Source organism: Streptomyces sp. NPDC093097 (genome assembly GCF_044754325.1).
Taxonomy (GTDB): Bacteria; Actinomycetota; Actinomycetes; order Streptomycetales; family Streptomycetaceae; genus Streptomyces.
Genome location: NZ_JBIVOW010000011.1, coordinates 173014 through 228291, shown reverse-complemented (window position 1 = coordinate 228291; position 55278 = coordinate 173014). Strand labels below are relative to the sequence as shown.

Genomic DNA, 55278 nt, shown 5'->3' with positions numbered 1-55278 from the left:
TGGGCGCTGGTGGCACTGGTCAGGCAGAGGGCTGCGGTGGCGAGGAAGATGCCAACCGCGGAACGTAGACGTGTCCTTGTCCCTCCTGGGTCGAGACGTGCTTCCCTGGATTACTGCCTCTCCTGCATGGCGGTACACGACTCGTCACGGTGATGTGGGGAAGGCGTGGCACGTGCCAACTCGGCGCATCGGCAACGATATTGACGACCAAACGCACGAGGGCCGACCAACGGTTCGGGCTCGCTGTTCGCAGAGTCGGTGTCGGGCGAGACCTGTCCCCCCGGCGTGACCATACAGCGGTGGTGCCCTTGTCCAACCGTCTCGTTGGACAAGGGCACCACGGCGTGAGGGATCAGCCGGTGATGGAATCCGCGGGCCTTGATGCCGGAGTCGTGGTGGAGTCCGCTTCGACGTTGCGGCACCAGGTCTCGGTTGCGCGCAGCGCGCCGAGGAGCCCCACCACACTGAAGACGACCGGCACCAGCAGGGCCATACGGTAGCTGTGCAGGTCCGCCGGCCCTGCCGTGTGGTGCGTGAGGTCGACGATCCAGCCGAAGAGCGGTTGGATGACTGCGGAGGCGGCGAACACCCCGGTATTGGCCACAGCCAGGGCGGTGGCGGAGGTGGCACGGGGTACCAGTTCCTTCAACGTCGTGAAGGACACGGTGACTTGCGCGGCGGCGAGGCCGACGAGCAGGTAGAGCGCAAGGCCGCTCCATCCGGGCCGCCACGGCGCACACCCCAACAGGAGCCAGCCGGCGACGGCGGCACCGGAGGAGGCCAGCAGCAGGGGCTTGCGCCTGCCGAGCCGGTCGGAGACGACTCCGATCAGGAAGGATCCGATGCCGTAGGCGGCCAGGGCGAGCGTGGTGTAGAGGGCGGCGTGGGCGTTGGAGAGGTGGAAGCCGTCGGTCAGAACGGGGACTCCCCAGAGGCCGGAGAAGGCGTAGAAGGTTCCGTTGGTTCCGATGGTGCACCAGAAGACCGGCCAGAGCTCCCGGTATCCGAGGACTTGTCTGATGCTGTGCCAGGCCCCGTTCGTGGAGGTGCGGTTGGAGGGCGTCTCGGCGGCGTGGTCATCGGGGCGATTGCGGACGAAGAGCAGGACCGCTACCGCCAGCAGGAACGAGAGGGCCGCGGCCGCGCCGAAGATCGTTCGCCATGACATGTGGTGGAGCAGCAGCGCGGAGGGGCTGCCGGCCAGGACGCTGCCGATGTTGGCGAGCAGCATGGTGAGGCCGGTGATGGCGCCGTAGTGCCGGGCGGAGAACCACACCGCGTTGTTCTTCATCACGCCGACGAAGACCACCGACAGTCCAAGGCCGGTCAGTAACGGTCCCAACGATGCCTGGACCAGGTTGTGGGCTGTTGCCTGGGCGCCCGCGCCGATTGCGGTCACCAACGAGCCTGCGGCGACCGACAGCCGGGTTCCCCAACGGTCCACCACGAGGCCGGCGGGGATCTGTGCCGCGGTGTAGACCCAGAAGTGCCACGCGGCGAGGACGCCGAGTTGTGCCGCGGACGTTCCGAGTGCCGCGCTCAGCGACTGGGCGAAGGTGGCCGGCGCGAAGCGGTAGAAGAAACCGGAGAGGAAGCAGGCGGTGAGAGCGGCGTACCCGCTCCAACGCAGGAGGTGGAAGCGGCGGTCAGTCGGCATGGAGGACCTGGTCGAGGATCCAGTTGTCCAGGCGGTGCACGACGTGTTCTTCGGGGACGTAGCATCCCGGCGACGAGGCGTTGAGCCCCTTCTGCTGGTATTCGGTGATCCAGTCGTCTTCTTCGATGACTTGGTCGAGTCGCCTGTAGTACCGCTTGGAGACCTCGTCGAAGTCCTCGCGCTCCAAAGTCGTTGCGGGGAAGGCGTATCCGACGCGGACCCGGGTGCGGGTCGCGGAGTCGGGGATCTTGTGGATCCACCACATGACGTCCTGCGCGGTGACGAGGAAGAAGCCGGGCAGCAGGATCGAGAAGTGTGTGCCGCGGGCCGCCGCGCCGGTCAGTCCCGTGGTGTGCGGGAAGCCGGTCTGCTCTTCGCCCGGGTACAGGGCCGGGGTGTGCGGTGATTCATGGTAGACGCCGATCCAGTGTCCCTGGGACTCCGATACCGTGACGGGTTGCTCGCCTATCGAACCGCGGTGGATGTGTTTGGTGTGCAGCGTCTCCATGTCGACCTCGACATATAACTTCCAGTTGCTGTCCAGCACGTATTCCCGTTGCTGAACGGCCACCATCTGCGCGGTCTGATGCGGCGCGGCGACGGTCGAAGGATAGTTGCCGAGATAGTCGTCCAAGGTCGGTGCGGTTGCCGGGTCGCCGAGGTGGACGAAGATCAGGCCCTCCCGGACACCGCAGGGAACCTGCAGGAGGTCCCTCCCCAGCCCCGCCAGTTCCTCCCGGCTGTGTCCTTCCAGACCGGGGGCGTGTTTGAGCACGCCTTCGAGGCTGTATGTCCAGGAGTGGTAGGGGCAGCGCAGTCCCCTGCACGATCCGGAGAGCTGATCGGTCACCAACGCGCCGCGGTGGCGGCACGAGTTGCGGAAGGCCCTGACCTCCCCGTCGTCGCCGCGCACGATCAACAAGGGCTCGTCCAGCAGGCGGAGGGTGAAGAAGTCGCCGGGCTCCGCAACGGAGGTGGCCAGGCCGGCGAAGTGCCACGCCGGTCGGAACAGGGTCTCCACCTCGCGCTGGAACCACGCCTCATCCGTGTAGACCCAATGCGGCAGCGTTTCGGCCCGTTCACGGGGGAGACGGGTCCGCGCGTAGTGCGACGGATCGAAGATGTCAACAGGCTTGCGCATTGCAATACGACCTTCCCGTCGATGATGCAGGCGCCGCGCAGGCTAACCACGATCACTTTCGCCAGGCAAGGGAGGTCAAATAGGCGCGTAAGTCAGGTCATTTCAATTCACTTCGCCGGAACGCCGTCATGAGGGCACCGTCAGCGGACCCGCTAAAGGCGCCGTCGTTCCATGAGGCCGTGTCAGCCACCGCGGCGGTGGAGTCCGGTCGCGTTTCCGCCGACGTGCACAGACGCGGGCAGCGCTCTCCGCCACCGCGGGCAACCATGCTCCGGCATCTTAGAGAGCCGTCGAGCAGGTTGGGCAAGTGGGGTGCCTGGCTTGGGATTCCACCGACGGCACGACAGGCGGCAGCTGTCCTGAAAGATTCGTTGTGGGGCTGAAAGTTCCTGTGGGAACCGCCCCGATCACGCCGAACCGAAGTCGTGGCCGGCGTCCGAGTCGGAGTAGGCCCCGGTCGCCGAACCTCCGGTGTCCCAGGAGATCGCAGGCGGCTCATGAGAGGTGGGGGGACGCCTTCGTCGACCGGGACCCGGCACTGTCGGAAGCCGGGTGCTGACGGACGGTGTGCGGTGCACTGCGGCCTTCAAGCCCGGCGGGCCGCGCCCCTCCCCCACACCGCTGAGCTGCATCGCTGCCGGCCGTCCTGCCCCTCGTGCGCCCGCACAGGATCGGCTTGTGCCCCACGAGTCCAGGACGAGCGCGGGTGGCCGCGGGGCGTGCGGAGGCGGCTGCGGTCGCGGTGTCGGAGGATTGACGCGACGCTGTCAGGAGAGCGCGGCTCGCCTCACATATGCGGGTGCGTCGTCAGCCGCGCTGGACAGGAAGGCAGCGGTCATGGCAGCGATGTCCGACAACGGGCGGCACCCGAGCGCCTACGACAGCAAACACGTCATCGGGGACGCCGTGTTCGCCGGCGTGGCGCTGACGGTGAGCGGCCCCCTCAGCATTCTTCAGGGCGTATCCGCCATCACGCACGGCAGGATCTTCTCCCCGGCCGGGTACACCTATCGGTTCGACCTCACCGCGTGGGGCTGGATCCACGTCGTCATCGGCCTGGCACTCTTCGTCATCGGGGTCGGAATCCTCCTCGACAAGGCATGGGCGCGCGGCGCCGGCATCGCGGTGGCAGGCATCAGCATGATCACCCAGTTCATGTTCGTGCCGTACTACCCGGTGTGGTCCATCATCGTGATGGCCTTCGACCTCCTCATCGTGTGGGCACTGAGCAGATCGTTCCATCCCGGGGCCAGCGGCCGTCGATGAACGGGGGCGGACTGCCGCCGGTGAGAACCCGGGTCGGGGGCGACAGCGTCCCCTCCTGCGGGCGAGCAGCCGGCAACGCATGGGCACCAGCGGGTGCCTGGCCGGGCCGACGGCAGGCACCGTGCTCCGCCAGGCGCCGTCGAGCGTGGGCGACGACCGTCCCGAACATGAGTACTTTTGCGGATGGCCCGCCGGCACCGCGCTGAGCAGGATGGCTCCGTGACTGAACATGAGCCTCGTCCCCAGGTGCCTTTTCAACCCGCCCGCGATCGTCGGGCAGTAGAGAGCGTGATGAAGGGCATTCTGCTCGTTGCGGCCATAGTCGGAGGGTGTCTGCTGCTCTTCATGGTCCTCATGATCGCCCCGTACCTGCTCGTCTACTGACCGTGGTGCCGCACGCCTCCGGGCCCGCCTCGGCGTGCCGGCCGGGCCGTCGTTGACGATCGACGCGGACGTTCAACCCGGCGACCAGGCGCCGGGTTCCCGCAGCAGCGCGCGGCCCCGCACCGTGGCATGGACCTCTCCGGGCGGCTCCGGAGCCGGGCGGAGGGGGCTGCCCGCACCGCGGGGCGGATCGACTGGTGTCAGCCGATGCGGCGGAGGCTTTCGGGCGTGAGGTCGGCGAGGGTGGGATAGCCGTCGACGGCCATGAGGAGGTCGGCTTCGGCGAGCAGGGCGCAGTAGATGCCGTCGATGCCGGCGTCCTTGGCGCGGCGGGCGTCGTCGGGGTGGCAGATGCCCTTGAGGATCAGTGGCAGGTCGGTGATCGAGCGCAGCCAGGGAAGGTCGTCCCAGGTGAGGGGGTTGCCGAAGATCTGTGCCCAGTGCATCACCGCGGCTGCCGGGTCGTCCTCGGGGGACTTGGCGAGGCGGGAGCGGAAGACCGGGTCGCTGGTGTAGTTGGCCAGGCAGTGCCCGCGCAGCTGCGGGAAGTTGCCGGTGGCCAGGTCGCGGGGGCGCCAGCCGGTGATCCAGGTGTCCAGGGTGACCACGATGCCCTTGAATCCGGCCCGCTCGGCACGGTGGACCAGGCTCTCGGCCAGTTCCCGGTCCGTCGGGGTGTAGAGCTGGAAGAAGCCGGGGGGTGTCGCCGAACTCGGCGGCCACCGACCTCGCGGCCGCCCACCCCGGCCTCGACATCGTCGACCGGGTCATCACCGTGCGGCATGACAAGCTCCTCGGTCGCCTCCTCGACCCGCACGGCCGCTCCACCGGCGTCGTCCCGCCCGATGTCTGGTCCGAACCGCGGATCTGACGCGGGGCCGGCGCGGAGGTTCGCACGTCGCTCGTGGTCTTCGCCCGGCGGTGGCTGTCGTGGGTCACGTCAGTCGGTGCCGTTCGCAGGGTCGAGCTTTTCGACGACGGTCTCGTCCGGGCCGATGGGGCGCCCGTCGCTGGAGCGGATCTCCAGTGGGCTCAGCGGGTGCCCGTTTCGGCGATCGAGGAGTCGCGAGTGCGACTCGTCCGGGGCGAAGCAGTGCGTCTCGCCCCACTGACGCAGGGCGACGATGACGGGGAAGAGTGCGCTCCCCTTCTCCGTGAGCACGTATTCCTGGTAGCGGCTGCCGTCGGAGGCGGGCACGGATTTCAGCACTCCGGTCTCCTCCAGCGTGCGCAGCCGGCTGGTGAGGATGTTCTTGGCGATGCCCAGGCTTCGCTGGAACTCGCCGAAGCGGCGGCTGCCGTCGAACGCGTCGCGCACGATCAGCAGGGACCACCAGTCGCCGATGGCGTCGATCGACCGGGCAACGGGACACGGTTCGGCGTCGAACCGCGTACGAGCGACCATCGCACTTCCCCCTTCACAACACATCTGGTTGCAACATGCTACCTCCTCGCCTAAGGTCCAGCAGGTAGCAAGTTGCAACCACGAATCGGGGAGGGCGCCGTATGCCGAGCGCATGCTCGACGGCCAGCGGCCGGACGGCCGAGAACACCGCACATGCTTCGTCCGGGCCGCCGCCCGCGCGCCTGATCCTGCTCTTCGCCGTCGCCTGCGGCAGCGCGGTGGCCAACGTCTACTTCGCCCAGCCCCTGCTGGTCACGCTCGGCGAGCAGTTCTCGATCGGCTCCGGACTGCTCGGCGCCATCGTCACGGTCACCCAACTCGGGTACGCCGCAGGCCTGTTCCTGCTCGTCCCGCTCGGCGACCTCGTCGACCGGCGCAGGCTGATCACCCTCCAACTCGGCCTGCTCGCCGCCGCGTTGCTGATCGCAGGACTGGCGCCCGGGATCGCGGCGCTGCTCGCCGCCCTCGCGGCGGTCGGCGCGCTCGCCGTCGTCGCCCAGACCATGGTCGCCGCGGCGGCCCAGCTCTCCGCTCCGGCCTTTCGGGGGCGGGTCGTCGGAGCGGTCACCAGCGGGGTGATCACCGGCATTCTGCTGGCCCGCACCGTGGCAGGCGTACTGGCCGACCTGGCCGGATGGCGCGCCGTCTACCTCTTCTCGGCCGTGGTGACCGCGACGCTCGCCGTGCTCCTGCGCCTCGCCCTGCCGAACGACCGGCAGCCGACGGTCACCATGCCGTACCGGCGTCTGCTGTCCTCGACCGTCGCCCTGTTCGCCCGTCACCCTCTGCTCCGGGTCCGCGGCATGCTGGCGCTGCTGGTCTTCGCGGCCTTCAGCACGCTGTGGAGCAGCGTCGTCCAGCCGCTCAGCAGTCCTCCGTGGTCGCTGACGCACACCGCGATCGGCGCGTTCGGGCTCGCCGGAGCCGCCGGGGCCGCGGCCGCGGGAGCCGCCGGCCGATGGAACGACCGCGGTCTCGCGCAGCGGACCACGGGCACGGCGCTGGCCCTGCTCGCCGTGTCCTGGCTCCCTCTGGCCTTTACCCGGCAGTCGCTCTGGGCCCTGGCGATCGGAGCGATCCTCCTGGACTTCGCCGTCCAGGCCGTGCACGTCACCAACCAGTCGCTCATCTACGCCGTCCACCCGGACGCGGGAAGCAGGATCATCGGCGGCTACATGGTCTTCTACTCCGCCGGCAGCGCCCTCGGCGCCCTCGGCTCCTCCACGGCGTACGCGGCGGCCGGGCGGGCCGGAGTGTCTGCGCTGGGAGCGGCATTCAGCTGCTCGGCCCTGCTGCTGTGGGCGATGACCCGGCGCCTGGGCCCGGTGGCGTGACCTCCTACGGTCGGCTGCGGCCAGGTGGGATGCAGGGGGATATGGCCGACTGGCGTCCGTGTTATGGGACTTGCCCAGGGTGATCAGACGGCCGAACGGCGGCTGCGCCGTAGGCCGCGCCTGTCACCATCCGATGTCCGGCCCCGGCCTCGCATACGAAGCCTGGGAGATCCGGGCACGCGCTATTGCCGGCGGCGGAAGGCGAGTTGTGCACACCGTTGTAGCGGTGGGCTTGTTCAAGGTGGTGACCGCCGGGTGGGTCAAGCCTTTGGCCGGGGCCTGCTGGGTGGCGCGGTCGAGTTGCGGGTTGCTGATCGTTGCGCGAATGAAAGGCATGCCCGGACACTGTCCCGGACAGGCGTGACGCGTCCAACCCATTCCGTTACGGGGTGGGGAGGGGTGCCGGCACAATGCGGAGAGCGACAGTCGCCTGTCAGGCAGGCGCAGGGAGGACCGGGTGGATCGGAACGTCCCTTTCCGGGCTTGGACTTGGCGGCGTCGTGCAGCCGAGGTTCTTGTGGTGTTCGCGCCTGTGAGGCCCGCGGGGCGGCGGTGGTGGGCTGTGGACGCGTTCGACCGCGTCGGCCGTGTCGGCGTTGGAGTCCGGGTCGACAGCGGCCGGCTCGTCGAAGGCGCTGAGGGGGTCGTGACGTGAGGAGGTTTGCGGCCCGGCCCATCGGCACCAGGCGGCTGGACCTGCTGCCGCTGCTCGTCGAGCATGCCGAGGAGATGAGCGGGGTGCTGTCCGATCCGGCCCTGCACACCTTCATCGGTGGCGTTCCGGACGGTCCGCGGGAGCTGCGCTCGCGTTACCGGCGAATGACCGCGGGCTCCCCCGACCCTGCCGTCTCCTGGCTGAACTGGGTGATCAGCCTCCGCGACGAGTCCTGCCTGACGGGTACGGTCCAGGCAACGGTCGGTCCGACCCGCCATGGTCTCGTCGCCGAGATCGCCTGGGTGGTGGGGACGCCGTGGCAGGGAAGAGGCATCGCCACCGAGGCGGCCCGAGGGCTCGTCGACTGGCTCGGCGGGCAGTCGGTGCAGGCGGTCATCGCCCACATTCACCCCGAACATCGAGCATCCGCCGCCGTTGCCACTGCCGTTGGGCTCGCGCCCCTCGGCGTATGGCACGAGGGCGAGATCCGATGGCGCCGAAGTATCGGGGGATGACGTCTGCGATCCGCCGGTCTTGACTGCGACACTCCCCCGCGTCGAGCGCGTGGGTCGTCCGGTCACCGGGCGGGGTTCTCGTCGAGGAGTGTGGCGAGGCTGTCCAGGAGGCGTTGGAGGCCGAAGTCGAAGAGTGCGTCGAGGTCGAGGTCATAGCCGGTCATGGCGAGGCGGGAGAGCATCGGGAACCGGCCGGTGGCCAGGATCTCCTGGAGAGTCGGCACCTGGGAGTCCATCCACTCCTCGCTGTCGAGGCCGCTGAGGGCCTCCGCCTCCTGCTCGGTCTCCAGGTTGACGGCGATGCCACGGGCGTAGTTGAACAGCATGAGGTGCGCGGTGAAGGCGTCCGCGAGGTCGAGGCCGCGTGTGTGCAGGGCGGTGAGCATCCACTCGCTGAAGGGCAGTGCCGCGGCGATCATCTGCGGGCGGGTCACCGAGAGGGCCGGTGCGAGCCAGGGGTGGCGGCGGAACAGTTTCCAGAGCAGCCGGGCGGCGAGTTCGACCTGCTCGCGCCAGTCCTCCGGCGGGTCGGCGGGGAGGGGCTGCTCGGCGAAGACCGTGTCCATCATCTGTGCCAGCAGGGCGTCCTTGTCCGCCACGTGCCGGTAGAGCGACATGGTCGCCACGCCGAGTTCGGCGGCCACCCTGCGCATCGAGACCGCGGCCAGTCCCTCGGCGTCGGCGACGGTGACGGCGGCGGTGACGATCCGTGCGAGCGTGAGAGCCTGGGCTGACGGAGTCTCAGAAGGTGCGCCGGCTGACGCCTCGGAGGATGTGCCCGGGCGGGCGGTGGCCGGGCGGCGGGTGGCGGGGGCCGGGCGGCTCGGTGTCCGGTCGCGGGCCTCGACGACGGTCCCGACGCCCGGGACCGCGCGGACCAGGCCCTCGCGGCGCAGTTCGGTGAGCACCTTGGTCGCGGTTGCCATCGCGACGCCCCACTGCCGGATGATCTCGCGGGTCGAGGGCACCCGCTCCCCCGGCGCCAGCTCGCCGGTCTCGATCCGCTGCCTCAGTTCAGCGACGATCCGGCGGTAACGCGGTCCTGCCTGTTCCTCCATCGACACCCCTCCTGCACTAGTGCGCCTGGATAGGCGTCGTTCCAGGCATCGAGGGGATCGTACCGCCTGGTGCGATGCTGGTGCACTAGTAGTGCACCAGCGCGGGCGCGCCCAACACCCCCAACGAAGAAGAGGATTTCGGGTTGTGGAGTGCGCTGCGTACGGCGTACATTCCACGCCATGCAGAACACCGAGGTACTCGTCTCCGGCGCCGGCATCGCAGGGCCCGCGCTGGCGTACTGGCTACGCAGGGCAGGCTTCGCCGTCACGATCGTCGAACGGGCGCCGGCGCCCAGGCCGGGCGGCCAGACCGTGGATCTGCGCGGCGCCGGCCGTACCGTGATCGAGCGGATGGACCTGATGGGCCGGGCCAGGGCGGAGAGCATGGACCAGCGCGGCTTCGCACTGGTCGACGCCTCCGGCCGGACCACCTCGCGGATACCCGCCGACAGCTTCGGCGGCGAGGGGATCGTCTCCGAGATCGAGATCCTCCGTGGCGATCTCGCCCGCCTGCTCCACGAGGCCACCCTGCCGGACACCGAGTACCTCTTCGACGACACCGTCACCGGTCTCACGCAGCACGCGGACGGCGTCACCGCCACCTTCGAGAAGGCCCCGCGGCGCCGCTTCGGGCTGGTCATCGGCGCGGACGGTCCGCACTCCGTGGTGCGCGCACTGGCCTTCGGCCCGGAGCGGGAGTTCGTCCGCCCGCTCGGCCTCTACACAGCCTGGTTCACCGCCACCGAAGCCCTGGATCTCGACGGCTGGTATCTGATGCACAACGCGCCCGGCGGGCTGGTCGCCTCCGCGCGGCCCGGCCGGCTCCCCGGCGAGATCAAAGCCGGCTTCAGCTTCCGTTCGGCACCGATCGCCTACGACCGCCGCGACATCGCGGCCCAGCGGGAACTGGTGGCCCGGCGCTTCGCCCACGTCGGCTGGGAGGCCCCACGCCTGCTGCGGGCGATGCACACCGCCTCGGACTTCTTCTTCGACACCATGGGCCAGGTCCGCCTCGACCACTGGTCGCGCGGCCGGGTGGCGCTGCTGGGCGACGCCGGATACTGCGCGACGCCGCTGACCGGCCTGGGGACCAGCCTGGCGCTGGTCGGCGCCTACGTCCTGGCCGGCGAACTCGCCCTCGCCGGCGGCGACCACCACATCGCCTTCCGCCGCTACGACGAGGTGATGCGCCCGTATGTGAGCCAGGCCCAGCAGCTGCCGCCGGGCGGGGTCTCGGGGTACGCGCCCTCGGGTTCGCTCGGTATCCGCCTGCGTGACCTCTCCATGCGGTCGATGACCCGCTGGCCGATGCGGAACCTGCTCGCCGCGCAGTTCGCCAAGGCCCGGGACATCGCGCTGCCGGATTACGGTCTGGCGACCCCGGGCGCGCGATGACCTGCGGGGAGGGGAGCGGCAGTCCGCTCCGCCTGCCGTGCGCGTGACCCGCACACCCCGGAATATACCCCTCGGGGTATATTCGAGGAAAAGGCTGCCCTTCAGGGGCCCCGATGCGAGGAGTCATGCGATGTGTCGACGTACCGTGTGCCGCACCTGCGGCAAGGCCGGCTACGCGGGGTGCGGAATGCACGTCGAAGAAGTGCTGGCCGGAGTCCGCAAGGCCGACCGCTGCGCCTGCGACAAGAGCGCCGGTAAGGGCGGCGGCTTCCTGGCCAGGGTTCTGGGGCGCCGCTGAGCGGTGGTCGGTGAGCCGGCCGGGCCGTACCGGGTTTCCTCCGACACGGCCCGAGGCGCGTCGGGACAGGCAACGCCGGCGGGTGGAGGGCTCGCACCGGTTCCGGCGATGAGCTCGTCCGCTCCCCTACGGTCACGGGGTCACGGGCGGGCTGTGCCCTCGCCGGCCGCCACTCGGATCGGCTTGGTGCCGGTGACGACCGCGGTCGGCATCCAGGGGCCGCTCCACCACATCCGTGCTCCCGCACCGCGACGGGTGATGTCGTGCAGTCCCAGCCGTTGCACACAGGCGCTGTACTGGCGGGTGTTGCGGATGTCGGCGAGGACAAGACGGCCGCCGGGCCTGAGCACCCGTACCGCCTCCTCGATCGCCGAGGCGCGGCCGGTGGGATCGGAGAGGTTGTGGATGGCCAGACTGCTGACCACGACGTCGAACCGGTCGCGCTCGAAGGGGAGTCGGGTCATGTCGGCCGTGTGGAGCTCGATGCGGTCGGCGACGCCTTCTGCCTGTGCGTTGCACTCGGTGGCGGCCGGGTCGTTGCCACTCTGGTCCTGGCTGCGCCAGAGCCGTAGGCCCGTCCCTCGGGAATGCGGCGGGCGGCCGTCAGGAGTACCGCGCCGCGGCCGCAGCCCAGGTCGAGGATGCGTTCGTCCCCGCGGAGTGCCAGTTCGTCCAGGAGCTTCTCCCAGACGACGAACTTGCCGCGCCGGGTTGCGTACATGTACAGGCCCGCGGATACGAGCGCCAGGCAGCCGACGATGAGCGCCCAGGGCGCGGGGGCGAGGCCGTCGGCGGCCAGGGAGGCGACGCCCCAGGCCGACAGTCCGACGCCCACCGCGCCGTACAGCGTCGGAACGTCGGGGGCATCCACACCGTACGTTCCCTGGCGCCGTGCGGAACGGCGAGTCGCCCTGCGGTCATTCATGGTCGCTCCCTGCGGGTGGCAGCCACTTGATGCTGCTGCCCCGACTGTGGTGCGGCTGGGGCGAGCAGCACATTCAGTGGGCCGGACGCGGGGCTTTTCGACACTCAGGTGTGCTGTACGGCAGATTCCGTCCGCTGTCCGCCGGGACGGAACTGGGCATCGCGGTGTTCGCAGTGTCCTGGCACGCGGCGAGACGGTCGTGTTCAGCGCGTCGAGAGGTCCATGACACGCTGGATCAGGTCGGGGTAGGTCCAGCCGGCGCCCGTCGCGGCGAGGGGCAGCAGGCTGGTCGCCGTCAGGCCCGGGAGGGCGTTCACCTCGATACACATCGGCTCGCCGGCGGCGTCGCAGCGGAAGTCGGTGCGTGAGTATGCGTCCTCGCCGAACCCGAGGGCCCGGTGTGCGCGCAGGGACAACTCCTGCAGCCGGGAGGCGAAGTCGGTCGGCACCTGTGCCGGGCACACTTCGCTGACCGCTCCGGGCTGGTATTTGGCCGTGTAGTCGAAGACCGGCGTCGTCAGCTCGATCTCCACCACGGGCAGCGCCTGGTCGCCGACCACGCCGACGGTGAACTCCCGTCCCGGAAGGTACGGCTCCGCCATCAACTCCGTTCCGTCGGGGCGCACTTCGGCTGCGACCTGCGCCAGTTGTGCAGGCGAGTCGACGCGATGGACCGATACGCTCGAACCGTCCGCGACCGGTTTGACCACCACCGGCCCGCCCGCCAGCAGGCGCCGCACCTCCGGCGGTACCTCGCCTGTGGCAGGGTGCCACAGCACCCGCTCGACCACCGGAACGCCGGCCGCACCCATCACCGCCTGCGCCCGCCCCTTGTGCCAGGCCGCCGCGCACGCCGCGCTGCCGGCACCGGTGAAGCGCACGCCTGCCATCTCCAGGAGTGCCTGGACATGCCCGTCCTCGCCCCAGCCGCCGTGGAAGGCCAGGAACACCAGCTCCGCGCCGCGCAGCAGATCCAGGACCGGGCCGCCGGTCAGGGCTGCGTGCATGCACTGCCTGCGCTGATGCCGGTCCGAGAGGGACGGTGGCTCCTTCCCCACCGTGAACTCCTCGACCGCGTCGCCGGGTTGCAGCGGTCCGGCCAGGACCGGTGTCGCGGCGGCCGGGTCGACCAGCGTCACCTCGTGCCGTCGGTCCAGCAGGGCCCGGGCCACCGACCGGCCTGAGGCCAGGGAAACGTCTCGCTCGGAGCTCTCCCCACCGCACAGGATCACCACACGCATACCCATCTCCTCCGTTCCTCTCCCCCGGTTCGTGCCGCCGGCGCGATGCCAGGTTGAGGATCATCGCAACCTGGGGACCGGCGGTGTCGTGGCAGACGAAGCGCAACGGGCCGCGTCCGCCTTCGCGGCTTCCGGTCACGCAACTCGTCCGGCACCTGACTGCGCATCTGATGACGGAGAAGCAGCGTAGCGATGTGGCTTTGTTTTTCCAAGTATCAGCTTGGGGAAACAAAGTCCGTGATGCGGTGCGGCCGGCCGTCCGGGGCTCGTTGCGGCGGCACCTGCTCCTGTGTGCGCCTGTCCCCGACGGCCTCGCCGCTGCTGGCCACTCGCGGCCTTGGGATGGCGCCTTGGCCCAGCTCCTCAGTGTTCCCGGGAGGCGGGGGCGGCGGGCCGGATGGACGGAATCGTTGCGCGAGCCGGCTGCCTGAACGCGACGCACGAGGGCCCCGCGACGGGGGAACGCGGGGCCCTGCATTGCCGACACTATCGGCGATTGTGCCGGTTGTCTCCTGTTTCGGTGGATCCGGTCGTCTGTCGGACGTGTTGAGGCGGTCGGCGGCAGTTGCCCGGTACCGTCCGGCAGGCCGTCGGACCGGTCGAGGGGGCGGGTTCGTCAGGTGTGCGCACCGCCGTCGACGGGGAGGACCGTGCCGGTCACGTAGGAGGCGCGGTCGCTGAGGAGCCAGGCGGCGGCCTGGGCGATTTCGTCGGGGTCGGCCAGCCGGCCCAGCGGGGTTCGTGCGGTGACGTGTTCGAGGATGCCGGGCGAGTCCGCCTCCCAGTCCCGGATCATCTCGGTGAGCGTCCCGCCGGGGGCGATCGCGTTGACGCGGATGCCCTCCGGGCCGTAGGTGACGGCAGCCGACTCGGTCAGGCTGTTGAGGGCCCGTTTCATGGCTCCGTAGGCGGGCAGTTCGGGGTTGCCCCGCAGGCTGCCGATGCTGGAGTTGTTGACGATGGCGCCCGTGCCGGCGGTGGCCCGGATCGCGGCGACCTCGGCGGTCATGGCCAGCCAGGGGCCCTTGAGGTTGACGGCGTAGAGGTGGTCGAAGTCCGTTTCCGGTGTCTGGTCCATCGGGCCCGGTGGCACGTTCGTCGCGCCGTTGTTGAAGGCGATGTCGAGCCTGCCGTACAGCTCCACGGCGCGGTCGACGGCGGCCCGCACGCTGGTCGCGTCGGCCAGATCGCACCGTACGTATTCCGCGGTGCCGCCCGCCGCCCGGACCTCCTCGGTCACCGCCTTCAGCTGCGTCTCGGTCCTGGCCGCGAGCAGCAGCTTGGCGCCTTCCCGGGCGAACAGCCGAGCCGCGGCGGCGCCGATCCCGCGGCCGGCGCCGGTGATGAAGGCGACCTTGCCGGGCAGCAGGCCCGAGGCGGCGGGGGTGGACGGATGGGTGGTGGGTGTGTTGTCCATGTGGTGAGCCTGCGTCCGGTCCGGGAGTCCATCCAGGCACCAGCGGTACCTGGATGGACTCCGCCGACCCGCGCACACTGGGGGTGTGGACAGACAAGAACTGGCAGCCTTCCTGCGCAGCAGGCGCGAGCGGATCGGCCCCGCCGAGGTGGGACTGCCGACCGGGCCGCGCCGCCGCACTCCGGGGCTGCGTCGCGAGGAGGTGGCGCAGTTGGCGTTCATCTCGACCGAGTACTACACGCGGCTGGAGCAGGCCCGCGGGCCGCGCCCCTCGCGCGAGGTGCTGGCCGGGTTGGCCCGCGCGCTGCGGCTGTCGTATGCCGAGCGCGATCACCTCCACCATCTCGCCGGCGCACCGCCGGGCCCGCCGCCCGGCCCCTCGCGCGTGGTGCGGCAGAGCATCCTCGATCTGCTGGAGCGGCTGCCGCAGGCGGCGGCGATCGTGCTGTCGGCGACGTTCGAGGTGATCGCTTGGAACCCGTTGGCAGCCGCCCTGATGGAGGACTTCTCCGCCCTGTCGCCGCGCGACCGCAATCTGGTGCGGCGTGCCTTCCTCGGGCCGCGTCCGCAGGGGCGGCGGCTGTACGGGGTGTCGGATGTGGAGGCGTTCGCCCGCACCTCGGCACGGCGGCTCCGTGCCACCGCCGCCCGCTACCCCGACGATCCCGAGGTGACCCGCCTGGTGCACGAACTCCGCTCCGGCAGCGAGGAGTTCGCCCGGCTCTGGGACTCCCACGAGGTCTGTGCCGAACCCGCACTGTGCAAGACCTTCCGCCACCCGATGGTCGGCCCGGTCACCGTCAACTGCGACACCCTGGACATCACCGACCGCGACCAACGGGTCGTCATCTACACCGCCACGCCCGGCTCGCCGTCGGAGGAGGCGCTGCGGCTACTGTCCGTCGTGGGCACGCAGTCCATGGACGTGCCTGGTTGAAGGCGGCGTCGGGTCACGGTCCGGTCGTCGAGGTGCCGAGGTGCGGGGTGACGGAGTCGCCGAGGTGGCGAACGGCCGTCTGGTCCCTCCTTCGAAGCATTCCAGGCACGGCAGTCGACGCGTTGCCGTAGGGCGGCTGCCCCGGTCCCATGAACGGGAGTGCACCGTCCGGAGCCGATGGGCCGCCGGTCAGCCCGGGGTGACGAAGCCGTGTTCGTATGCGGCGATCACTGCCTGGGTGCGGTCCCGGACGCGGAGTTTGGCGAGGACTCCCGCGACATGTGTCTTGACGGTCGCCGGGCCCACGCCGAGGCGTTCTGCGATCTCCGTGTTGGACAGTCCGGTGGTCATCAGCCGCAGGACGTCCGCCTCCCGGTCCGAGAGCCGCGCCGGCCACGCCGCCTCGGCCGGGCCCCGGGCACCGGCGGTGCGGGTGCCCGCGTGCCGGGCCGCCAGGGCTCGTACGGCCGCGGGGAACAGCAGGCACTCGCTGCGCGCGACCAGCCGTACCGCCTGTACCAACTCCTCGGCGCCCGAACGCTTCAGCAGGAAGCCGCTCGCGCCCACGCGCAGCGCGTCGTAGACGTACGCGTCGTTCTCGAAGGTCGTCACCACGATGATGCGCGGTGGGTCGGGGGTGCCCGCCAGCAGCTGTTCGGTCGCGCGGATGCCGTCGATCTCGGGCATCCGGACGTCCATCAGGACGATGTCCGGGCGCAGTTGGCGGACCAGGGAGACGGCCTCGGCGCCGGTGGCGGCCTCCCCGACGACCTCCATGTCCGGTTCGGCTCCCAGGATGGCCCGCAGGGCGCTGCGCACCATGGCCTCGTCGTCGGCGAGCACGATGCGCAGCGGTGCGCTGTCGTTTCCCGTCACTGGTCCACTCCCGGCACTGACTCTGGCTCTGGCGCTGCTGTCCTGTCCGCTTTCGGGTCCGGGGCTGCGTTCAGGGGGAGGACGACGGCCAGTCGCCACCGGTCGTCGTGCGGGCCGGATGCGGCTCGGCCGCCCAGGAGACGGGCCCGTTCGGCGATGCCGGCCAGTCCCCGGCCTCCCCCGGGCCACTGCGGCCCGGTCGTGTGCGCGGCCGCAGGGATCGGGCGGGCCGCAGGCGCAGGCAGTTGGTTCTCCACGGTGATGGTCAGTCCCTCCGTCGCGTGGGAGAGGTGCAGGTGTACCGCGGCTCCTGCGGCGTGCCGGAGTGCGTTGTTCAGGCCCTCCTGCACGATGCGGTACGCCTCGCGGGAGACGGTCGGGGGAAGCAGTTGTGGGGCGCAGTCGACCGTGGCCGTCACGGCGGTCCCGGCCGCGCGGGTGCGGTCCAGCAGTCCGTCCAGGGCGGTCAGGTCCGGGGCCGGGGCGAGAGGCCGGGCCGGATCGCCGTCGGCCGCGGGCCCGTCGTCCTCGCGCAACAGGCCGAGTACGGTGTCGAGTTCGGTGACGGCCTCGCGGGCGGCCGTCTCGATCGCGGTGAGTGCCTGGCGTACGAACTGCGGGTCCCGGTCCAGTACCCGGCCGGCCGCGCCGGCCTGGAGGGTGACCGCGCTGAGCGCGTGTCCGACGGAGTCGTGCAGTTCGCGGGCGATGCGGTTGCGGGCGGCGAGGTCGGCGGCACGGCGTTCGGCGGCGGCGAGCCGGTCGGCGGGGGTGGGTCCCAGCAGCGTCGGGGCGCAACGCGCCAGCAGCCGGCCTCCCGCCCAGGCGGTGCCGATCACCAGGGCGAGCAGGCCGATTCCGGTCAGTGGCCCGTACCAGCCGGTGAGGGCGGGCCAGCCGATCCGGGGGTCGTTCAGGGCCGCGATGAACGGCCGCAGGATCAGCACGACGGCCATGGGCGGGGCCGCCAGTGTCATCCCGCTGACGATGCCGCCGGCCAGGAGGTGCAGCGTGTACCACAGTGCCGTGCGCCGCCGGGCGGCCCACGAGGTGGCGGGTCTCTCGACCACCTGGTCGCGCGGGACGCCGCACAGCGCCCGTGCCCCCGTCGCCTCCAGGGTCCGTGCGAGCGGGAAGAGGGCGGTCAGCGCGGCGAGGGGCAGGGCGGCGCCGAATGCGGCGAACTGCCACCAGGGTTCCCGGAGGGGGTCCGAGCCGGGGAAGACGACTCCGATCGCGGTGGTCGTCAGCAGGAAGTAGGGCATCAACAGGGCGCCGCCGAGGATGAGATGGACCCACCGCCGTGCGGCCGACCGCACCGAGACCCTTCTCCCCGAGGGCGCCCTCGTCTGCGGAGCCGTGCTCATCGCGGTGTCCGTGGCGTGGTCCGCTCCGCGCAGTGGTAGGCGCCCGCGGCGGCGATGAGGGTCCCGGCGATCATCTGGACAGCGTAGGTCAGGTGCATGACGGAGGTGGGCGCCTGAGGGTCGTTCAGCGACGCCGCCAGGGACGTGACCGCGAGCCAGGCTCCCCATGCTGCGGTCGCCCCCGAGCCGACCCAGGCCAGCGCGAGCGGCACCCATACCCGCACCCCGCGGCCGATCCGGAGCGCGAGCATCAGCGCGCCCACCGCCGCGCTCGCCGCCCACAGGGCGTGCACCGCCTCCACGACGTGGAAGTCGGTGGTGCGGCCCGCGGCCAGGCCCGCGCTCAGCCCGCAGGTCGAGCCGGCTGCCCACAGGGCGTGCAGGGCGGCGGGCAGCAGCGCGAGTCCGGCCGCCGCCACGGCGATGACGCGCTGTGCGGCGGCGGTGGGAGAGGGCGGCAGCGCCCCGAGGCGGCCCTGCCACACCGGGGCCCAGCGGTCACGCACGTACATCACGAACAGCGTTCCCAGGCCGAGTGCCTGGACGATGAAGCCGCCGTACACCATGCTCCACACCCAGTCCTCCAGCCACGATGCCTGTGCGGCTGCCTGGGCCCCGACGGTTTCGGCGCCGAGCGCTCCGGCCACCAGCGTCGCCGGGAAGCCGACCACGATCGGGGCGAGCAGGCCGGTGGCGACCCACAGCGGTACGGCGACCAGCCACGCCGGGACCCGCCTTCCCCAGGGGCGGGTCAGCAGCAGGGCCAGCACGATGACGGAGGCGTCCATCAGGCAGGTCAGGGCGTTGGCGATCCTCATGACGGTCTCGTGGGCGAGCAGTTCACTGCCGTCGGGGATGCCCACGCGGCTGCCGGCGACCCAGGCCACCTTCAGGGCGAGGTACGGCAGGCAGGCGGCGATGGTGACCGTCCGCAGTGTCATCTGGAGGGCGCTCGCCGGTGCGGACTGGGCAGCGGGTGGTGCGGTGGTCGTCATACGGTCCAGGCTTCCGGCCTCGGCCGTCTGCCGCCTCGGCCTTGACGACGATCTGCCTCCGCCGCGTGGGGGAAGCGGATCGGGCAGGCGGATCGGGCAGGCGGATCGGGCAGGCAGACGCGTCGGGGCGGATCGGGGAAAGCGGATCGCCGCGGCGGCGCTCCACGCGATCGCGTCCTCGCCTCGCGGACCGGTCCCGCCCCCGGCACGAGAGCAGGGAACAACGAACAGGGAACAGGGAACAGGGGCTCCGCGCAGGTGTCAGAACAGTCGGTCGAGCTTAAAGTTCACTCGATCAACTTCCTTCTTGGAAAGGGTACTTCCATGTCGATTTCACGCAGATCGGTACTGACCGGTTCCACGGCGGGTGCGGCCGCCGCTCTGGGGACCGCGGGGAGCGCCGCAGCCGCCGGGCGGCCGGTGGGCGCCGCGCCGTCGCCGTTGTTGCAGCGCACGCCCAGCCGTCTCGGGGTGCCGGGGGTGGCCGGGCTGCATCTCCAGTTCGGCGCCGATCCCGCCACCGAGATGACGGTGTCCTGGATCAGCCCCCAGTCCGTGCAGCGTCCGCAGATACGCCTGGGGTCGCCGGACGGTGGCGCCGGGCGGGTGGTCGATGCCGAGACCCGTACCTACCGCGACGGGCTCTCCGGGGAGGAGGTGTACGTCCACCACGCCCGGATCGGCGGACTGCGGCCGGACACCACGTATCTGTACTCGGCCGGGCACGACGGCGCCGCGCCGGAGACCGGGTCGTTCACCACGGCGCCCCGCGGCCGTACCGCGTTCACCTTCACCAGCTTCGGTGACCAGGGTGCGCCCAATCTGCGCCGGGTCGTCAAGTGGCCCACGGGAGACACCCCGTCGCCTTCCGGCCGTTTCCCGCTCCACACCAGCAGCCAGGCCGGCACCGCGGCGTCCGCCGACATCGTGGCCGCGGTCGAACGGGTCGGTCCGCTGTTCAATCTGGTCAACGGCGATCTGTGCTATGCCTCCGCCGCCGGTGTCTTCGGGGAGGACCGGGTGGCGACCTGGGCGGACTGGTTCATCGGCAACAGTCGCTCGGCGCGGCTGCGCCCCTGGATGCCGTGCGTGGGCAACGGTGAGAACGAGAAGGGCAACGGCCCGCTGGGCCTGACCGGTTACCAGACCTATTTCACGCTGCCCGGCGCGGCGGCCGGCGGCGACCCCGAGACGCGTGGCCTGTGGTACGCCTTCACCGTCGGTGCGGTCCGCTTCGTCAGCCTGGCCAACGACGACGTGGCGATCCAGGACACCGGCGACACCTATGTGCGCGGGTACTCCGACGGTGCGCAACGGCGTTGGTTGGAGCGGGAGTTGAAGGCGGCGCGGGCCAGTGCCGACATCGACTGGATCGTCGTCTTCATGCACCATCCGATGATCTCCAGCAGCCGCAGTGGAAGCGGCAGCGACCTCGGGATCCGTGAGGCGTGGGGACCGCTCTTCGACGCGTACGGGGTCGATCTGGTGCTGTGCGGCCACGAGCACTACTACGAGCGCTCGCTGCCGGTCCGCGGCACCCTGCCCAACCAGGCGCGCACCCCGGTCCCGGTCTCCACCAGTACCGATGCCGCCGATACGAGCAAGGGTACGGTGCACATGATCATCGGTGGCGGCGGCAACTTCGCCACCACCCAGGACGACCTGTTCGAGGAGCCCAAGGGCCGCGTCGTGGTCTCCTTGAGCAAGGAGCCCGAGGGCCGCCACCGCAAGGCGGTCTTCGTCACCGAGGACGCTGCCTGGCGGGCCGCCCAGGACCGCGTCCACACCCACGGCTTCGCCGCCTTCGATGTCGATCCGGGTACCCGCCGCACCGGGCGCACCCGGATGAACGTCACGTACTACACCTTCGACGGCCCCTACGGAGAGCTGACTCCGGTGGACACGTTCGTCCTGGAGCGTCCGCGCGCGGACGCCAGGCACTGACACCGGCCCGCGCCCAACGCCCGTCCGCACCCCGCCCGTTGCGAGGGCCGGGCAGACACACGAAGCCGTCCCACCGCCGGAAGATGTGAGGCACGCCACGTCCGTTTTGCCGGATTACCGGGTCTCCCCCGCCCGCCATCATGCCCGGAAAGGAATCACCTCACAGGACGGGGTCCACACGTGGACGACAGTCAGCGCGTCGGGTCGTGGCGCGAACTCGGCAGTCATTGCGGGACCGCCGTGGTGCTGGCCGGGGGTGTGCTCGTCGGCGCGGTCAACATCTACCTGGCCGCGAGCCTGCTGCCGACGGCGGTCGCGGACATCGGCGGTGAACGCCTCTACGCATGGAACACCACGGTCTTCCTGACCGCCCAGGTCGTCGCGACCATGCTCGTGAGCAGAGTGCTCGCCCGGCGCGGCAACACCGGCTCCTATCTCGTCGGCTTCGGCCTCTTCACCGTCGGGTCGGTGGTCTGCGCGGCCAGTCCGGCCATGCCGGTGCTGCTGGTCGGCCGTGGTGTGCAGGGGCTTGGGGCGGGCTTGTCGACCGGCCTGGGGTTCGCCCTGATCCATTCGGCGCTGCCGCGCCATCTGTGGGTGCGCGGCAGCGCGTTGATCTCCGCGATGTTCGGGCTGGGCAACTTCGTCGGTCCGGCCCTGGGCGGGCTCTTCGCCCAGTTCGGGTCCTGGCGGCCGGCGTTCGTGGTGCTGGCTGTCGCCTCGGGGGTGATGGCGGCGTTCGTCCCCCGTGTGCTTCCCGGGGGCCATCGGGCCGAGGCGGAGGCGGTTCCGGTGCCGCTGGGCTCGCTGACGCTCGTCATCGGGGCCGCGGGGGCGGTGAGCGTCGCCGGAACCCTCTCGGACGAGGTCGCGAGGGTGGCGTTCATCGCGCTGGGACTGGCGTTGGTCGTGGCCTTCGGTCTGGCGGAGAAGCGGAGCCCGGTGCGGGTCCTGCCGCGCGCGGCCTACCGGTCCGGCTCCACGTTGCGGTGGGTCTACCTGACCATCGCGTTCCTCGCGGCCGGCGTCGCCGTCGAGACGTTCCTGCCGTTGTTCGGTCAGCGCCTGGGCGGACTGCCGCCGGTCGCCGCCGGGTTCTTCGGGGCGGCGTTGTCGCTCGGCTGGTCGGCGAGCCAGGTCGTCAGTTCCTCGGCACGTCGGCAGCGGACGGTTCGACGGCTCCGGGTGGCCGGCCCCGGCCTCCTCGCGGTGGGGCTGGCCGTGCTCGCCGTGCTGCAACGCCGCGATGCGCCGCTTCTGCTGGTTCTCGCCTGGCTGCCGGTTCTCCTCCTGGCCGGTGCCGGGATCGGCCTGGCCATGCCCCATCTGTCCGTTGCCGCCATGGCCGGCGCGTCGGACGAGGAGGAGGGCGAGAAGGCCGCCGCCTCGATCGCGACGGTGCTCACGATGTCGACGGCGTTCGGTGCGGCGGTCGCGGGCCTTCTGGTCAATCTGGGGCGCCCCTCGATGGTCGCCTCCGCTCGCTGCCTCCTGCTCGGCTTCGCCGCCCTCTGCGCCCTGGGAATGCTCACCGCACTACGGTCCGACCGCCTCGCCCAACGGACCGCGACGGCCGCGACCGGCGGCGAGGTGGACATGAGCGGCCGTTGAGCCGCGTGCCGGGTGTCACCGCTTGAGACGGGCCGGCACGGCCAGTACGCGTCAAACCGGAAGGTTCACCGACTACTTACCGCAATTCCCTCACACCGCCCATCAGTAGGGGCTACATTCGCCGGCAAGGTGCTCCATACCGGAAGCATCGAGACAAGGGGGAAGAAAGCATGCGTAAGATCGCGCTGTCCGCCGCGAGTCTGTCGCTCGCCGTGGGACTCGGAATCGCCGCGGCGCCCAGCGCCGTTGCGGCGACGCCCTGTCCGTCCGGAGCGGTCTGCATCCGCGAGACGAACGGCACCATCCTGAGCAGGAACATCTTCTACAGCTACGGCGCCCACAACCTGTCGAACGTCACCGGTATGCGCGTGGTGGTCAACAACCAGACCGGCGGCGCGGGCTTCAAGCTCTGCCTGGGGTACAACGGCACCGGCCAGTGCGGCATCGTGGCCCGTGACCCGGGTGAGTACGGGCCGGGCGACATGACGCCGATCAACTCCGTCGTCCTCGTGAAGTAATCGGCACCGAGGGCACTGGCGTCAGCCAGGATCTGCCCGGGCGCTGCTCTGGCGCAGGCGGCCGGAGCAGCGCCGCGCGGCCGCCAACTCCGTATGTGACGCAGGTCACATGACGTGGTGTCATGTGGCGGGCCGCCCAGAACCGTGTACGGAGTGATGGGGCCCGAACGCGGGCCCCACTGGGACATCCGAGCGGCATCACACGGGGAGGGCATGATGGACTGGCGCGTCGCACGCAGCCTGGACGTTCTGCTGGAGCAGCTGAACGCACGGTTCCCGCAACGGAGCAAGGCCAGTGACGGCTCCATCGGGGACAGCAACCACCAGAACCGGGACAGTGACCACAACCCCTGGTACGGGCCGGGCATCGTCACCGCCCGGGACTTCACCCACGACCCGGCCCATGGCGTGGACATCAACCGGATCACCGACGAGCTGGCGGCCGGCCGGGACCCGAGGATCAAATACATCATCGCCAACCGGCTGATCCTGGACACCCGCCCGGAGTTCAACCCCTGGAAGTGGATGCCGTACAAGGGCTCCAACCCGCACACCAAGCACTTCCACCTCTCGGTGGTGGCGGACCCGGCGTGCGACGACCCGCGCCCCTGGAACCTGCCGGTGCTCGGGAACCACTGAGGCCGTCCGGGCTTCCTGCGAGCGGTCGCGGACCGCGGTCGGCATCTCCCGCGCTGCCGCGTCTCGGCCGCTCCCCTCCCCCGGCGATGGACGGTCCGCCTCTCCTCGAGTGTCCCGTTCCGCCTCCGCTCCGGCGGGTGATCCTCCGCTCTCGCGGGCAGGAACAGTGCGCACCCTGACGCACTCTGTCGGGAGGGTTCATGGTCTCGCGAAGAAACCGGTGGGCGAGGAGCACGTGCGCTGCCTGGCTGCCGGCCTGTGCACTGACCTGGCTGCTGTGCCGACTGTTCTTCGGGTCCTGGGGCGGGCTCGTCGGGATACCGGTGGTGACCCTGGTCTTCAGCCCGCTGGTGGAGACCGCGGGGCACTTCCGGCAGCGCGCGGACGGGGAGCGCCGGCCGCAGTGGCGGTGGCGTCGGCTGCTGCGGCCGGAGAGCGTGGTGTGGCTGCTGTCAGCGGTGGGCCTGACCGCTGCGGTCGTTCCGTTCGGTCCCGTCCTGCCGGCCCCGTACGGATGGGGCCTGGTGGCGGCGGTGACGGTGCTCGGGTTGGGTTCGAGCGCGGCGCATGGCCTGGTGTACCGGGCCCGGGCCCCGCGTGCGGTGCCGGACCTGCGGGCGTCGCTGCGGGGGTCGGCGTTGTGGGCGCTGGTCGCGGCGGGTGTGCTGGGGGGTGCGGCCTGGGCCGTGCGGCACTGGACGCTGCCGTTCGTGCGCGGGGAGTCCGCTCCCACGGGGCGGGAGGCCGCGGTCGCGGACCTGCTGAGGTGGCTCGACGGGCAGGTGCGGACCTCTCTGTTCGGCCCGTCGTTCGCGCAGTGGTACTGGTCGCTGCTGGTGGCGGTGGTGGCGCTGGTGATCGGCGGGGGCAGTGCCGCGCTGCGGGAGTGGCCGGCGCGCCGGGCCCGGTTGCGCGACCCGTTCGCCGACGCGCCGGAGGGCGAGCGTTCGCCGCAACTGCGGGACACCGCCCAGGTGTTCCTCAGCTACTCCCACGCCGACACGGACTTCGCGCGCTGAAAGAGCACGGGCGGAAGGTGTGGGCGGACTGGAACGGGATCTATGCGGCGGACAAGTGGCGGTGGAAGATCTTCGAGGCGCTGCGCGACTCGGACGCCGTGATCGTCCTCATCAGCCGCAACTCGCTCGGTTCCCACTGGTGTTGGCGGGAGTACGAGAAAGCCATCGAGCTGGGGAAGCGGATCCTTCCGGTGCTGATCTCCCCGGCGCCGGCGGGCCGTGTGTCACCGACGCGCTGAAGGAGGCTGGCTGGGAGTCGTTGACCGCGTACCAGCAGCTCGCCATGACCGACCCGGCCGACTTCGACCAAGGGGTGCAGGGCACGCTGAAGTTCTTGGGGCGGTGGGCCCGCAGCGCGTGCTCCAGGTCGCGGTAGGGGGCGGAACGGGGTCCGAGACGTCGGTTATCCGGCCGGCGTCTGGTGCGGGGGCTCGCGGTCCGGGGTGGGACGGTGCCCGGTCGCCGAGGTCTGCGTGGTGGGGGCGCGGAGCATGCGCGGTGCGCAGAGCAGGGCGCAGGCGGCGAGCAGGCCGGCGGTGACGGCGAAGGCCGCGGGTGGGCCGGAGCGGTCGATCAGGACACCTCCGGCGGCTGTGCCGAGGGCCGCCCCCAGGTTGTAGGCGGTGTTGATCCATGCGCCGGCCTCGGTGCGTGCGCCTTCGGGGACGAGGCGGTCGACGAGTTGGTAGGCCGTGATCAGGAGGACGTCGGTGCACGCTCCGGCGAGCAGCAGGGCGACGCCGGCCGCCGGTGGCGCGTACGCGACTGCCGGGAGGAGGTAGCAGAGGGGGGCGAAGGCGGCCGGGACGAGCGGTCGGCGCGTCAGGTCGGTGCGCCAGTGGCGTCGGCCGTAGAGCAGGCCACCGAGGACACCGCCGAGGGAGAACAGGGTGGTCAGGACTCCGGCCGTGAGCGTTCCCCAGGCGGCGAGGAGGGCCACCTCGCAGAGGCTCAACGCCGTTGCGGCGGCGAGTACGAGCGCCAGCAGGGGTGTGAATCCGGCGGCCCGCAGGGGGCTTCGGGGTCGGGCGGTGGGGGTTGTCGCCCGTACGCTCGCGGGGGTCCGGCGCAGGGCTGTGGCCAGGAGGGCGAAGCCGGTGATGACCAGTGTCGAGCACATCATGAGCACGGCGGGTGCGGAGGAGAGGGAGACCAGCAGTCCGCCGAGGACCGGGCCGATCGCGAAGACGGTGGACTCCGCTGCGGTGTCCAGGCTCAACGCGCGCTGGCGCTGCGCCTCGTCCCGGGTCAGCTTGCCCCACAGGGTCCGCATCAGCGGGCCGACCGGGGGCGGGAACACTCCCGTCAGTACGGCGAGGCCGGCGCTGAGCGGGGCGGGCAGGTGGGTGGCGCAGGCGGCGGCCAGTGCGGACAGCAGCAGTGCGTAGCAGACGGTCAGGACCATGAGTGCGGCGGGCCGGCGCTCGACGAGTCGGGCCCGGACGGGGCCGAGGAAGGCGGAGACCAGTCCGAACAGGCCGGTTGCGGCGCCGGCGACGGTGTAGGAGCCGGTTCCCTCCCGCAGTGCGAGCAGCAGCGGGAGGCTGAGCAGTCCGTAGCAGAGCCGCGCGAGCATGGCGGCGGCGAACAGGGTGCGGGCGTGGGGCAGTGCGAGGACGGCGCGGTAGGACGCGCTGCCCCTGTCGGGGCTGGGCATGGAAGTCTCCGAGGTGGGCGCGCCGGTGCCGGGGTACGACCGGGTGCGGTCGCGCGCGGGTATGACCGATCGATGCGCGTTCCGTCCCGCTCACCGGCACGCCTTGGGAGGGTGCGGTGCGGGAGCGGAGGGACGTCTGTCAGTCCGGCTCGGAGGAGGACACGAGCGGCAGGGTAACGGGCTTCGGCATCGGCGCACCAGCCTTTTTGACCGCCGGTGCGGGGCGGCTGCCGGCGTGCCGTTCGTTGGGGCGCGGCAGGTCTCCGGGCGTGCGGCATGCGGGGGTTGGGAACTCCCGGGCATGCGGCATGCGGGGGTTCGGGCGAGGTTGAGGAAGCGCCACCGCTGTGACGCTTCCTGCCCTGTGCCTGGCGCGACTGCCGGGTGCGTCGCCGTTACCGTTGTGGGCCGGTGTCCCTGGTGGCGGTCGGGGCGTGGGACGTCGTCAGCGGCTCAGGTGCGCGACGCGTTCCAACTCGTCCGCCAGTACTGCCGGGTCACGCGGGCCGGCATGCGGGGCGGTCAGCGAGCGGACGCGGAAGCGGTTGTGCGGGGTGGTGTCGTCCGCCTCGCGGATCATGAGGTCCTGGAGCGGCAGCGGGATGGTGTGGTCCTGTGTGTAGCGGACGAACGTGCGCGGCACCCGGCCCCACTTCTCCGGCAGTCCGCGGGCGTCCTCGCTGGCGCCGATGGCCGCCGACTCGTCCGGCTCCAGGATGTTGAACAGCGCCCGGACCTCGGCGTCCGGCCGGTCGGCGGCCATCGCGTCCTTGGCGGCGGCGAAGAACGCGGGGTCGCCCGAGCGCCAGTTGACCCGGCTGACGCCCAGTTCCGGCGGTGTCTGGACGGCGGGCATCGTGAACATGGCGCTGGTGGCGGCCTCGGGGGTCATCACCAGTTGGAGCACGGAGGGGTGCCGGGTCGGGCAGAACGCCGAGGCGTACACCAGGTGGGAGAGCAGTTCGGGCACCTGGTTGGCGACCGCGTTCAGGGTCGCGCCGCCGAGGCTTGCGCCGACCAGTATCACGGGGCCGTTGCGCCGTACCTGACGCAGTACGCCGATGACGTGCGCGGCGCAGTCGGCCAGTGTCACCTTGGAGATCGGGGACGGTTCGGTGCGCAGTCGTTCGAGGTCCTGCGGGGCCTGGTAGGACTGGGGGAAGTAGGCGCCGAGCCCGTGTCCGGGGAGGTCGACGGCGATCGCGCGGTGTCCGCGCAGGCCCAACTCGCGCAGCAGGGGCTGCCAGTAGAAGGAGTTGCTTCCGGAGCCGTGGACGAGGACGAAGGTGGGTGCGTTGCGTGCGGGTCCGTCGGCGTGTGCGACGGACGTGCCGGTGCCCATCGCCGTGACCGCCCCCGCGCCGGCCACGGCGGCGGCTGCCTTCAGCGCACCGCGTCGTGACGTCCGACTCGGCGTCTTGGCACCATTGTTGCCTCTTGTGTCATCCATGCCGTCGACTCTAGGGACTGGCCGGGGGCGCGGGGCGGCTTTCGTGAATTTACCTACGTGCGTGTATGTATGCTGCGACCGCGGCGGGCCGCGGTGACGGGGCGGGCGGTGCCGGATGGCGGCTGATCCGGGTGGTCGGCGACAGTGAACTGTGCGTCGATCGGCGGTAGTTGGATGCAGGCGGGATCTTGACGAGTTGATCGGAGTGAGGCATGGGTGACCGGACGCGAGAGCGCCTGAGTCAGGCGGACCGCCGTCTGCGTTCGCGTACGGCGCTGCTGGAGTCGGCGACGCGGGGGTTGTCCCGTTACGGCTACGGCAACCTCGTGCTGGAGCAGGTGGCCAAGGAGGCCGGGTACACCCGCGGGGCGCTCTACCACCAGTTCAAGGACAAGCAGGAGCTGGTCCTGGCCGTGGTGGAGTGGGTGCGGGAGTCCTGGGACCGGGAGGTGGGCCAGGCGGTCGCGCGGGAGTCGGATCCGGTCGCGGCGCTGCTGGCCCTGGCTCGCGGTCATGCCGTCTTCTGCCGGGGTGACATCGCGCGGGTGGCGATCGCGTTGCGGCTGGAGTTCTCCGGGCAGGACCATCCGGTGGGGCGTCAGGTGGAGGAGGGTTACGCGTCCATCACCCGGCGTTGCCTGGGTCTGGTCAAGGCCGGGCGCAGGGCCGGCGCGATCCCGCCCGGCCCGCCGGCCAGGACGGTGGCGCTCGCCTTCGTGGGTGCGTTGGAGGGGGCCGTCATCGCGTTGGCGGGGCAGGCGCGGTATGACGACGCTCTCGCCGCGCGCACCGCCGCCGGCGTTCTGGGGCTCGTTCCCCTCGACTTCACGGGACGTTGAGCCGCGAGGCGCATGCTGCACGCGTTTCACACGCGGCCGTAAACGCTGTCTTCGGGCCGTTCTTGTGGATCTTGCCGAAAACCGCTCTTGCGGCGCAGCTCGATGGCGCATTCCTCACGGAGTCGATATGGCCGAACCATGCCGTGCTATCGGAGTTCCCCGAAGGGGCGGGCGGGCATTCGCTCGGTCGCGGGCGGGCGATACCGTTTCGCGCGCCTCGAAGGTCGCCGCCGTCCGCCGTCGTGATCCGGAAAGTCGGGCGCGCTGTCCGGTGGGAACGGATTCCAAGAAGCCGTCAGATGTGGATACCGTGTCGGCATGATCGAACGCATCAATCTCACGGACGCGTTCCCCGCGGCCTACCAGCAGATTCGGAAATTACGGGAAACCGTCGAGGCCGCGGCAGAATCCGCTGGGCTCGACCCGAAGCTCGTCGAATTGGTCAAGATCAGGGCGTCGCAGATCAACGGCTGTGCGTTCTGCCTGGATCTGCACATCCGGGATGCCCGCAGGATGGGTGAGGACGACCGCCGGCTGTCGTTGCTCGCGGCCTGGTGGGAGACCGATCTCTACACGCCCCAGGAGCGTGCCGCGTTGGCGCTCACCGAGGCGGTCAGCAAGCTGTCGCAGGTCCAGGACGTACCGGACGAGGTGTACGAGGAGGCCATCCGTCATCTGGACAAGGAGCAGTACACCGCCGTGGTCTGGTCGATCAGCGTGATCAACACCTTCAACCGGCTCACGGTGACCAGCCGCAAACCGCTGCCCGGCCGCGTCGCATGAGCATCCGGCCGCGCACCGTCTGACCGCGTGCCCGGGTGTGCGCGCGCCGCGCACCGGTCCGCCGTGACGGACGCACAGCGCCACCCCGCCCATTTCCTGTATCCGGGAGAGAGGTTCCGTGACCAAGCGCCGACTGCCCCGCCCGCAAGAGCTCGCCCAGATCCTGCGACCGAAGCCCGTTGTCCTCAACGCCACCGACCGCCGGCTGGCGGCCGCCTACACCATCGCCGACCTGCGTGCCCTCGCCCGTCGCCGCAGCCCCCGTGCGGTGTTCGACTACACCGACGGTGCGGCGGAGGCCGAAATCAGTCTGCGCCGGGCCCGGCAGACCTTCCGCAGCATCGAGTTCCACCCCGGTGTGCTGCGGGGTGCGGCCGAGGTGGACACCGGGGTGGACATCCTCGGCAAGCGGTCCGCGCTCCCCTTCGCCTTCGCGCCGACCGGGTTCACCCGCATGATGAACCACGAGGGCGAGCCGGCGGTGGCCAGGGTGGCCCAGCGGGCGGGTATTCCGTACGCGCTGTCCACCATGGGCACGACGTCGATCGAGGACGTCGCCGCGGTGGCGCCGACCGGCCGCAGGTGGTTCCAGCTGTACGTGTGGCGGGATCGTGCCGCCGGCCGTGAGCTCATCGAGCGTGCCCACCACGCCGGTTACGACTCCCTCATCCTGACCGTGGACACCCCGGTGGGCGGTGCGCGGCTGCGCGATATGCGCAACGGGCTCACCATTCCGCCGGCGCTCACGCTGCGTACGTTCCTCGACGGTGCGCTGCATCCCGCGTGGTGGTTCAACCTGCTGACCACCGAGCCGCTGACCTTCGCCTCGCTCAGCTCGTGGAAGGGCACGGTCGCCGAGCTCATCGACGACATGTTCGACCCGACGCTGAGCCTCGACGATCTGGACTGGGTGCGCGAGTCCTGGCCCGGCAAGCTGGTCGTCAAGGGCATCCAGAACGCGGACGACGCGGGCGACATGGTCAAGCACGGTGTCGACGCGATCATCCTGTCCAATCACGGGGGGCGTCAGCTGGACCGGGCTCCCACCCCGCTGCGGCTGCTGCCGGCGGCGCTGGACGCGGTGCAGGGCGAGGCGGAGGTCTGGCTGGACACCGGCATCCTCTCGGGTGCGGACATCGTCGCCGCGATGGCCCAGGGGGCGAACGCGTGCCTGGTCGGCAGGGCGTATCTGTACGGGTTGATGGCGGGCGGGGAGCGGGGCGTCCAGCGTGCCGTCGACATCCTGCGCACCGAGATCGTCCGGACGATGCGGCTGCTCGGGGTGAACTCCATCGCCGATCTGCGTCCCGCGCACGCCACTCTGCCCTGACGGCGTGAACATCTGACGAGGCATTCCGGGGATGGCGTGGACTGACCTACGGCATCCCCGGGATGTGAGTAATCTGCGCCCTATGACGCATAGTTCATCGCGGAATACCGGTCGGCCTTTCGGCAGAGTTCTGACCGCCATGGTTTCCCCGTTCGACGAGAACGGCGCAGTGGAACCGAAAATCGCGCAGGAAGTGGCGACCCGCCTGATCGACAGCGGAAACGACGGAATCGTCGTCAACGGCACCACCGGGGAATCCCCGACCACCTCCGATCGCGAGAAGGACACCCTGATCCGGGCGGTCGTCGAGGCGGTCGGCGACCGTGCGACCGTCGTCGCAGGTGTGAGTACCTATGACACCGCGCACAGCCGGGAGCTGGCCCGGCAGGCCCAACGGGCCGGTGCGCACGGTCTGATGGCCGTGACGCCCTACTATTCCCGGCCGTCCCAGGAGGGGGTGTACGCGCACTTCACGGCTATTGCCGACGCCACGGATCTGCCGGTGCTGCTGTACGACATTCCGGTGCGTGCCGGAGTGCCGATCGAGGTCGACACGCTGCTCCGGCTCGCCGAGCATTCCTCGATCACCGCCGTCAAGGACGCGAAAGGCGATTTCCTGGCCGGCAGTCGGGTCATGGCCGAGACGGGCCTGGCGTATTACTCGGGCGACGATCCGCTCCATCTGCCCTGGCTGTCGGTGGGTGCCGTGGGGTTCGTGAGCGTCATCGGTCATGTGGTGGCGGACCGGTTGCGCATCATGCTGGACGCCCATGAGTCGGGTGACCCGGCCACCGCGCGGGCCGCGCACCGTGCTCTGCTCCCGGTGTATCGGGTGCTGGGGCGGGTCGGTGGGGTCGGTTTCGCGAAGACGGCGTTGAGCCTGACCGGGCTGGAGGCCGGTGCGCCCCGGTTGCCGATCGCTCCGGTGACGGATGCCGAACGGGCGCTGATCGCCGAGGACTTGATGCCTGTCCTCGAGTGATGCGGTGGATGGTGCGCCGGTCCGGCACCGGGGCGTGCGGTGGCGCGGATTTCGCGCTCCGGTGCCGGTGCGGGTGCGGCGTCCGGCGGGTGGGCACGGACCGGGCCGTCGGGCCGTGCCCCTGCCGGTGTCACCTGCCGTTGCCTGGTTCGTGGGTCAGCTGATGAACAGGGCGATCGAGACCGAGAGGCCCACGGCCACCACGATCCAGCGCAGCACCTCTTCGTTCATCCGGCGGGCCAGTCGGGCTCCGGCATAGCCGCCGATCAGTGCGGTCGGGGCGGCGACGGCAACGGCCGTCCAGTCGACCGGTCCCCATGCGGCGAAGATCAGCAGGCTGATGGTCGAGTCGACCAGGGACAGCGCCGCCTTCAGTGCGTTGAGGCGGCGCAGCCCGTCGGAGGTGGCAAGGGCCAGTGCCACCAGCATGATGACGCCCATGGCCCCGCCGAAGTAGCCGCCGTAGACGCCGGCGGCGGCCATCGTCAGGGAGAGCACGGCCAGATGGCGGCGCCCCTCGGTGGCGGCGGTCCGGCCGGCCCGCCGGACCAGTTTCTTGACCTGTTTCTGCCCGGCCAGCAGCAGGCTGGCGAAGAGCACCAGGACCGGTACCACCAGGTCGAAGGTGGCGCTCGTGGTGATCAGCAGCAGGACGGAACCGGCGATGGTGCCGACTCCGGTGGCGATCGACAGCAGGACCAGCCGGGTGCGTGACTGCTCTTTGAGGTCGTCGGCGAATCCGTAGACCTGTCCGATCCAACCCGGCCAGTTGGCCACCGAGTTGGTCACGTTCGCCGAGAGGGTCGGCAGTCCGGCGCCGAGCAGTGCGGGGAACAGCAACAGCGAGCCGCCGCCGGCGATGGAGTTCACCGCGCCCGACAGCAGGCCGGCTCCGGCGACGGCGAGAAGAGCCACTAAGTCCACAGAACCTCAATCCTGGCACAGCCTGTCCGCGGCCTCGTGGGCGATCGCCGGAGCCAGCCGGTAGCCGAAGCCGCTCCCGGCGCCGGCGAACACGACGCGTGCCGTGTCTGCCACACCGGCGATCAGGGGTTCCCCCTGCGGACCGTACGCATCGCAGAATACGCGTGCCGAGCCCGGCCGTTGGGTGAGTCGGGGTGCGCAGGCGTGCAGGTTCGCCGTGGCCTCCGCCACGTCCCTCGGGGTCAGTCCGCGGTCCACGGTGTCCGGGTCGACGTCCCATTGCGGGCACACATAGCTGTAGAGCCAGTGGCCGTGGTCGTGGAGGGGCAGCAGGAAGGCGTCGTGGTCCTGGAAGACGACGGCTCCGTCGTCGGGGCCAGTCGGTGCGTCGAGGTGCAGGGCGACGATCTTCTTCACCCGTATCCCGAGGTCGCCGGTCAGTGCGGACCATGCCGGGTGGCCGGTCCAGGGGCCGGGGGCGAGGACCAGGCGGTCGGCGGTCAGCCTCTCGCCGGTGCTCAGGCGCAGCGTGACACCGGTGCGCGCGGGGTCGACGGCGGTGACCTCGACGCCTTCGCGGAAGGCGACGTGCGGCCGGAGTCGGGCCGCGAGTGCCCGTGTCACGCCGTGCACGTCGGCGTGGTGACCGCCGCTGATGCGCCAGGCGGCGCACCGGTCGGGGAGCGTGGTGAGGGGACAGGGCAGGGTGTCGGTGCGCACGGGGGTGGAGGCGGGGAGGTAGCGCTCCAGGATCGTCCGCTCATGGCGTGCGTCGGCCACGACGGTCATCGGCAGTGCGCGGATGGGGAGTTGGGGGAGGTCGCGTTTGAGGGTGGCGTAGTAGTCCTGGCTGTTTTCCGTCATGCGTCTGAAGCGTTGGGTGGTGCCGCGTGGGATGTGTGTGCCGGCGGACCGGAGACTGGCGCCGCAGCCCACCTGGTTGCGGTCCAGCACGACGATGGACGCCTCCGGGCGCCGGGCGGCCACCTCGCGGGCGATCAGGCAGCCGACGATTCCGGCGCCGACGATGGCGACGTGGACTCCGCTCACCGCTCACACTCCCTTGGGCAGTTCGTCGCGGAGGCCGCCGTCCCGGCCGGTGAACCCGTCGGTGAATCCGTCGGCGGCCGGGTCCGAGGCCGGGGACCAGGTGACGAAGGAGGGGTGCTGGTCGTCCGTCTTGGTGCCGAGCATCCGGTCCGCGATCCGCCGGCTGCGCCAGGCGACCAGGCTCAGGTTGGGGTCGGCGAGGCCGCGTTGCCGGCGGGCCGCGTTCTGGACGAAGAGGTGGTGCCGGGGCGGGCCGTCCCAGTGGGCGGCGAAGTCCTGGTCGATCAGCAGCTCGCCGTCCTCCCAGGCCAGTCGGTCCGCGAGCGGGGCCAGGACGTCCGGGGCCGTGGGGCGGAAGCCGGTGGCCCACACGATCACGTCCGCGGTGATCTGTTCGGCGGGGCCGGAGCGGTCGGCGGGGACGAGGGTGATGTCCCAGTCGGCGCCGCCGACGCCGGGGGTGACGTGGGTGACGGCCCGTCCGGGGTACAGGCCCGTCAGCTCGTGGTTGTCGTCGAGGAAGCGGTGGGTGTAGCAGCGCTGGTAGATCGCCCGCAGGGTGGCGGCCGAGATGCCGTCGCTGGTCAGGAGTTGTTCGGTGAGGAACGCCTCGCGGGGTTTGCGTTCCTGTGCGAAGAAGTGGTCCGAGAAGCTCGGCATGTAGTAGTCGTTGGTGAAGGGCGTGTCGTCGATCGGGAAGAAGTTCGCCCGCCGGGAGATCCAGGAGACCTGCCGGGGGTTCTCGCCGTCCGGGCGTGAGACCAGGTCCAAGAAGGCCTCCGCTCCGGACTGGCCACCGCCGACGACGGCGACCCGCAGGCCCCCGAGTCCCACGGCCCGTCGCAGGAAGTCGCTGACGTGGAACTGCGTCGTGCCCAGGTCCGGTCGGCAGAACGGGGGCACCCATGGGCGGTTCCCGATGCCGATGGCCACGTGGTCGGCGGTGACGGTGCGCCGGCTGGTGCGGATGACGAAGACGTCGTCGAAGTCGACGGAGTGCACCTGCTCGCCGAAGGTGACGTTCTCGTTCTTCTCGCCGGCCCACGCCAGGTAGTTGCGGAACTCCTGGCGTGGTACGGCGTCGAACTGCGCGTTGACGTAGTGGTAGATCTTGCCCTGTTCGTGGAGGTAGGAGAGGAAGGAGAACTTGTTCGTCGGTTCCGCGAGGGTGACCAGGTCCTTGAAGAGCGAGACCTGGAGCGAGGCGCCGGGGATCTGCTGCCCGTCGTGCCAGCCGGCGTCGTCCCGCTGCTCGATGAACAGGCTCGTGAGGTCCGGGTGGTCGTGCAGGAGCGACGCCAGGCTCAGGTTGGCCGGGCCGACGCCGACGCCGACGCAGCCGTAGTGCGGGCCGGCGGCGCCGTGCTTCGGGGAGGGTGCTGAACGCAGTGATTCCATGCTGGCGGTCTCCGCTTTCCGAGGCTGTTCCGGGCTGGGGGAGGTCCTGGGCAGGCACGTCGTGCGGCCTGTGCGGCCGGTGGCGCGGGCGGTCGGCTACCTGGTCAGCACATGGCTGTCGCCGGGGCGGTGGTCCCGGGAGCGTCTGAGGTCGCAGAGCACGAAGGTGCGCTGGAGCCAGCGGTCGCTGCCGTCGTAGCGCGGTCGGAAGGCGGTGCGGCCGTGGACCGTGACGCGGTTGTCCACGATCGCCAGTTCGCTCGGTCGCAGGGGGACGGTCCTTTGGACCGTTTCGAAGGCGGACCGGAGTTCTTCCATGGCCTGTGCCGCGCGCCGGGTCGTGGCGGTGGTCGCCGCGAAGTCCACCCGGACGTCGGGGTCGGCCGGGTCGCCGGAGAGCACCGGGTGGACCACGCTGTCCTGTTGGGGTCCGAAGGAGGGCGGTGGGCAGGTGACGTACTCCGGGCTCGCCAGTCGTTCCCGTACCGGTGGGTCGAGCAGTGGGAGTGCCGCTCGGACGCAGGCCGTGCGGAGTCCGGCCCTGCCCTCGTGGTCGGCGCGCAGGCAGAGCAGCATGACGAAGTCGGGGCGGTGCGGGTGGAAGGCGTTCTCGTTGTGGAACGTCAGGAGCACCGATCCGGAGTTGCCCTGGACGTCTTCGCTGCCGGGGACGGGGACGACGTTCTGGACCAGGGCGCCGCCTTTCTCGGCGCGGTAGGCGGCCGGGTCGCCCAGTGCGCCGGCGATCATCAGCAGGACGGCGGCGGACACCGACGGCTCGCGCTGGACGGAGTCGGGGACGGTGGGGGTGGGCGGCAGGGTCGCCTGGTCTCGGACCGGCAGTCCGCGGAGCAGCAGGGCGCCCTGGGGGCCGGAGTGCCGTCGGAACCGGGCGAGTGGTGCGCGCAGTTGCCGTGGGAGGTCGTGCCGGGCGTCGCGGGCGGCGGTGATCCAGGCCGGGTCGTCGACAGCGGCGGCCGGTCGGTGGACCAGTTGCTCGGCGAGGTCGGCCACGGTGTCCGAGGCCGGGCCGTCGAGGGCCAGCTGTGCGGTGGCGCGGTCGGCCTCCAGTGTGACGGTCGGCATCGTCACTCCGTTTCCTCGATGGCGGATACGCCGGAGGCGGGCCACGGTTGGTAGCGCTCCCACTCCTCGTGCAGCAGGATCCGGCCGTCGTCGAGTGTGCGCGGGGTGCTGACGCAGCGGCCGATGGCGGTCTCGCCGCTGGCGAGTTGCATCGTGTAGCCCATGCGGATGGTGCCGTCGGGGTCGCAGACACCGACGAGCATGCAGCGCCGGACGTCGCCGCCGCTGGCCTCGGCCCAGACGAGGTCGCCGTCCTGGTGGTAGGTGGCGACCGGTGCGGTGCCGTCCGGGCCCGCTTCAGTGTTGCGGAACTTCTTGCCGTTGTAGTTGATCACCTTCTCCTCCTTCTGTGCGGAGTGCGGTGGTGGGGTTCGGGTCCGCACCGGCGCGGTGCGGGGTGTCCAGGGTCGCCAGTCCGGTCGGGGCCGGCCGGGTGCCGTTGAAGCGCTGTGTCAGGGCGCGTGCGATGAGCGGGGCGAACTTGAACGCCCCTCCCCCGCAGGCGGCTTGGGCGAAGCAGGTGCCGTCGGCGAGTTCGAGCAGCAGTGCGCCGCCGGAGTCGGCGTCGGTCAGGTAGTGGCAGTCGCGTGCCTGGGTGATCCAGTCCGGTCGGAAGGCCGGGATCAGCCGGGAGAACCGCTGCGTCAGCAGCCTGGTGTACGCCGGGTCCGGGGTGCCGGTGCCGGTGTCGGGCACCGTGCGGCAGGCTTCGTGGGCCGAGATTTTGAGTGGGGTGTCGGCGACGGGGGGCAGGAGCCAGGCACCGTTGTCGGTGCCCAGTGCCGGGATCGCGGGCATGGCGTCCCATGCCGCTTTCTGGGTGTCGGGGACGCGGCAGTAGAGCAGGGTCTGGCGGTGCAGTCGTATCCGATCGCGGGTGAAGGGTGCCAGGAGGTCGCGCGAGCCGGCGCCGGCCGCCACCAGCAGCCGGTCGGCCCGTAGCGTCCGGCCGCCGTGGAGTGTCACGGTGCCGGTGGCCGGGTCCACCCGGGTGGCGGCGCGGCCGGTCAGCAGGCGGACGCCGGGGTGGTGGCGCAGCCGGGCGGCAGCGGCGGTGAGGATGCGGTCCGCCAGGAGTACGCCCGCCTGCTCCTCCAGGATCCCGACCCGCCCCTCGGGCAGGGTCAAGTGCGGGTAGGCGCGGGCGAGTTGGTCGCCGTCCAGGGTTTGCGCCGGGGCGCCGGCCGCGGTCAGCAGGCGTCGGGCGTCCTCGGCCTGGCCGCTCTCCAGCACCGTCAGCGCGCCCACCTGGTGGTAGCAGCGGATGCCCCACGCGGTGTCCAGCTCCCGCCAGGCGTGGTGGGCCGTGAGGGCGGCGCCGGTGGCCCCCGGGTCGCCGGGATGCAGGGCCCGCAGGGTGCGGTGCCGGTCGTACGAGGCGGCTGCCGGGTTGGGCAGCGCGCCCCGCTCGACCACCGTGACCCGATGGCCCGCCCCGGCGCATTCCAGGGCGGTGAGCAGGCCGATGATCCCGCCGCCCACCACCACGGTCTCCAGGGGTGCCGCGGTCCGCGGCCCGTCCGCGCGGCTCATTCCCGGGGGCCGCCCGCACCGCCGAACGACGGCACGCGGAACGGCCGTACGGAGCGTGCCTGGAACGCCGCGGGGTCCAGGGTGCCGTCCCAGCCGCCGTCCCGGCGGGCCTGCTCCGCGGTGTCGATGAGGAGGGGGGCGGCGCCCGCGAGTACCGCCCGCAGTTCGAGGAAGAGGTCGCCGAGGGCCTCGGCGCGGTCGGCCGCGGGCAGGTCCGCGACCCGTCCGGCGTGCTTGCCGAGCCGTTGCAGTTGGCTCACCAGGTGGTCGGCGGCGCTCGACGGGCAGTAGGTCGCGATCTCGTAGGCGTCGATGAAGCGTTCCGCGACCGCCGTGGCCCGCAGTCGGCCTCCCGCGGAGACCGGCAACTCGCCCTCGGCGTCCGCGGCCAGGAGGTTGAGCGTGTCGGCGAGCCGGTTCCAGGGGGCGATCACGGACTGCTCGGTGACCTTCGCCATGGCCTCCCGGCTGAAGTTGGTGCGCTGGTGTTCCGGGCCGGTCAGGGTGAGGTAGAAGCGGATCGCGTCCCGTGAGAAGTCGGCGAGGAGTTCGTCGATGTAGACGACGTGCCCGCGGGTGGTGGAGACCTTCTCGTTCTCCAACTCGTAGAACTCGTTGGAGATGATCCGCTCCGGCAGGGCGTAGCGGCCGCCGTGGGCCATCAGCAGCGCCAGGTGGGTCAGGCCCCAGAAGTAGACGATGTCGGAGCCGATGAAGTAGATGATCTCCGCGTCCTGGGCGGGCAGCCACAGGTTGGTGCCCGCGTGCTCCCCGCCGAGTTCCGCCGCGGCGTGCGCGGTGCAGAACATCGCCGCGGGGATGCCCTCGACCCAGGAGTTGAGGCGCTGGCCCTCGGTGCCGGGGAACGGTGACGGCAGTCCGTAGGAGATGGGGTAGGTGACGGGGAAGTCCGGCAACGGCTTGGAGAGGGCCTCCCGTAGGAAGGTGAGGGTCCGGGGGCGCAGTCCCTCGCCGTGCGTCGCGTAGAAGTCCGTCAGCTCCTTGCGGTACCGCTCCATGGGGAGGACCAGGACGGTGGCCTCCCGTAGGACGACCGGGTCGTCGGGGTCCTGGGTGGACCAGGGGGAGAGCAGTTCGTCGAAGTTGTTGGGATGTCCGCAGGTCTCGCAGACACCGCCACGGCTTTCCGTGACGCACACCGGGCAGTAGCCCGCGACGAAGCCCTCGACCAGGAACTCGCCGGTGCGCTGGTTGAACGGGAAGGAGACGGTGCGCAGTTCGAGCTTGTCGGCCTCGTGGAGGTCGGAGACGAACCGCAGGGCGTGGGTCTTGTAGGCCTCGTCGTAGGGGGCGTATCCGTCGACGGAGATGCCGGCCAGTCGGAGCGTGCGGCCGATCTCCTCGTGCGAGACGGCCGCCAGTCGCTCCGGAGTCGTGCCGCGCCGGCGGGCGCTGGCCATCACATAGGTCTGGCTGTCGTCGGTGCCGGTGGAGAAGACCACCGGACGGCCGCGGGTCCGCAGGTAGCGGGCGTGGACGTCGGCTCCCATGAACGGTCCGGCCAGGTGGCCGATGTGGAGGTTGCCGTTGGGGGTCGGGGAGGTCTCGATGATGACGGCCGGGCGGGCGCGGCCGGGCGTGGGTGCGGTGGGCTCTGCCATGGGTCAGCCCTCCTGGCCGTCGTGGGCGCCGTGGTGGTCGCCGCCGGGACCGTGGTGGCGGTCGAGGAACTGGCCGGCGGTCTCCTGGTCCCACCACACGGCGTACATCTGGAACTCCTCGGCGCCGTCGTTGATCACCTGGTGGTCGGTGTGCGGGGGGAAGTGGACGATGTCGCCCTGCCGGAAGGTGATCTGCTCGCCCGCGGACGACAGCGTCGCCTCGCCGGTCATCGCGATGAAGATCTCGTAGTCGGGGTGGGCGTGGCGGGTGGTCGAGGTGCCCGGTGCGACCACGCACCAGGCGCCTTTGAAGGGGGCGTTCAGTGCCGACCAGGGCTTGAGGAGTTGGGAGAACCCGTTCTCCGGGCCCAGGGTGCTGCGGTCGAGACTGCGCATCTCCATGGAGTTCACCATTCTCGGATCGGTGGGTGCCTGGCGTCGGGGGCGTCGGGCAGGGGCGTCCTGGTGCGCTACCGGCCGGCGGCCAGGCAGCGCATGCGGTGGTGCGTTCCGTCGTATGCGGTGGCGGCGGGCAGCAGGGCCTTGGGGATCTTGGTGACCGTGGTGTAGTCCGCGTCGACCACGTTCGCCAGTGGTGTCCGGCAGGTCTGGGAGAGGAGTTGGTAGGCGTCCATGGTGGTGAGGCCGTAGAGGGAGGCGAGCCAGGCCACCATGTCCGTCTGGGAGATCCGCCAGGCGTCCTCCAGGGGCCGGGCCGATCCCACGCTGATCCAGTGGTCGTCGTCCTCGATGCGCGGGCGGGCCGGTGCGCCGCCTTTGAGGAGGTCCACGATGAGGGTCGCCTGCATCGCGCCCTCGACCGCGGTGCCGCAGGACTCGCCCTCGCCCTGCCGGTAGTGGCCGTCGCCGACCGAGAAGAGGGCGCCCTCGACGTGTACGCCGAGATAGCAGGTGACGCCGGCCCGCAGCTGCGGGGTGTCGAGGTTGCCGCCGAAGGGTCCGGCGGCGAGGGAGGAGCGTACTTCGCCGGCGGTCGGGGCGACGCCCACCGTGCCCAGCATCGGTGCGAGCGGCAGGTCCACGCGGAAGTCGCTGTCCAGTGCGGTGTAGCGGACGGTGCCGGCGGACCTGTCGACCGGGTAGATCCAGGTCCGTTCCGGCAGGGCGGGGTGGAGGGTGGCGGTGCGCTCGGTCCCGGTGAGACCGCCGAAGAACGGGAAGGTGGTGGAGACGCCCCAGTCGCGCGCCGGGGCGAGGTCCGCGATGTGCAGCACCAGGGTGTCGCCGGGCTCGGCGCCCTCGACGTGGAACGGTCCGGTCTGCGGGTTGATGAACCGGTCGTCGAGGAGCGCGCTCGGCAGGTCGGAACTGCTGCGCAGGCGACCGCCGAACGCGTCCTCGGTCCACAGGCGCAGCGCTGTGCCCGGGCGGATGCGCATCACCGGTGCGGCCCCGCCGAACGTCCATACCAGCTGTTCCGGGGACGGGGTGAACTCACGCGTCTCCATGCCGGACCGCCTCTCGGGACGGACGGTTCCCGGTGCGCGTGGGTGGCGCCGTGTTCGGTGCGGCGGACGTCGACGGGGGCCGGGCTTCGAGGGGCTGCGTGGGGTGACGCAGACATATGCACGCGCTCATGGAGTGTGCTCCTTGGGCGAGTTCGGCGGGCTGCCGGTTGTGCGGGACGGTGGAGGGTGGAGCGGTGAACCGTCGCACGGTCACCGCTGCACTGTCACGACCATGTCATTTCCGGCACCGGAGGCGAGAGCGAGGGGCCCATGGAATTTCCCGCGGCCGTATTCCACCCGACCGCATCCCGTGCGAGAGAAGCAGGCAACGGAACTCCCGGGCATATCGCGGTCGTTGACGTCGACTACGAGGGAACACGGCGCCCGGGCATGCGGCCGCCGGAGGGGAAGGTGCTTCTCCCGCCCTGTGACCAGGTGGCCATCACCTGAGGGAGGACGCATTTCCGGTCCCGGGTTCTCGACGTCACTGGCTGCCTTTCGTGCGGTGCGGGCCCCGGCGCCGGTGGTCAGCGGGCAACGGGGGTCAGGGCGCAGGAAATCGTTCGTGCCCGCATGGCGAAAGGCACGAGCGGTGGCGTGAAGGGTGCTCGGTTTTCCGTAGGTCGGACGCGGTCGAGATACTGCCCGATCGCACTCCGAAGCGGAAGCTGTCGGGATGGTCCCTTATCCGCCGTGACAGTCGGAGTGGACGCCGGTCTGGGCTCCTGTCCCCCGCCTATCGACCAGTACACGGCGCAGAAGTGCGGTCGGTCCGCCTCTCGGATTCCCCGCACATATGCACGCCCAGAAACTTCCACGGCCCGGGCAGCGTGTCAAGGGGAATGATCGCACGCCGCATCGGCGAGACGACGAGCCTTTTGATCATCTCCGGATCGGGCTTCTGCAATTACCGCCGCCGGCCAAGTACCGGAAGCCCCGCCCCTGGAGGTGGCCTATTTCCTGCACCCGATGGGCGATGCTCGGACAACGTGTGTATGACGGCGGCGCTATCGACGATCTGCCCAATTACCCCGCGGCACAACGGCGTTGAGCGGGGCCTTCAGTGTGGTGGAACGCGCGGGAACCCGCCTCTTCCGCACCGCTCGGGCCGTCCGCGGGAGGTACGACCCGTGCCGCCGGCTGCCGGATCGGGACCGGGGCCGATGAAGTCGGTTCGGCCGGTTCCGCTCGGTCGGTGGGGCTGATGTGGTCGACGGGAGGTAAGGGGCGTGCGTCCTTCCGGGAGGTGGGGCGGGTGCGCCGAGAGGGACGGCATGTGCCTTCCGCCTGCCGTGCGTTGCCCTCTCCGGACAGCGGCCACGGCACGGTCCTCGCATACCGGCAGGCCGGCTCCCCCGTTGCCGTTGAGCCACCTGGCCGCGAGCGGGAAAGGGGGCGACGGCAGGGCCTTGTGCACGCCGCCGACGCCGCGGTAGGACGGACTAACCGACCCCTTCCAGCACGCGCTCCTCGCCGACCGTCGCCTTCCCCTCGCTTGCCTCCACCTGCTTGGCGAACTGGTACCAGTCACGGGAACGGGCGTAGGCCAGCTCCGTGACGATGCGCCGCCAGCGGCTGGGGATCCAGTCGATGAGCCGCTGCCGCTGCCGTCTGTCGAGATGCACCGCGAACAGGCGCAGCAGCAGCCGCCCCTCCGTGCACATGCGCAACTGCGGGTCCCGCAACAGCGCTTGTATCGCCGTCTTGGCGTCCAGCTCCCTGGCGGGGACGCCGGTGGCACCGTCACCCATCGCGGCGGGGGCCTTCCGCACGGCGTTCTGCACGGGTCTGCGGTGCCGCGGGGGGACCGGGTCCTCGTTGGCCTGGAGCCGCTGCCGCACGTCACGCACGGTGTTGGGTGAGACGCCGGCCTTCTCGGCGATCTTCCGCAGCGAGGTGCCGGGGTTCTCCTTGAGCAGGACACCCGCCCGCCTGCGCCCCTCCGCGCTGTTGACCGGACGGGTCTTGCCGTCCCGTCCGATCCTGGTGTGCAACTGAGGAACTTCCTCAGTTGCCGACCGCCGACGGATCGCGGCGACGGTCTTGGCCGCCAGGCCGGTCGCCGCGGCCACCGCCCGGTCCGACCACTGCGGATGCGTCAGGACGATGCGTTCCGCCGCCGCGGTGCGATCGGACAGGGTCAGCGGCAGGCCGTGTTGCACATTGGACTCCACCGCGAGGACGAATGCGTCCTGTTCACCTCCGTCGAAGAACCTGACGTCAATATCCTTCCATCCGCGTAAAAGCGACGCGTGTAAGCGATGAATGCCGTCGATGACCTTCATCGACGAACGCTGCACGATGATGGGCGGAAACGGAGTCTCGGACTGGGCAAGCGTGCGTGCGTGTTCCGCGTTTTCCCCCTCGCGGCGCGGCGAGTCCGCCGCCACCAGCGAAGCAATCGGCACGCTTTCCACCTCCGGGGCCAGCTGACCACCCCAGCGCGAATCCCTCACGGCCTTCCCTTCCACTGTCACACCCACTCCCTGTCGAAACATTCGAAGTGAACGCATATCCGGGGGTGTTCGGCCCGAGACGCCTCGGGATGCCTGCGACGAGCCGGGGTGCGGCCTGCGCCCGCCCGCCGGCGGGTGGCAGCACCGCGGCCGCGCGACGACCTCGGCCCTGCGCCCGCGATCGGCGCCCAGCAGCCCGGGGGGGGCGATCCGCGCCCCGTCCCGCGCCCCTCGACGACACCACCGACGGCACCGGGCGGGCCGTCGCGCCTCAGGGGACCGTCAGCCTCGCCGTCAGAGCACGGGAGCGCGCCCAACGGCCCGTTGTCCGAACGTGGTTGAGCTGACAGAACGCAGAGTGGTGCTGCACGATGGACATGCCTTCCTGAGCTGTCTGCCTGGGTCGGCTGAAGCCCCGTTCGGCGGCTTCGGGTTGGCGAGCCGCCCCGATCGACGATCCGGGGCCTTCGCTCGACGGACTGGTCGAGCGGCGCAGCGACAAGCCGTCACGTCAGGTGTCGGCGCACCGGAGCGACGGCCGGGCGGGACTCCTGGCGGAGGAGCGCCGCCCGCACAGCTAGCTCTTCAGGGGAGCACCTCCCCCTCACGGGCGGGGGCGCGGTGTTCCGCGCCTGCGGGTCCGGCAATTCCTCTCCCTCGCAACGTCCGTGCGGTCGCGCCCTGTTCGGACAAGAAGTGCCGCGTCGCGGGCCGGAAGGGGGCCCATTCCGCTCGGACGGAGGGAATCCCGTATGGGAAGATGCATGTGCGTAAAGGGGTGCCGGAGAAACCTTCTCGGTTTAACGCCGATGCCTGCTCCAGCATTGCGCTCCCCTTCTCAGACCCGCTCCTAAGGGGAGCCTAAGGCGCCCGACACACCGTTGCAACATGCTGCGCCTCGGTGCAGTAATGTGCATCGAGAGGCAGGTGAACTATGAGCCATCACCAGGGCGTACACGGGACGATGGCAGCCGACTCCCTCGACGCGCAGGTGCGTGCGGCGAGGACCGCTCTTGCCGCCCGCCTCCGATAGAAGACCGAACCGGTCGTCCTGACCGAGCACGACGCCTGGCAGTGGGCCCGGCCCGCCGACCTGCCGCCGGTCAGCGAGGCGGTCCGGGGCCTGCTCACCCGCTGATCGCCCCGATGCGGGCGGTCGCCGCCTCGCCTCCCCCGGCAGATCAGGCGACCGGAGGCAGCAGGGCCGGGTCGCCGGCAAGACCTATGCGGTGGAGGACCGCCGAGATATGGCGGGTGAGCAGGTCGCGGGCGGCGGTGCCGTCTCCCCGGCGGAGGGCCTCGGTGAGGGCGGCGTGTTCGCTCAGGTCGTCGGCGGCGTGGCCGGGGCCTGCCGTCGAGGCGGCCGCGATGCGGATCTGCTGGTCCCAGAGGTTCTCGTGGAGCCGTGCCAGGACGGGGTTGCCGCCGGCGCGCATGAGCTGGGTGTGGAAGGCGCGGGCGACATCGAGGGCCCGCTTGGACGAGGCGTCGTCCGGTGCGTCGTCACCGGCCTGCGGCAGCGTCTCGGCGGCCTGGCGCATCGCCTCCGGGCCGCGCGCCGCCAGCGCGTCCAGGGCGAAGAGCTCCATCAGCAGCCGGGCCTGGAGGACGGCGTGCGCCTCGCCAGGTGTGACCGGCACGACCAGGGCGCCGCGCTTGGGGTAGAGGCGCAGGAACCCCTCGGCCTGCAGGCGGAGGAACGCCTCGCGCACGGGTGTGTTGGACAGGCCCAGCTCGGTGGCGACGCCGCGTTCGGAGAGCAGTTCGCCGCCCGGGTAGCGGCCGTCCAGGAGTCGCTCCCTGACGTGGGCGTATGCGCGGTCGGCGGTCGGCTTCGGCTGTGTCATGGCACCTATTGTGCCCCCCGTCGGACGCATCCGCCGAACCTTCCGTCTATGCTTACGTTCATCATGGTCCCCTTCCCTCCGCTCCCGGTCCGTGCGCTGCGGGGTGGCCTGGTGATCGCGGCGGCCCGGCCGGCCCCGCTGGTCGGGGTGCCGGGTGCGGTCGCCGGCGAGGGCGGCGGCGACCCCGGTACGGCGGTCGACGAGCGTGGCGCCGGCCACAGGCCCCGGCTCGTGCACCCGGCGGTCCGCGCCGGTCGGCGTGCTCGTGCTCGCGCCGGCCCTGGTGGTCCCAGGCCCTCCGCGAGTGGCGCCGGCACGCCGCCACCAGCAGTGAACGTCGACCTCGATGCCCGATTTCCCACCCCTGGCGAACAAGGAGACACGATGCGCACCGCGCTCTTCGTGACCTGCCTCAACGACGCGCTCTATCCGCGTACCGGCCAAGCGGCCGTCACGCTGCTGCGGCGGCTCGGTGTGGCGGTGGACTTCCCCCCGCAGCAGAGCTGCTGCGGGCAGATGCACTACAACACCGGCTACCGCAAGGAGACCGCGAAGCTCGCCCGCCACTTCGTCGAGGTCTTCGGCGAGTACGACGCGATCGTCGTGCCCTCCGCTTCCTGCGGCGGGCTCCCCGCCGAGGCGTACGAGAGCGCGGCGGAGGCGGCCGGGGACGCCGGTCTGCTCCGCGAGGTGCGCGAAATCGCCCCGCGTGTCCATGAGTTGACGCAGTACCTCACCGACACCCTCGGCGTGGAGGAGGTGGGCGCCTACTTCCCGCATCGCGTCACCTACCACCCCACCTGCCACAGTCTGCGGACGATGGGGCTGGGCGAGCGCCCGTACCGCCTGCTGCGCGCGGTCGAGGGCATCGACTTCGTGGACCTGCCCGCGCAGGAGGAGTGCTGCGGTTTCGGCGGCACCTTCTCGGTCAAGAACGGGGCCGTCTCCGGGGCGATGAACGGCGACAAGGCCCGGCACGTGCTGGAGACCGGGGCCCATGTGCTGGCCGCGGTCGACAACTCGTGCCTGATGAACATCGGCGGCCGGCTCACCAAGGACGGCCATCCGGTCCGCACCATGCACCTGGTCGAGATCCTGGCCCGCACCCAGGACGACGGGCCGCTGGCGGACGTGCCGGTGGCGCGGAACGGAGCGCTGCGATGAGCCGGACCTTCATGGGGTGGCCCACGTTCCCCAAGGCCGCCGAGACCGCCACCGCCGACGAACAGCTGCGCGCCAACGTGCGCCGCGCCACCCACACCATCCGCGACAAGCGCGCCGCACTGGTCGACGAGCGCCCGGACTGGCAGGACCTGCGGGACACCGCGGCCGCGCTCAAGGACGAGGTGCTGGCCCATCTCGACACCTACCTGGAGCAGATCGAGGAGAAGGTCACCGCGGCGGGCGGGACCGTGCACTGGGCCGTCGACGCCGAGGAGGCCAACCGCATCGTCACCGGGCTGGTCCAGGCCACCGGCGAGACCGAGATCGTCAAGGTCAAGTCGATGCTGACGGAGGAGATCGGCCTCGACGGCGCCCTGGCCGAGGCCGGGATCAGCGCCCGCGAGACCGACCTCGCCGCGACCATCGTGCAGCTCGGCGACGATCTGCCGTCGCACGTCGTGGTCCCGGCGCTGCACCGCAACCGCAGCGAGATCCGCGACATCTTCGTACGCGAGATGGGCAGGTACGGCCGGCCGGCGCCGGCGGACCTCTCGGACGACCCCGCGGAACTCGCCGAGGCCGCCCGGCTGCACATGCGCGAGAAGTTCCTCAAGGCGAAAGTCGCCGTCTCCGGCGCGAACTTCATGGTCGCCGAGACCGGCACGCTGTGCATCGTCGAATCCGAGGGCAACGGCCGGATGTGCCTCACCCTCGCCGACACCCTGATCTCCGTCGTCGGCATCGAGAAGGTCGTCCCCACCTGGCAGGACCTGGAGGTCTATCTCCAGGTCCTGGCCCGCAGCGCCACCGGCGAGCGGATGGCCCCCTATACCAGCACCTGGACCGGTGTCACCGACGGCGACGGTCCGCGCGCCTTCCACCTGGTCCTCGTCGACAACGGCCGCACCCGCGCGCTCGCCGACCCGGTCGGGCGCCAGGCACTGCGCTGCATCCGGTGCGGCGCCTGCATGAACATCTGCCCCGTCTACGAGCGCACCGGCGGCCAGGCCTACGGGTCGGTGTACCCGGGCCCGATCGGGGCGATCCTCAACCCGCTGCTCAAGGGCCCGGACGATCCGCAGACCGCCTCCCTGCCGTACGCCTCCTCGCTGTGCGGTGCGTGCAACGAGGTCTGCCCGGTCAAGATCCGCTTCACCGATGTCCTCCTCAAGCTGCGGCACGACGTCGCCGAGGGCGATGCCAAGGTCAAGCACCGTGCGGAGAAGGCCGCGTTGAAGGCTGTCGAGGGCGTCATGGAGCGCGGTCCGCTGTGGAACGCGGCCGTCAAGGCCGCGGGCGTCGCCGGCCGGGTGCTGCCCGCGGACATGGCGCTGCCCGGCCCGCTGCACGGCTGGACCGACAGCCGGGCCCTTCCCGACATCCCCAAGGAGTCCTTCCGCAGCTGGTGGAAGCGGACCGAAGGAGGCACCAAGTGAGTTCACGCGAGACCGTACTGCGCCGTATCCGCCAGGCCACCGCCGACCTGCGCGAGGCCCCCGTGCCGGTCCCCCGTGGCTATCTCCGCCATGCCCCCACCGTGGCGCCCGAGGACCGGGACGGGGTCCTCGCGCTGCTGGTCGAGCGGTTGGCGGACTACGGGGCCGAGGTGTACCGCGTCGCCGAGGACGACCTCCCGGCGGCGCTGGCACGCGCCCTGGCGACGGCGCGTTCGGCCGTCGCCCCCGCCGGGCTGCCCGACGCCTGGCTCGCCCAGTGGTACGGACTGGTCCGCCGGGACGCCCCGCCGCTCACACACGCCGAACTCGACGCCACCGACGCGGTGGTGACCAGCTGCGCGGCCGCCATCGCCGAGTCCGGCACCCTCGTCCTGGACGGCGGCCCGGGGCAGGGCAGGCGCGCCCCCACCCTCCTGCCCGACCTCCATGTGTGCGTCGTCCGCGAGGCCCAGGTGTGCTCCGCCATGCCCGAGGCCATCGGCCATCTCGACCCGAGCCGTCCCCTGACCTGGATCAGTGGCCCCTCCGCCACCGCCGACATCGAGATGATCCGCGTCCAGGGCGTGCACGGCCCGCGGCGGCTGACCGTGCTCCTCGTCCCGTGAGGCGACGGGGCCGTGGACCCGTCCTGCGGCGACCCCGCCGCCTCGGGCCATGGCCTCAACTCCCCGGATTCGCCCTCCTCTTCGAGGACGGTCGTCTCGTACTTCGCGCCTGTCGGCAACCCCGGCATCGGTCGCACGTCTGACGTTGTGGAACCTCCTGTTCCCGGACCCGCAGGCGTACCGCCGCTCGGCGCGGGTCCGCCCGACCCGACCCTCACGGGAGAAGAGTCATGAGCAAGAGCATCACACCGCCTGACACCCGCGCCCACGGAGGCGGAGGACGGAGCGGAGGCGGACGGGGGCCCGCGCCGGTCGCCGGCTGGGACGGGCGGGAGAAGCGGGGCAGCCGTCATGTGCCCGTCCGCCGGGTGGCGTTCGCCGCGGCCGTCGTGGCACTGCTGACCGGGGCGCTCGCGCCGTCGGCCGGAGCGGCCCCCGCCCCGGGCATCGCGCGCGCCGCCGGCTCCCCGTCGGACGGCACGGTGGCCGTCCACGCCATGGCGTCCACCGCACAGGACGAGTCGCGCGTACGCGCCTACTGGAGCCCCGAACGCATCGCGGCCCTCTCCACTCCCCTGTCGGACAACCCGCCCAAGGGAGGCGTGGACGGGGCCCCTTGGAAGGGCGGTGGCGCTCCGACGACCACCATGGGGCGGCTGTTCTTCACCGACCATGGTGAGGACGCGAGTTGCACCGCGACGCTGGTGCGCGGCGGCAAGGGCAGCACGCTGGTGACGGCGGCGCACTGCGTCAACAACACCAACCTCGCCGGCGAGGACAACCAGTGGCAGTCCAACGCCCTGTTCATCCCCGGCTACCGGGACGGCCAGGCACCGTTGGGCACCTTCGTGGTCCGCTGGGCCGTTCTCAACTCGACCTGGTTGAAGAACGACCAGACCGACGCCCGGTTCAGCGCCTATGACCAGGCGTTCGCCGTCGTCGGCCGCAACGCGCGCGGACAGTCCGTCGCGGAAGCCGCGGGGACGGCCCAGGACATCGCCTTCGACGTTCCCGGCGACCGCACGGCCTACCAGTTCGGTTACCCCCGCGCCGCCTCGGACGCCGCTCGCGAGGGCCTGCCGGAGTACACCGGCCGGGCGCTGGCCCACTGCCAGGGAACGCCTCGGCAGTACGCGGGCCCGCAGGACCATCCCGAGCCTGCGGGAGAGTGGGGCCTGGCCTGCGTCATGGGCGGAGGAGCCAGCGGGGGCCCGCGGTTGGGCGACTTCTCCCCCACCACCGGACACGGCACGGTGATCGGCGTCAACACGCACTCCGGACATATGGATCCCAAGGGCACGGCGTGTGACGATGCCGACCAGCCGGCGTGCACGCGGTACCTGGTCGGACCGCAGTTCACCACCGCGCGCACCAAGCCGCTCTACGACCGGGCCCAGCAGCTGAGCTGACGCCCGTTCCGGCGCCGGGCCCGTCCCCGGCGCCGGCTGCCGCGGCCAGGGCCTCCGGGGCGCCGCGCCTGCCCCTCGTGTGTCCTCGGACCGGGGTCGGTCGGTCGTCGGCCGGCCCGGGTGGCGCGGGTCCGGTCACTCTCTGCCGAGGATGTCGGCGGCCTGTGCGGCGATCGTTTCGACGATCTCCGCGGCCGGCGCGGTGTGCGTGACGAGCCCGGTGGCCTGTCCGGCATACAGGGCCAGCGCCGCGAGGTCGCCGGATGCGTCGGCGGTGGGGATCATGTCGTCGTAGCGCAGGTGCTTCCCGCCGTCGGGGGTGGTGGCCACCGTTTCCCCTTCGCCCGGTCGGTGCGGGCTCGGCGGTCGCCCGGCGCGTTCCCAGGCGGTGAGGGTGGCGTTGCGCAGTGTGCGGTGCGGTGCGTCGGGCCAACCGCCGTCGAAACAACGGGTGTACACGGTGTCCGCCTCGGTCGCGTGCAGTACGGCGGCGCGGTAGGTCTCGTGCGTGTTGGCTTCGAGGGCGGTCAGGAACCGGGTGCCGAGCCAGCCGGCCTGTGCGCCCAGTGCCAGGGCGGCGGCCAGGCCGCGGCCGTCCCCGATGCCGCCGGCGGCGATCACGGGTACGGGGTGCACGGCGTCGACCACCGCGGGCACCAGTGCCATGGTCCCGACCTGCCCCCGCACATGGCCGCCGGCCTCCCATCCCTGGGCGACGATCACATCGACCCCGGCGTCGACCGCGCGGCGTGCCTCCTCGGTGCTGCCGACGGTGTGCAGGTGCAGCGCGCCCGCGGCGTGCACCTGCTCGTTGACCGTTCCCGGGTCGCCCCAGAACGTGGAGATGATCCGCACGCCTTCGTCGAGGCAGGTCGTCAGGAGGTGGTCGAGGGGGAAGTCCAGGACCAGGTTGACCCCGAAGGGGCGGTCGGTGAGCCGTCGGGTGGTGCGGATGCGCTGTGCGGCCTCCTGCGGTGTGACCCAGGTCAGTGCCAGCGTTCCCAGGCCGCCGGCCCGGCTCACCGCCGCGGCCAACTCCGCGGTGGCGGCGGATCCTACGGGTGCCTGGACGATCGGCGTGGAGATGCCCAACGCCTGGCACAGCCCGGTCTTCAGGGCGGTTGTCACAACAGACCCCTTCGATTCGGTTTCCGAAGCGGGCGCCGATGGTAGCGTGCCGGAATTCGAGGCATCAAGCAGGGAGAGTCGTCCGTCCCGCCATGGCAACTCCACGCCCCGGCAAGCCGGTTCGCGGTTCGACCACGGGTCGCCCGCTCATGGCCGCGCTCGATCTGTTCGGGCGGCGGTGGAGCCTGCGCATCGTGTGGGAACTGCGTACGGGCCCGCTCGGTTTCCGTCCCCTGCAGAAGCAGTGCGACGCCATGTCCTCCAGCGTGCTGCGGCAGCGCCTGACCGAACTGCTGGACGCCCGGGTGGTTCGCCAACTGCCCGACAGCCGCTATGCGCTCACCCCGCTGGGGCAGGAGGCGTACGAGGCGCTCGGCCCCCTCGTCCGCTGGGCCGACCACTGGGCGGCGGCACTGGATCCCGGGCGGGGCGCGCCGCGGGACGACGGCCGGGCGGCGACGGACCGCACCACCGGGCGGCCAGGCACCATGGGGTGAGCCGGCCTCCGCTGCCGGTGTCGTCGCCGGTACGCGGTACCGGGTGGTCACCACCCCACCGCGGCGGCGAGCAGATCCACCTGTTCCAGGCCGCCGCCGTGGGGGAAGAAGACGAGTTCGTCGCAGCCCGCCTCGGCGTAGGCGGCGACCTCGCGGGCGATCTCTTCGGGACCGGCCAGGCCGGCTTCGATGCTTTTTCGGGTGTAGGTGCCGGAGGTGTAGTAGTCCGTCAGGCGGCGGTGGAGGCGCTGCTCGGCGTCCGGGCCCAGGGCGAAGTGCGCGGTCGCCACCAGGCGGGGTCGGCCTGCCTTGCCGGCGTCCTGCCATGCCTGGCGGACCCCGGGGACGAGGGAGCGGAATGTCTCGACGCCCTGGGCTCCGCCGATCCAGCCGCGGCCGTAGGCCACCATCCGCCGCAGGGCGGGCTGGGAGAATCCGCCGAACAGGAGCGGGGGGCCGCCGGGTGTGGCCGGGCGCGGTCCGATATCGCCGTCGCCCTGCCACTGCCTGGTGGCCTGTTCCAGCAGCGCGTCCAACAGCTTGCCGCGGCGCTGGAAGGCGACCCCGCCGGCGAGGTAGTCGTCCTCCCGGGCGCCCGGCGCGAGGCCCAGCACGAGCCGGCCGCCGGAGAGGCGGTCGAGCGTGGCGGCGGACTTGGCGAACAGTGCGTGGTTGGCGCGTTGCGGGGCCAGCAGGATGGTGGTGGTCAGCCGGATGCGGGTGGTGGCGCCGGCGGCGACGGCCAGTGCGGTCAGCGGCTCGTAGTTGTCGTAGACCAGGCGGTCGGTGGCGCCGAGGGTGGTGAAGCCGCGCTCCTCGGCGCGCCTGGCCCAGTCCACGATCGACAGGTCGGGGGCGGGATGCAGGACGGGGAGTCCGATGCCGATGTCCATGGTGTCGCGCTCCTCCCAGGCCAAGGCGGGGGCCTGGCCTCGTTGTGGGGCGGGCGGGCAGTCGGTCGGCCGGTGCGCGCCCGTGACGCCTGTGGTCACTCGCGATCACGCTATCCGGCAACGGGTCGGAGACGGGCGCACGCCAGGGGCCGCGCGGAGCCGCGGGAACGCAACTCACCGCGGCGGCGTAGCGTGGCGTGGCGTGGCGTGGCGTGGCGTGCGGAGATATTCGGTGGCGGGCCATCGCGCACGTGGTGAGGATCGCGGCATGCATGTCTTCCTCGCCACCGAACGCCTTGTGCTGCGCCCGTTCACCGACACCGCTGCCGACGCCGACCGTCTCTTCGCCCTGGACAACGACCCCGAGGTCATGCGCTTCCTCAACGGCGGCAAGCCCGTCAGCCGGGAGGCGATCCAGGCGCGGTCCCTGCCCCGGCTCCTGCGCGACTACCCGTGCTGGGGCACGCGCGGATACTGGGCCGCTGAGGAGAAGGCCACCGGGGCGTTCCTGGGCTGGTTCGAGTTCCGTCCGTCGGACGAGCGCAGCGCCGCGGTGGTCGAGCTCGGCTACCGGCTGCGTCAGGCCGCCTGGGGCAAGGGGTATGCCACGGAGGGTTCCTGTGCGCTGGTCGGCAAGGGGTTCACCGGTCTCGGGGTGGAACGGATCACGGCGAACACCATGGCGGTCAACGCCCGTTCGCGGCGGGTGATGGAGAAGGCGGGCCTGACGTTCCTGCGGTCCTTCACCGGGGACTGGCCCGAGGCGCTCGAAGGCTCCGAGCACGGCGAAGTCGAGTACGGCCTCACCCGGGCCGACTGGGAGCAGCGCCGGTAGCCGGCTCCACCGTGCCGCATCCGCCCGCGTCGACCGGCCGCCGTGGTTGTGCGCTCACAGCCGCGTATCGGGGGGAAATCCGGTCCAGGTCAGCTCAGTGGGCAGGTGCCGCATGTCGTTGTGGACCAGGACGGTGGTCGGCCGGCCTGGCGTATAGCGGATGACGGTCAGGGCGGCGTTGCCGTGGTTGAGGCCGAGCCAGCGCCATTTCGGGGCGTCCATGGCGTCGCGGACCAGCCAACCGACCAGGAAGTTGTGGGTGACGACCAGTTCGTGGCGCTCCTGGTCGCCCGCCACCGGGCCGGTGAACTGCTCCAGGGCGCGGCGTGCCAGCGTCGGGCCGCGCCGGCGGTCCTCGGCCGAGGAGTGGGAGAGGAAGGTCAGGAGGAAGTCGGCGCAGTCGGGCGGGAGTTCCTCGCGGTCGGGGAAGTGCGGGACGTAGTCGCCGGCGGTCTCCGAGGCCACGAGTGGTGCGCCGGGGAGGGATTCGGCTATCAGGCGGGCGGTCTGTGCGGCCCGGGGCAGCGGGCCGTGGTGCACCGCCGAGATGGGGCGGCTCGCCAGCCGGCGGCCGAGCAGGGCGGCCTGCCGGCGGCCCTGCTCCGACAGTCCGCTCTCGTCCGGCAACGCCTCGCCGTGGCGCGCCAGATACAGGTAGCGGGTGGCGGTTCCCGTCATGTCCAGGACTCCTTGCTGTGCTGCGTCACGGCGTCGTGACGATCTTGTGCGTCGTCGTCCTGTCCTTGACGCCGTCCCTTCTCCTCCTGGGTTCCCGCGCCACCGTGGCACGCTGGTTCCCGCAGCACCGTGACACGCCGGTCCGTCGCCGGCACCGCCGTCGGCCGCTGCGGCACCCCTCCCCCGATGTCACAGTCACCGCTGGTACGTCGTCCATACCGCATGCGGCGGCGCGACGCCGAGTCAGCGCCACGGAAAGGAGCATCATCGTGAAGGCCATCATCGTGTGTACCTCCGTGTCCCATGGCAACACCCGGCGGATCGCGGACGTCATGGGCGAGGTCCTCCAGGCGCCCGTCGTCGACCCCGATCGGGTCGAGGTGGGCGAACTCTCCGCCTATGACCTCGTGGGGTTCGGTTCGGGGATCTTCTCGATGCGGTTCCATCCGCGGTTGCGCCGGTTCGTCCGGGCGCTCCCGGCGGCCGGGCGGGGCAGGGCGTTCGTGTTCGCCACCAGCGGTCTGCCCGAGCTGCGGTTCCGCCCCTTCACCCGGCCCCTCGTGCGGCAACTCCGGCAGAAGGGCTTCGAGGTGGGCGACACCTTCTCGTGTCGCGGCCTGGACACCTGGCTTCCGTTCAAGGCCGTCGGCGGGATCAACAACGGGCGTCCCGGCACCGCCGACCTGGAGGCCGCGCGGGCCTTCGCCGAGGGGCTGCGGATGCGGATGCGTGCGGAGTCCTGACCGGCCCGTCGCCTCGGGGTGTGGCGTCGGGCCGGTTCCGTAGCGGGTCGGCGGCCGGTCAGACGCCGGTCACCTGCGACCACAGGCGGTCGCTGCCGCCCTCGACGACGCGTCGGCCGATCTTCTGGTGCCAGCTCTGCTCGTTGCCGTCCTCGTCACGCCAGGACCACATGCGGGTGGTGGCCAGGCGGAGGGGGCTGAGTTCGGTGAATCCGATCGCGCCGTGGAGCTGGTGGGCGATGCGGGTGATCTCGGCGACCGAGGCGGATGCCTGCGCGGCGGCGACCCAGGCGGCGAACCCGGCGGCGTCCGGGGTGGTCAGGGCGGCGGCCGCCGCCTCGACGGCCGCGGTGATCAGGGCCGTCTCCTCGATCAGCTTGGCCTCCTCCTGCTTGACCGCCTGGAAATGCCGCAGGGGGCGGCCGAACTGCACGCGGGACGTCGTATGGGCGATCGTCAACTCCACGCAGCGCCGTGCCGCGCCGGCGATCAGGGCGGCCCGTGCCAGGCCCGCTCGCCAGGCCGCCTCCTCGGCCAGTGCGGCGGGGATCCGGCGGACCCGGTCGGCGGGGACGGCCACGTCGTGCAGGATGAGGTCGTCCCTGGGTTCGTCCGCCAGGTTCGTGCCGTCGGCCCGCAGGCAGCGGGCGGTGTCGAGGAGGAGGAGCAGGGGCCCGCCGGACGGTCCTTCGGTCAGGACGGCCACGGCGTCGGTGGCCCGGGCCCATGGCACGCGGCTCAGGGTGCCGCTGAGGTGCACGGCGTCGTCGGTGCCGCGGGCGCCCGGAGGGCCGACCCTGCTGTCCGTGTCGACGTGGGTGAACCGTACGTCGAGCGGGCCGGACG

The 55278-nt window shown here is 71.3% G+C and carries 52 protein-coding genes and 1 pseudogene (1 of these 53 only partly in view); 24 read left to right on the top strand and 29 right to left on the bottom strand.

All coding sequences use genetic code 11. From position 1 onward, the window contains the following. Positions 1-352 precede the first annotated feature (352 nt). Positions 353-1657: an MFS transporter gene (locus ACIQE0_RS20555; RefSeq protein WP_402334082.1), complete on the bottom strand. Its 1305-nt coding sequence runs from the start codon at positions 1655-1657 to the stop codon at positions 353-355. Continuing rightward, on the bottom strand, positions 1647-2798 hold the full coding sequence (locus ACIQE0_RS20550) for an aromatic ring-hydroxylating dioxygenase subunit alpha (RefSeq protein ID WP_366332138.1): 1152 nt from the start codon (positions 2796-2798) through the stop codon (positions 1647-1649). The genes ACIQE0_RS20555 and ACIQE0_RS20550 overlap by 11 nt, the downstream gene beginning before the upstream one ends. An 837-nt stretch (positions 2799-3635) precedes the next feature. Between ACIQE0_RS20550 and ACIQE0_RS20545 the strand changes: the two genes are divergently transcribed. Next, the gene (locus ACIQE0_RS20545) at positions 3636-4064 is read left to right on the top strand and encodes a hypothetical protein (RefSeq protein ID WP_366332139.1); all 429 of its coding nucleotides are present in this window, start codon (positions 3636-3638) and stop codon (positions 4062-4064) included. A 584-nt stretch (positions 4065-4648) separates the two neighbouring features. On the opposite strand, the pseudogene ACIQE0_RS20540 reads toward ACIQE0_RS20545, so the two are convergent. Continuing rightward, a pseudogene (locus ACIQE0_RS20540) lies at positions 4649-5171 on the bottom strand (alpha-hydroxy-acid oxidizing protein); the annotation flags it as partial. On the opposite strand from ACIQE0_RS20540, the gene ACIQE0_RS20535 reads away from it, so the two are divergent. Further along, the gene (locus ACIQE0_RS20535; protein ID WP_366332140.1) at positions 5149-5319 is read left to right on the top strand and encodes a hypothetical protein; all 171 of its coding nucleotides are present in this window, start codon (positions 5149-5151) and stop codon (positions 5317-5319) included. The pseudogene ACIQE0_RS20540 and the gene ACIQE0_RS20535 sit on opposite strands and share 23 nt — an antisense overlap. Before the next feature lie 69 nt (positions 5320-5388). On the opposite strand, the gene ACIQE0_RS20530 is transcribed toward ACIQE0_RS20535, so the two are convergent. Beyond that, on the bottom strand, positions 5389-5853 hold the full coding sequence (locus tag ACIQE0_RS20530) for a winged helix-turn-helix transcriptional regulator (protein WP_402334077.1): 465 nt from the start codon (positions 5851-5853) through the stop codon (positions 5389-5391). Positions 5854-5954: 101 nt separating this feature from the next. Here ACIQE0_RS20530 and ACIQE0_RS20525 point away from each other — a divergent pair, with 101 nt between their 5' ends. Together ACIQE0_RS20525 and ACIQE0_RS20520 are read left to right on the top strand one after the other, a co-directional pair. Beyond that, complete coding sequence (locus ACIQE0_RS20525; RefSeq protein WP_402334074.1) at positions 5955-7187, top strand: MFS transporter; 1233 nt, start codon at positions 5955-5957, stop codon at positions 7185-7187. Between the two features lie 651 nt (positions 7188-7838). Continuing rightward, positions 7839-8357, top strand: coding sequence for a GNAT family N-acetyltransferase (locus ACIQE0_RS20520; protein ID WP_402334072.1), 519 nt, complete (start codon positions 7839-7841; stop codon positions 8355-8357). A 62-nt stretch (positions 8358-8419) separates the two neighbouring features. Here ACIQE0_RS20520 and ACIQE0_RS20515 read toward each other — a convergent pair whose 3' ends face one another. Continuing rightward, a complete protein-coding gene (locus ACIQE0_RS20515; RefSeq protein WP_402334069.1) occupies positions 8420-9415 on the bottom strand; it encodes a TetR/AcrR family transcriptional regulator C-terminal domain-containing protein in 996 nt (331 codons plus the stop codon). Positions 9416-9595: 180 nt separating this feature from the next. Here ACIQE0_RS20515 and ACIQE0_RS20510 point away from each other — a divergent pair, with 180 nt between their 5' ends. Both ACIQE0_RS20510 and ACIQE0_RS20505 read left to right on the top strand, forming a co-directional pair. Next, on the top strand, positions 9596-10810 hold the full coding sequence (locus ACIQE0_RS20510; RefSeq protein WP_402334066.1) for an FAD-dependent monooxygenase: 1215 nt from the start codon (positions 9596-9598) through the stop codon (positions 10808-10810). A 130-nt stretch (positions 10811-10940) separates the two neighbouring features. Beyond that, the gene (locus ACIQE0_RS20505) at positions 10941-11108 is read left to right on the top strand and encodes a hypothetical protein (RefSeq protein WP_402334063.1); all 168 of its coding nucleotides are present in this window, start codon (positions 10941-10943) and stop codon (positions 11106-11108) included. Between the two features lie 140 nt (positions 11109-11248). Here ACIQE0_RS20505 and ACIQE0_RS20500 read toward each other — a convergent pair whose 3' ends face one another. The 4 genes from ACIQE0_RS20500 to ACIQE0_RS20485 form a co-directional block, all read right to left on the bottom strand. Then, the gene (locus tag ACIQE0_RS20500) at positions 11249-11593 is read right to left on the bottom strand and encodes a class I SAM-dependent methyltransferase (RefSeq protein ID WP_402334215.1); all 345 of its coding nucleotides are present in this window, start codon (positions 11591-11593) and stop codon (positions 11249-11251) included. Continuing rightward, positions 11569-11979, bottom strand: a complete 411-nt coding sequence (locus tag ACIQE0_RS20495; RefSeq protein ID WP_402334060.1) for a hypothetical protein — start codon at positions 11977-11979, stop codon at positions 11569-11571. The genes ACIQE0_RS20500 and ACIQE0_RS20495 overlap by 25 nt, the downstream gene beginning before the upstream one ends. A 257-nt stretch (positions 11980-12236) precedes the next feature. Beyond that, positions 12237-13274, bottom strand: coding sequence for a D-alanine--D-alanine ligase (locus ACIQE0_RS20490; RefSeq protein ID WP_402334057.1), 1038 nt, complete (start codon positions 13272-13274; stop codon positions 12237-12239). 616 nt (positions 13275-13890) lie between these two features. Beyond that, on the bottom strand, positions 13891-14691 hold the full coding sequence (locus tag ACIQE0_RS20485; protein WP_402334055.1) for an SDR family NAD(P)-dependent oxidoreductase: 801 nt from the start codon (positions 14689-14691) through the stop codon (positions 13891-13893). An 85-nt stretch (positions 14692-14776) separates the two neighbouring features. On the opposite strand from ACIQE0_RS20485, the gene ACIQE0_RS20480 reads away from it, so the two are divergent. Beyond that, the gene (locus ACIQE0_RS20480; RefSeq protein ID WP_366332150.1) at positions 14777-15628 is read left to right on the top strand and encodes a helix-turn-helix transcriptional regulator; all 852 of its coding nucleotides are present in this window, start codon (positions 14777-14779) and stop codon (positions 15626-15628) included. Between the two features lie 189 nt (positions 15629-15817). Here ACIQE0_RS20480 and ACIQE0_RS20475 read toward each other — a convergent pair whose 3' ends face one another. Genes ACIQE0_RS20475 through ACIQE0_RS20465 form a run of 3 tightly spaced genes read right to left on the bottom strand, consistent with a single transcriptional unit; the run spans position 15818 to position 18866 of the window. Next, a complete protein-coding gene (locus tag ACIQE0_RS20475; RefSeq protein WP_402334052.1) occupies positions 15818-16504 on the bottom strand; it encodes a response regulator in 687 nt (228 codons plus the stop codon). Next, positions 16501-17871 (bottom strand): sensor histidine kinase, encoded by a 1371-nt coding sequence (locus ACIQE0_RS20470; RefSeq protein WP_402334049.1) that lies wholly within the window; start codon positions 17869-17871, stop codon positions 16501-16503. The genes ACIQE0_RS20475 and ACIQE0_RS20470 overlap by 4 nt, the downstream gene beginning before the upstream one ends. Further along, positions 17868-18866, bottom strand: a complete 999-nt coding sequence (locus tag ACIQE0_RS20465; protein ID WP_402334046.1) for a hypothetical protein — start codon at positions 18864-18866, stop codon at positions 17868-17870. Before ACIQE0_RS20465 ends, ACIQE0_RS20470 begins: the two co-directional genes overlap by 4 nt. A gap of 324 nt (positions 18867-19190) precedes the next feature. Here ACIQE0_RS20465 and ACIQE0_RS20460 point away from each other — a divergent pair, with 324 nt between their 5' ends. The 6 genes from ACIQE0_RS20460 to ACIQE0_RS20435 all read left to right on the top strand — a co-directional run bounded on the left by ACIQE0_RS20460 (position 19191) and on the right by ACIQE0_RS20435 (position 24836). Next, entirely contained in the window at positions 19191-20810 is a 1620-nt protein-coding gene (locus tag ACIQE0_RS20460; RefSeq protein ID WP_402334044.1) for a purple acid phosphatase family protein, read from the top strand. A 180-nt stretch (positions 20811-20990) separates the two neighbouring features. Next, positions 20991-22421, top strand: a complete 1431-nt coding sequence (locus ACIQE0_RS20455) for an MFS transporter (protein WP_402334041.1) — start codon at positions 20991-20993, stop codon at positions 22419-22421. Positions 22422-22591: 170 nt separating this feature from the next. Next, positions 22592-22939, top strand: a complete 348-nt coding sequence (locus ACIQE0_RS20450; protein WP_402334038.1) for a hypothetical protein — start codon at positions 22592-22594, stop codon at positions 22937-22939. Positions 22940-23155: 216 nt separating this feature from the next. Continuing rightward, entirely contained in the window at positions 23156-23578 is a 423-nt protein-coding gene (locus tag ACIQE0_RS20445) for a hypothetical protein (RefSeq protein WP_402334036.1), read from the top strand. Positions 23579-23778: 200 nt separating this feature from the next. Beyond that, positions 23779-24597 (top strand): hypothetical protein, encoded by an 819-nt coding sequence (locus ACIQE0_RS20440; RefSeq protein WP_402334034.1) that lies wholly within the window; start codon positions 23779-23781, stop codon positions 24595-24597. A 17-nt stretch (positions 24598-24614) separates the two neighbouring features. Further along, positions 24615-24836, top strand: coding sequence for a toll/interleukin-1 receptor domain-containing protein (locus tag ACIQE0_RS20435; RefSeq protein WP_402334031.1), 222 nt, complete (start codon positions 24615-24617; stop codon positions 24834-24836). Positions 24837-25000: 164 nt separating this feature from the next. Here ACIQE0_RS20435 and ACIQE0_RS20430 read toward each other — a convergent pair whose 3' ends face one another. Next, complete coding sequence (locus ACIQE0_RS20430) at positions 25001-26254, bottom strand: MFS transporter (protein WP_402334028.1); 1254 nt, start codon at positions 26252-26254, stop codon at positions 25001-25003. Positions 26255-26699: 445 nt separating this feature from the next. Next, a complete protein-coding gene (locus tag ACIQE0_RS20425) occupies positions 26700-27704 on the bottom strand; it encodes an alpha/beta fold hydrolase (RefSeq protein ID WP_402334025.1) in 1005 nt (334 codons plus the stop codon). Positions 27705-27916: 212 nt separating this feature from the next. On the opposite strand from ACIQE0_RS20425, the gene ACIQE0_RS20420 reads away from it, so the two are divergent. The 4 genes from ACIQE0_RS20420 to dapA all read left to right on the top strand — a co-directional run bounded on the left by ACIQE0_RS20420 (position 27917) and on the right by dapA (position 31638). Next, positions 27917-28543, top strand: coding sequence for a TetR/AcrR family transcriptional regulator (locus ACIQE0_RS20420; RefSeq protein WP_402334023.1), 627 nt, complete (start codon positions 27917-27919; stop codon positions 28541-28543). A gap of 318 nt (positions 28544-28861) precedes the next feature. Then, positions 28862-29326: a carboxymuconolactone decarboxylase family protein gene (locus ACIQE0_RS20415; protein ID WP_402334020.1), complete on the top strand. Its 465-nt coding sequence runs from the start codon at positions 28862-28864 to the stop codon at positions 29324-29326. A 118-nt stretch (positions 29327-29444) separates the two neighbouring features. Continuing rightward, positions 29445-30656, top strand: a complete 1212-nt coding sequence (locus ACIQE0_RS20410) for an alpha-hydroxy-acid oxidizing protein (protein WP_402334017.1) — start codon at positions 29445-29447, stop codon at positions 30654-30656. 82 nt (positions 30657-30738) lie between these two features. Further along, positions 30739-31638, top strand: a complete 900-nt coding sequence (gene dapA / locus ACIQE0_RS20405; RefSeq protein ID WP_402334014.1) for a 4-hydroxy-tetrahydrodipicolinate synthase — start codon at positions 30739-30741, stop codon at positions 31636-31638. 156 nt (positions 31639-31794) lie between these two features. Here dapA and ACIQE0_RS20400 read toward each other — a convergent pair whose 3' ends face one another. From ACIQE0_RS20400 to ACIQE0_RS20350, 11 genes are all read right to left on the bottom strand, one after another. After that, the gene (locus ACIQE0_RS20400) at positions 31795-32553 is read right to left on the bottom strand and encodes a sulfite exporter TauE/SafE family protein (protein WP_384097792.1); all 759 of its coding nucleotides are present in this window, start codon (positions 32551-32553) and stop codon (positions 31795-31797) included. Between the two features lie 15 nt (positions 32554-32568). Continuing rightward, complete coding sequence (locus tag ACIQE0_RS20395) at positions 32569-33612, bottom strand: NAD(P)/FAD-dependent oxidoreductase (protein ID WP_402334011.1); 1044 nt, start codon at positions 33610-33612, stop codon at positions 32569-32571. Positions 33613-33615: 3 nt separating this feature from the next. Further along, a complete protein-coding gene (locus ACIQE0_RS20390) occupies positions 33616-35010 on the bottom strand; it encodes a lysine N(6)-hydroxylase/L-ornithine N(5)-oxygenase family protein (protein WP_402334008.1) in 1395 nt (464 codons plus the stop codon). 96 nt (positions 35011-35106) lie between these two features. After that, complete coding sequence (locus ACIQE0_RS20385) at positions 35107-36096, bottom strand: TauD/TfdA family dioxygenase (RefSeq protein WP_402334005.1); 990 nt, start codon at positions 36094-36096, stop codon at positions 35107-35109. A 2-nt stretch (positions 36097-36098) separates the two neighbouring features. Further along, entirely contained in the window at positions 36099-36431 is a 333-nt protein-coding gene (locus ACIQE0_RS20380; protein ID WP_402334002.1) for a hypothetical protein, read from the bottom strand. Further along, positions 36394-37629: an NAD(P)/FAD-dependent oxidoreductase gene (locus ACIQE0_RS20375; RefSeq protein WP_402333998.1), complete on the bottom strand. Its 1236-nt coding sequence runs from the start codon at positions 37627-37629 to the stop codon at positions 36394-36396. Before ACIQE0_RS20375 ends, ACIQE0_RS20380 begins: the two co-directional genes overlap by 38 nt. Next, positions 37626-39251, bottom strand: a complete 1626-nt coding sequence (locus tag ACIQE0_RS20370; protein ID WP_402333995.1) for a class I tRNA ligase family protein — start codon at positions 39249-39251, stop codon at positions 37626-37628. The genes ACIQE0_RS20375 and ACIQE0_RS20370 overlap by 4 nt, the downstream gene beginning before the upstream one ends. A gap of 3 nt (positions 39252-39254) precedes the next feature. Beyond that, complete coding sequence (locus tag ACIQE0_RS20365) at positions 39255-39653, bottom strand: cupin domain-containing protein (protein ID WP_402333992.1); 399 nt, start codon at positions 39651-39653, stop codon at positions 39255-39257. A gap of 68 nt (positions 39654-39721) precedes the next feature. After that, positions 39722-40720, bottom strand: coding sequence for an acetamidase/formamidase family protein (locus tag ACIQE0_RS20360; RefSeq protein WP_402333989.1), 999 nt, complete (start codon positions 40718-40720; stop codon positions 39722-39724). Between the two features lie 1442 nt (positions 40721-42162). Continuing rightward, on the bottom strand, positions 42163-43197 hold the full coding sequence (locus tag ACIQE0_RS20355; RefSeq protein ID WP_402333986.1) for a ParB N-terminal domain-containing protein: 1035 nt from the start codon (positions 43195-43197) through the stop codon (positions 42163-42165). Positions 43198-44357: 1160 nt separating this feature from the next. Further along, a complete protein-coding gene (locus tag ACIQE0_RS20350) occupies positions 44358-45023 on the bottom strand; it encodes a GntR family transcriptional regulator (protein WP_366332176.1) in 666 nt (221 codons plus the stop codon). 384 nt (positions 45024-45407) lie between these two features. Between ACIQE0_RS20350 and ACIQE0_RS20345 the strand changes: the two genes are divergently transcribed. The 4 genes from ACIQE0_RS20345 (at position 45408) to ACIQE0_RS20330 (ending at position 49658) form a co-directional block, all read left to right on the top strand. Further along, positions 45408-46187: a (Fe-S)-binding protein gene (locus tag ACIQE0_RS20345; protein WP_402333983.1), complete on the top strand. Its 780-nt coding sequence runs from the start codon at positions 45408-45410 to the stop codon at positions 46185-46187. Then, the gene (locus ACIQE0_RS20340) at positions 46184-47623 is read left to right on the top strand and encodes a LutB/LldF family L-lactate oxidation iron-sulfur protein (RefSeq protein ID WP_402333980.1); all 1440 of its coding nucleotides are present in this window, start codon (positions 46184-46186) and stop codon (positions 47621-47623) included. Before ACIQE0_RS20345 ends, ACIQE0_RS20340 begins: the two co-directional genes overlap by 4 nt. Then, complete coding sequence (locus ACIQE0_RS20335) at positions 47620-48249, top strand: lactate utilization protein C (protein ID WP_402333977.1); 630 nt, start codon at positions 47620-47622, stop codon at positions 48247-48249. Before ACIQE0_RS20340 ends, ACIQE0_RS20335 begins: the two co-directional genes overlap by 4 nt. 230 nt (positions 48250-48479) lie before the next feature. Then, positions 48480-49658 (top strand): trypsin-like serine peptidase, encoded by a 1179-nt coding sequence (locus ACIQE0_RS20330; protein ID WP_402333975.1) that lies wholly within the window; start codon positions 48480-48482, stop codon positions 49656-49658. A 135-nt stretch (positions 49659-49793) separates the two neighbouring features. On the opposite strand, the gene ACIQE0_RS20325 is transcribed toward ACIQE0_RS20330, so the two are convergent. Further along, a complete protein-coding gene (locus ACIQE0_RS20325) occupies positions 49794-50786 on the bottom strand; it encodes an NAD(P)H-dependent flavin oxidoreductase (RefSeq protein ID WP_402333972.1) in 993 nt (330 codons plus the stop codon). Positions 50787-50935: 149 nt separating this feature from the next. On the opposite strand from ACIQE0_RS20325, the gene ACIQE0_RS20320 reads away from it, so the two are divergent. Continuing rightward, a complete protein-coding gene (locus tag ACIQE0_RS20320) occupies positions 50936-51283 on the top strand; it encodes a helix-turn-helix domain-containing protein (protein ID WP_366332181.1) in 348 nt (115 codons plus the stop codon). Between the two features lie 47 nt (positions 51284-51330). Here the strand turns inward: ACIQE0_RS20320 and ACIQE0_RS20315 are convergent, their stop codons facing one another. After that, on the bottom strand, positions 51331-52176 hold the full coding sequence (locus ACIQE0_RS20315) for an LLM class flavin-dependent oxidoreductase (protein ID WP_402333969.1): 846 nt from the start codon (positions 52174-52176) through the stop codon (positions 51331-51333). Positions 52177-52444: 268 nt separating this feature from the next. On the opposite strand from ACIQE0_RS20315, the gene ACIQE0_RS20310 reads away from it, so the two are divergent. Then, positions 52445-53011 (top strand): GNAT family N-acetyltransferase, encoded by a 567-nt coding sequence (locus ACIQE0_RS20310; RefSeq protein ID WP_402333968.1) that lies wholly within the window; start codon positions 52445-52447, stop codon positions 53009-53011. A gap of 54 nt (positions 53012-53065) precedes the next feature. Here ACIQE0_RS20310 and ACIQE0_RS20305 read toward each other — a convergent pair whose 3' ends face one another. After that, entirely contained in the window at positions 53066-53689 is a 624-nt protein-coding gene (locus ACIQE0_RS20305; protein ID WP_402333965.1) for a histidine phosphatase family protein, read from the bottom strand. Between the two features lie 269 nt (positions 53690-53958). On the opposite strand from ACIQE0_RS20305, the gene ACIQE0_RS20300 reads away from it, so the two are divergent. Beyond that, a complete protein-coding gene (locus tag ACIQE0_RS20300) occupies positions 53959-54432 on the top strand; it encodes a flavodoxin family protein (RefSeq protein WP_366332185.1) in 474 nt (157 codons plus the stop codon). A gap of 58 nt (positions 54433-54490) precedes the next feature. Here ACIQE0_RS20300 and ACIQE0_RS20295 read toward each other — a convergent pair whose 3' ends face one another. Beyond that, a protein-coding gene (locus ACIQE0_RS20295) for an acyl-CoA dehydrogenase family protein (RefSeq protein WP_402333962.1) crosses the window boundary here: on the bottom strand, positions 54491-55278 show its 3' portion. It continues 292 nt past the right edge of the window; only the last 788 of its 1080 coding nucleotides appear in the window; the start codon falls outside the window, past its right edge — the gene reads right to left on this strand; its stop codon occupies positions 54491-54493.

Excerpts from the sequence above, each read along its gene's own strand:
- ACIQE0_RS20555 (WP_402334082.1), bottom strand. The coding sequence starts at position 1,657 with ATGCCGACTGACCGCCGCTTCCACCTCCTGCGTTGGAGCGGGTACGCC.
- ACIQE0_RS20550 (WP_366332138.1), bottom strand. The coding sequence starts at position 2,798 with ATGCGCAAGCCTGTTGACATCTTCGATCCGTCGCACTACGCGCGGACC.
- ACIQE0_RS20545 (WP_366332139.1), top strand. The coding sequence starts at position 3,636 with ATGGCAGCGATGTCCGACAACGGGCGGCACCCGAGCGCCTACGACAGC.
- ACIQE0_RS20530 (WP_402334077.1), bottom strand. The coding sequence starts at position 5,853 with ATGGTCGCTCGTACGCGGTTCGACGCCGAACCGTGTCCCGTTGCCCGG.
- ACIQE0_RS20525 (WP_402334074.1), top strand. The coding sequence starts at position 5,955 with ATGCCGAGCGCATGCTCGACGGCCAGCGGCCGGACGGCCGAGAACACC.
- ACIQE0_RS20515 (WP_402334069.1), bottom strand. The coding sequence starts at position 9,415 with ATGGAGGAACAGGCAGGACCGCGTTACCGCCGGATCGTCGCTGAACTG.
- ACIQE0_RS20510 (WP_402334066.1), top strand. The coding sequence starts at position 9,596 with ATGCAGAACACCGAGGTACTCGTCTCCGGCGCCGGCATCGCAGGGCCC.
- ACIQE0_RS20505 (WP_402334063.1), top strand. The coding sequence starts at position 10,941 with ATGTGTCGACGTACCGTGTGCCGCACCTGCGGCAAGGCCGGCTACGCG.
- ACIQE0_RS20490 (WP_402334057.1), bottom strand. The coding sequence starts at position 13,274 with ATGCGTGTGGTGATCCTGTGCGGTGGGGAGAGCTCCGAGCGAGACGTT.
- ACIQE0_RS20485 (WP_402334055.1), bottom strand. The coding sequence starts at position 14,691 with ATGGACAACACACCCACCACCCATCCGTCCACCCCCGCCGCCTCGGGC.
- ACIQE0_RS20470 (WP_402334049.1), bottom strand. The coding sequence starts at position 17,871 with ATGAGCACGGCTCCGCAGACGAGGGCGCCCTCGGGGAGAAGGGTCTCG.
- ACIQE0_RS20465 (WP_402334046.1), bottom strand. The coding sequence starts at position 18,866 with ATGACGACCACCGCACCACCCGCTGCCCAGTCCGCACCGGCGAGCGCC.
- ACIQE0_RS20460 (WP_402334044.1), top strand. The coding sequence starts at position 19,191 with ATGTCGATTTCACGCAGATCGGTACTGACCGGTTCCACGGCGGGTGCG.
- ACIQE0_RS20450 (WP_402334038.1), top strand. The coding sequence starts at position 22,592 with ATGCGTAAGATCGCGCTGTCCGCCGCGAGTCTGTCGCTCGCCGTGGGA.
- ACIQE0_RS20445 (WP_402334036.1), top strand. The coding sequence starts at position 23,156 with ATGGACTGGCGCGTCGCACGCAGCCTGGACGTTCTGCTGGAGCAGCTG.
- ACIQE0_RS20440 (WP_402334034.1), top strand. The coding sequence starts at position 23,779 with ATGGTCTCGCGAAGAAACCGGTGGGCGAGGAGCACGTGCGCTGCCTGG.
- ACIQE0_RS20430 (WP_402334028.1), bottom strand. The coding sequence starts at position 26,254 with ATGCCCAGCCCCGACAGGGGCAGCGCGTCCTACCGCGCCGTCCTCGCA.
- ACIQE0_RS20425 (WP_402334025.1), bottom strand. The coding sequence starts at position 27,704 with ATGGATGACACAAGAGGCAACAATGGTGCCAAGACGCCGAGTCGGACG.
- ACIQE0_RS20420 (WP_402334023.1), top strand. The coding sequence starts at position 27,917 with ATGGGTGACCGGACGCGAGAGCGCCTGAGTCAGGCGGACCGCCGTCTG.
- ACIQE0_RS20415 (WP_402334020.1), top strand. The coding sequence starts at position 28,862 with ATGATCGAACGCATCAATCTCACGGACGCGTTCCCCGCGGCCTACCAG.
- dapA (WP_402334014.1), top strand. The coding sequence starts at position 30,739 with ATGACGCATAGTTCATCGCGGAATACCGGTCGGCCTTTCGGCAGAGTT.
- ACIQE0_RS20390 (WP_402334008.1), bottom strand. The coding sequence starts at position 35,010 with ATGGAATCACTGCGTTCAGCACCCTCCCCGAAGCACGGCGCCGCCGGC.
- ACIQE0_RS20385 (WP_402334005.1), bottom strand. The coding sequence starts at position 36,096 with ATGCCGACCGTCACACTGGAGGCCGACCGCGCCACCGCACAGCTGGCC.
- ACIQE0_RS20375 (WP_402333998.1), bottom strand. The coding sequence starts at position 37,629 with ATGAGCCGCGCGGACGGGCCGCGGACCGCGGCACCCCTGGAGACCGTG.
- ACIQE0_RS20370 (WP_402333995.1), bottom strand. The coding sequence starts at position 39,251 with ATGGCAGAGCCCACCGCACCCACGCCCGGCCGCGCCCGCCCGGCCGTC.
- ACIQE0_RS20365 (WP_402333992.1), bottom strand. The coding sequence starts at position 39,653 with ATGGAGATGCGCAGTCTCGACCGCAGCACCCTGGGCCCGGAGAACGGG.
- ACIQE0_RS20360 (WP_402333989.1), bottom strand. The coding sequence starts at position 40,720 with ATGGAGACGCGTGAGTTCACCCCGTCCCCGGAACAGCTGGTATGGACG.
- ACIQE0_RS20350 (WP_366332176.1), bottom strand. The coding sequence starts at position 45,023 with ATGACACAGCCGAAGCCGACCGCCGACCGCGCATACGCCCACGTCAGG.
- ACIQE0_RS20345 (WP_402333983.1), top strand. The coding sequence starts at position 45,408 with ATGCGCACCGCGCTCTTCGTGACCTGCCTCAACGACGCGCTCTATCCG.
- ACIQE0_RS20340 (WP_402333980.1), top strand. The coding sequence starts at position 46,184 with ATGAGCCGGACCTTCATGGGGTGGCCCACGTTCCCCAAGGCCGCCGAG.
- ACIQE0_RS20330 (WP_402333975.1), top strand. The coding sequence starts at position 48,480 with ATGAGCAAGAGCATCACACCGCCTGACACCCGCGCCCACGGAGGCGGA.
- ACIQE0_RS20320 (WP_366332181.1), top strand. The coding sequence starts at position 50,936 with ATGGCCGCGCTCGATCTGTTCGGGCGGCGGTGGAGCCTGCGCATCGTG.
- ACIQE0_RS20315 (WP_402333969.1), bottom strand. The coding sequence starts at position 52,176 with ATGGACATCGGCATCGGACTCCCCGTCCTGCATCCCGCCCCCGACCTG.
- ACIQE0_RS20310 (WP_402333968.1), top strand. The coding sequence starts at position 52,445 with ATGCATGTCTTCCTCGCCACCGAACGCCTTGTGCTGCGCCCGTTCACC.
- ACIQE0_RS20305 (WP_402333965.1), bottom strand. The coding sequence starts at position 53,689 with ATGACGGGAACCGCCACCCGCTACCTGTATCTGGCGCGCCACGGCGAG.